Raw genomic sequence first — 57671 nt, 5'->3', positions numbered from 1 at the left:
TGGTCAATCTTTTCACGGGCCAGAAGTTCAAGACTTTAAAGCACACGCTCTCCAGGGTTCATGGCATGACGCCGCGCGAATATCGCGCCTATTGGGGCCTTCCGGGCAACTATCCGATGGTCGCGCCCAACTATTCTGTGCAGCGGCGTGATATGGCGAAGGCGAATGGCCTGGGGACTCGGATCGTGCCCAATGTTGCCTGCGCTATGACACCGCGTGAAGAAATGGCCGCGCCTTCCGTCGCGGGGCATGCTGCGGAGTCGGCGTCATCGTCCGCGCCGCCAGCGCGCAAGCGGACTCTGTCGCTCAAGACTTGACGCCTGGCGGCAAGGCGAGAGGCCGCCTTTGCGCAGAAGCGCGCCGGCGGATCTCATGGTTAATGTCGTCGAAACGAATCTGCACTATCCGGTCCGTGTTAATCCGTGGGGGGTAAGGTAATGACGACGAGAAGATCGGGCGGCGGTACAGCCGCGCTTCTACTAAGCTTGGCAATGTCGACCGGCGCGGTTGCGGGCGAGACAGCAGGCTGCAACGCGGTCCCTGACAGGCCCAGGCTTATCTGTCAGGCGGAATCCTGTATCCGTGTCTCTCAGCGGGATCTGTGCGAGGCCAGCCGGACAGCTCCAGTTGCAGCAATCGCTCGTCCGGCGATACCGCGCGCGACAGTCCTTCCGCGCACCACGGATCAGCTCGAGCTCCTGCTCGCCAGCCTTCGGTAAGGGGAGGCCGCTGGTTGCGAGCGGATCGGGGGCACCACCGTTCGAAATCTGCGCACGTTGTCATGGCAGGTTTCGGCCGATGTCGTGTGGCACGCCGAGTATCGGGCTGGATGCCTGCCTGACACGCTGGCATGATCGTGGCAGAGGCGTCAGCCCAGGAAGAGACCCAGGCCCAGTGCCCAGAGGGCTGTGGCGAATGGGAGGGCGACAATAAGGCCCAGGATCGGCCCACCGCGCGCGGGGGCGGTCGGGCGGTTGGCAACGTCGAAGCGCGCGTCGTGGAAATGGTTCATGTGCCTCCTGCTGCCTGCGATGGCCTCGGGCGGCGTAACGTGCAATATCGTGGAATTACGTGGAACGGTGGGCACGTCAGCCGATGGCGCCCGATCAGGCGCGTCAGATGATGCCGCTCATGCTGCGGCCTCGTGGGCGCACACGGGTCGACTGCGAGGCGGCCTTGATTGCCGAAAAGCTGGAGCGCGATCTGTCACCTGTGCGAGCGACGCCGATGCTCAAACAGGGTGCCTTGCCACATGCTCAGGGCGAGTCTGCCACCGATCGGGGAAATGGACAGTTGCGCCTGGTTTGGGCGGCGCGCAAATGTGCGGGCATGTCGTCGGCGTGTCTAGGGCATTGGCTCAGGTCGGCTCCTGGAAAATCGGCCAGGGCGACGAAGCACGGCCGCCTAGTGCTGGAACGCGGTTCTAGTCGATGAACCACTCGCCATTCACCTGCACGATGTGCAGGCCACAGCCGCCGCACCGGGCGTGAAGGTAGCGCAGCTTGAGGCGCGCGCCGGGTGTCTCGGGGACGTGTTCCCCGCGCGCGCATCGCTTCGGCTGTGCCAGCACCAACGTTCGCATCGTACTCACAACCCCGCTCCCCCAGGATGATGCTAGGATGAATCCCCGGGATCTGTCCATATGAGACGAGGCACTGCGAGCATCGTCCTGCAGCGCGCTGAACAAGGGCGGTTTTGATCTCTCTTTTCCCGTGCCGCCGTATCGGGCACCGGGTCGCGACTGCTGTCTCTGGCCATTGACAGACCCGAGTCGGGCGTTCGGCCTTCTGACGCGGTGCAGCGGGCTGGACCACGGGCGCCGAGGAAAGCGCGCACCAACCGGCCACTGGCCTGCGATCCCGGGCGTCTCCGTCAATGATGCATTCCAGGATGTCACGATCACGTGCAAGTGCGGGCTCGACTGCAGGACCTCGACAATGGCGTGGGGAAACGCCAGGTGTTCGCCGATCAGGACAAGACGCACCCTTGGACGCGCCAACGCCTGAGGGTCGCGAACGCGATCATGTGCTCTCTCTTCAGCGGAAGGCGGCCGCGTTGCCGCCGGACGAAGCGGTGCTGTCGTCAGGACCCATGATTGGCTCGAGCAACCATCCGTCGCAAGCGGCCCGTCCGCGGCAACACGCGCTGGCCACCATCTGGCTGCACTAATCCTCACACCGCGGCCGGAGATCGAGAAATTGTCGATCTGCATCGCCCGCAGATGTGCCTTCAGGGGATCGGATGCCGGGCTGTCCGCAAGACGGAGGGTCGCTGACTTCTTGCGCGATGCAAATGACAGCGTGGTCGTGGTGGCATCGTCGCTCGATCATGAAAGGGGCAATGGCTGCCGCGCTTTTCTTTGCGTGAGAAGCGCGAATCATCGTCAGGCCGCGCGTTCTTGGATCCCCATTCATCGGCGGTAGGACGGGCCGGGACTTGGCGACTGTCCCGGTCCGTTTTCTCGACAGCTTCTAGGCGGGCGGCGGTGAGTGCCGTGCGCGAGACGGCGGTCACTTCTCGACACAGTCAAAATGGGTATAATTGGCGCGCAGTCGTTGCCTGAACCGCATTTCGCGGCTGTGGGATTGGGCCGGGAGTTGGCGAATACCTCCCGGCCTGATTTCGCCGGCCGGATTTGATCAGGTCTCGTGCAGGGCCCGGTAGGCCATGCGCTCCCATATATTGGCGGCATCGTGCGGGAGGTCGCGGCGATTGCCGTCGGCCAGCATCTGGTCAGTCGGTGTCCTGAGAATCGTGAGCATGCGCACCCCGGCGGTGACATAGGGTGACCGGTCCTTCACCGACATCGTCTCCCACTCCCGGTCGGCATCGATCGACTCCGCGCCTGAAAGGCTGGCATGAATTCCGCGGGCGATGCGCATCAGCATGGTCATGGCAATATCCTCGTATCCGCGTGCTCCTCTCACCGGATTCCAAGTCCGTGGGTGACGAGTGAACACGAAACGGGCCCCTCGCGCAATCGTGCAGACGCATTCTGGGTCGTACGGGCGGCCCGCTGCCTAAGTGTTCAGAATGCCGCCGATAATGATGATGGCGACGGCTCCGGAATACAGATGAGTGATGTGCCTGGTGTTGCCACCGCTCGACCTTGACTTGTGCCATTCGTCCCGGCGCAGGCAGGCGTGGCGCTCATCGTCGATCATGACAAACTGTCATAGTAAAGTTGTACTAATTCTGCTGATTCCCTGCTATTTGGAATCAGGGGATGTTTCGAAAGGTCTAACCTTTTCGAGGGGCCGGGCATGAATTTTTGGCAACTGGCACGGTGTGCGCTGGGCAGGCACAACCGGGACCGACGTCGTGCCCAGTTCGACGGCGACGTGTTCCGCAGCGTCTGCACAGGCTGTGGCAGGCCCATGGCGAAACAAGCCCATGGCTGGATCATTGATCGTGCGGTCGGCGATGGGGCCGGAGCGGATTCACGCGACTCGTAGGGGACGACCATCATCCTAGCTTGGCGGAGCCTCGTTGGGGTGGTGCCGGGGGCAGGCTGTTCGGGACTGCGCCGGAATTCAGTCCCTGAACTAGCGAGTGGTATTCGACTCGTGCGCTTTGTAGCACGATTGATCGCCGTCAGCCGATACTGTCGCTCATGGGCGGGAGCGATTCTATTAGGGCGGTGTTCTTTGACCAGTTGTCGCGTACGGAGTCGGCGTAGTGCAATATTCAGTCGATTGGGCGAGAGCGATTGATGCCATCGATTTCGTAGCGTCGCGCCGGCCCGGCGTCAGCCCGTTCCGTCTCGGCATGATTCTCTTCTTCGCGGATCGGAGGCATGTGCTCGATCACGGCTGCTCCATTACCGGCGATCGCTATGTTGCGATGGAACACGGGCCTGTTCCGGTTGCGATCCGCGGGCTCCTCAAATCAGAATCAGATTGCTCGGATGATGAGTTATCGAACCTCAAGAGTCGGATCGACATCGAACTCGAAGGCCGGACCGGTAGGCTTTTCTCAAAAGGGCAGGGCGCCGCCGTGGACGATACCCGTGGCCACCGCGCCTATCTCGATGCGGCGATCGAGCGATATGGCACGATGACACCGCGCGATCTCAAGCGTCGTTCTTGCGCTGACCTTGCCTATGCCAAGGCTCGGAAAGCCGGCCATCGTCACGAAATCGATATTGGTTTGTGCGCCGATTAGAACTCAGTTCGATCCCGTAGTGTGGTGGTGCGATTGACCAGCATGCATGGCGGGAGGAGCTATGGGCCAGGTTTTACACGGGTGCGTCCGAACGACTGAGGCAGTTCGCCGAGCGATACAGCGAAGTGAAGAGAGTGTGAGGGCGCTGGCCGGGCAGGCCGGTCGATCAGCTGTTTCGGAAATGACTCGTTCATGATCAATACTCCCGCGGACCCCGGCGCGAAGCGATCAAGGGACTCCGCCGAGACGAAACACCGGAACGCGCGGACGTGCTCGCGCGTTCCGGTGCCAGGCCGCTCAACGAGGTCGAGAGCGTCGATCTGCGGGCTTTCGAAGACCTGGTCGATCTGCCGAATTGAGCGGAAAATCGAGGGGGACGTTGACAGCCGAAAAAGGGTGAATGAGCAGGGCTGGAAAGCTTTGGGTGTCAGCATATTTCGATCAATCGCACGGCGCGAGCACGTTACCTGGAAAGTTCGAGCCTGGAACAAGAGGCCCCACGAGAACGGCCGATCTTCCATAGTCAATTTATACGCAGGGAAGCATGGCCGGTTACTGGCGATTTGCACCTAAAGTGGTGCAATCCGGCACAGTGCTCGACTTGTACCGAACTGTCGGTACTCCTACACTCGGTTCAGTCGTTGCGATTCCTTCGGCCGCTTCCGGCCGCGAAGGAGCGGTGTATCGGTCCGCCCAGGGAGGGGAGCAATGTTCGTCGCCGCTTATACGAGTCCGCGAACCCCCATCTTCCTGAGCTTTTCGGCAAATCTCATCACTGCGTTTGCTGTTCTGCTGCTGGGCGGCGCGGCGATGCTGCATTTCGGCGCCGAAAATCCATCACTGCATACGGTCCTCGACACCAGCGTTGCCCTGACCGGCGCGTTGGTCGCGCTGCTGCTCTGGGATGTCAGCCGCAGGACCGATCAGAGCTGGCCGCTGTTCCTCGCCATCTCCTTTGCCATGTTGGCGATCGGCGAGTCGCTTCATGTCGTCGCCGTGCTCGGCTGGTTGGGTGGAGGAGCCGAGGCCGACGTCCAGTTTCGCGCTGGAACCTGGGGTCCGCCCGCCTATCTGCTGCCGATCGGCGTCGGCGCATCGCTGCTGCTGCGCAACCGTCCGCGATCCTTCGCCTGGCCGCTTGCCGCCGGGCTGGCGCTGTTCGCGATCGTTCTGATTGCGATTTTTCTTTCGGTCCCGCGCTATACCGATCCTGGCTTTCTGTGGCTCACGCGGCCGAGTCTCGCTCTTGTCCCTCTGCTTTGGGCGGGGGTGGGGGTTGCCTATTGGAAGCACCGCGGCGAGTCGGAGATCACGCGCGCGATCGCGCTCACCGCTGCCGTTCTCGTGATCGCGCACGCCGCCATGCTTTATTCGCGCAGCCCCAGCGATACGCTCGCGATGGTCGCGCATTTCGGCAAGTTCGTCGGCGACGCGTTGCTCATGTTCAACCTGACTCAGATCGGTGCCGCCGACACGGCGCGGCGGCGGCAGGTCGAGCAGCAGCTGATCGACCTCAGCCGCGACCTCGACGCGCGTGTCGCTGAGCGGACAGCAGCCGAGCGGCGAAGCCAGAATCTGATCGACGCGATCATCGAGAACAGTCCGGCGGTGATCTACGTCAAGGACCTCGCCGGCCACTATCTCATGATCAACCAGCGCTTTGCCGAGATCTTCCACATCGATCGCGAAACGGTGATCGGGAAGACGGACCATGATCTCTTCGACAAGGCCCCGGCCGATGCGTTCCGCGCAATGGACGCGCGCGTTGCCGAGGCGGACCGGCCGCTGACCGAGGAAGAGGCAGTCCCGCTCGACGACGGGCTGCACACATACATCTCGGTCAAGTCGCCGTTACGCGACGATTCCGGCCAGGTTTATGCGGTGTTCGGTATCTCGACCGACATCACCGAGCGAAGGCGCGCCGAAGAGGCGCTTCTCGCGAGCGAGCAACGCAACCGCCTGGTCGTGGAATCGGCGCTTGATGCGGTCATATCGATCGATCGTGCCGGCCTGGTCACGGGTTGGAATCCGCAAGCCGAAAGCACGTTCGGCTGGAATAGAGCCGAGGTGCTCGGGCGGCCGGTCGATGAAGTGGTCATGCCGGCGCGCTATCGCGCGCCGCATCGGGAGGGGTTGGCGCGTTATCTTGCCACGGGCGAGGCGCGCGTGCTGAACCAGCGCCTTGAGCTGGAGGCGCTTCATCGGAGCGGGCAGGAGTTCCCGGTCGAACTGTCGATAACACCGGTTCACGTCGGCAGCACGGTGACATTCACCGCTTTCGTTCGTGATATCACAGACCGCAGATTGGCAGGCGCCAAGCTGCAGACTCAGCATGATCGCCTGCACCTGCTCGAGCAGATCACGCGCGCGGTCGGCCAGCGCCAGGATGTGGGCAGCATCTTCCAGGTCGTGGTGCGGACGCTCGAAGACCGGCTTCCCGCCGATTTCGTCTGCATTTGCCGCTACGACCGCGTCAGCCACAATCTGACCGTCGCGCATGTCGGTGCCGGCAGCATGCCGCTCGGGCAGGAGCTCGGTATCACCGAGCGCGCCGTGATTGCCATCGACCAGAATGGTCTGTCGCGCTGCGTCGCAGGCGAACTGGTCTATGAGCCCGACATCGCCGAGGTCGATTTTCCATTTCCGAGCCGGCTGGCGCGCCAGGGTCTGCGCTCGCTGGTCGTTTCGCCGCTGCAGTTCGAGAACGAGGTGTTCGGCGTGCTGGTCGTGGCGCGCCGCACGGAGCAGGCCTTTCTCAGCGCCGATTGCGAATTCCTGAGGCAACTGAGCGAGCATGTCGGGCTGGCCGCGCATCAGTCGCAGCTCCATGACAGCCTGCAGCGGGCCTATGATGATTTGCGTCACACGCAACAGGCGGTGCTCGAGCAGGAGCGGCTGCGCGCGATCGGACAGATGGCGAGCGGCATCGCCCATGACATCAACAACGCGATCTCGCCGGTCGCGGTCTACACCCAGTCACTGCTCGAACGCGACATCGACCTCACGCCCGAGATGCACGATTATCTCGAGATCGTCGGGCGGGTGGTCAAGGACGTGTCGGCAACCGTCGCGCGGATGCGGGATTTCTATCGTGCCGACGAGGGCGAGGCTGAACTCGAGCCGCTCGACCTGAACGCGCTGGTGCCGCAGGTCGTCGAACTGACCCGGGCCCGCTGGAGCGACATGCCCCAGCAGCGCGGCGTGGTCATCAAGGTCTCGACCGAGCTCGAAGCCGATCTCCCCCTGGTGATGGGCAACGCGTCGGAACTGCGCGAAGCGGCGACTAATCTGATCTTCAACGCCGTCGACGCGCTGCCCGAGGGCGGTACGATCACGATCAGGAGTGAAACGCTTCGCGCCAGCGGAAAGGGGCGGGTGCGGCTCGAGGTCGGCGATACCGGCCCCGGGATGGACGAGGAGACTCGTCGGCGCTGCCTCGAGCCCTTCTTCACGACAAAAGGGGAGCGTGGCACGGGTCTCGGGCTGGCGATGGTTTACGGGGCGGCACAGCGCCACAAGGCCCGGCTCGACATCGACACCGCACCGGGGGAGGGGACACGGATGCGGCTGGAATTTGCCATCACCAGCAGCACGAAGCCTGGCAAGGGGCGTATCCGGGATGCCCGGGAGAGTCGGCCGCTGCGTCTCCTGGTGGTCGATGACGATCCTGCCGTGCTTAAATCGACGACTGTCGTCCTTCAGATCAGCGACCATATCGTCACCGCGGCGGACGGTGGCCAGGCCGGAATCGACGCGTTGCGCGCGGCCCACTCGGCAGGTGAGAGCTTCGATGCCGTCATTACCGATTTGGGCATGCCCTATGTCGACGGAAACCAGGTCGCGCTCGCCGTCAAGGAACTGTTCCCGGCGACGCCTGTGCTGCTGCTCACAGGGTGGGGACGGCGGATGGCGAGCGGCGACGACGCGAAAGCACTGGCACATGTCGATTTCGTGCTGCCTAAACCGCTCGATCTCGACGAATTGCGCGAGATCTTTGCGCAGCTTGGCTGACGGCGTCCATTTGTGCATCGCTGACAGGAGGAGAGGCATCAGGCAGGATCCTTGCCTCATGCGGGAACGCCCCCCGCTCGTACCAGGCTTCGATCCGGGGCGCCAAGCGCCCTTGGCTCAGCGACCGCTCCCATGGATGTCGGAGACGACGGCGAACCACGGCGCGTCATAAACATTGACTATGGTAATCCGTTCGCCGATTCGTGGAATCGAAGGGGGAATTCGGTCGATGTTCAAGAGGTACCGTGGGCGCGACACCAGCCCGGGCCTTCCGCCTGCGCGGCCCCTTGCGGCGACGCCCAATAAACGCGGCATGTTCTCCGTGATCGGGCCGGACATGGTCGTCACCGGCAACATCGCGGCGAGCGCCGATCTTCATGTTGAGGGCCGGATCGAAGGCGATCTCGACTGCGGCAGCCTGGTCCAGGGCACCGAGAGCCGCATCAACGGCGCGGTGAGGGCAGAAATCGCTCGGATTGCCGGTACGGTCACGGGTTCGGTCTCGGTCCGCCAATTGAGCATCGAGCGTACAACGCGGATCACCGGCGATGTCGAATATGAGACGATCGCGATCGAGAATGGCGCGTCGATCGACGGCCGGTTGAAACACGTCGCCATCGATTCCGGCAGCCAGACCTTTGATCGGACCCCGGCTAGCGTAGCGCCGGTGCAGGAAATCCGACACGAAGAGCGGACCAGTCTGGTCAGCACTGGTGAGGCGGCCTGATCGGCGCGACCAAACCCAATTTGCACCGCGGCAAAATCCGTATCATGCGAAATGTAGCGAGGGCTCCAGTGAAGATCTCGAGGCGCCAGTTGCTGTTGGCTCATCGGCCAGTGAGGCGGGATTCCCCGAGCAGGGCCGTTGTGCGACTGGTCAGGCTGTGCGCATCACCCGAGAGTGCCTTGACCTCGGCGGCAACGACGGAAAATCCGCGGCCGGCCTCACCCCGCGCGCCGCTTCGATGCCGCGTTGAGGGCAAGAAGGTTTATCTGCTTCGCGACGTCGTAGATCGCGTCGACAATTGAAACTTCATATATGATCAATTAGTCATATATGATCAATTAGGATGTAACCCAAAGGGCCGCTCGGCTTGCACAAGCACGGAAGGGGAATCGACTGCCATCTACCGAGCCGGCGCCCGACGCCACCCAAGCGCAGCTTGCGTTCCGCTCGACCGTCAGGACAGCCATTCCGGTCGACTCATGGCAATAGCCATGGTCGCAGCACCGGCCACAAAAGCTCGATCTATCATCTGGCGGTTCGCGTGGTCACCGGCGTCGGCGGCCAGATGATGTGCGGACAGGAGGCTTGGGCTCCAATGGCGGCATCTGCCGAATCCAGCGTGGCGGTGGGAGCATGCAGCCATGCCGTTACAGCTTCTTACGGACGCCTACCCCACCCTTCATCGAAACGAACGACCATGAACACCGCGCAACTCTTTAACGACGACACTGAGTTTCTGGAGTGGACGAAAGTTCACCCGGAAGCGTATGTGATCAACTTTCGTGCCAACCGCAGCGCCGATTATATCGTTCTCCATCGGGCAAGCTGCCGGACGATTGCCGTGAGCAACGCAGCGTCAGGCCCCCTCACGACCGGCGCCTACCGAAAAGTGGGCGGACGCGATCCCACGATTTTCGACACCTGGATCCGACGCAACATCGCTGGCGGACAATGCGTTTCCGACGAATGCATCATCTGTAAGCCGCGGCGCTGAACTGACGCGGTCCATCCCGGGGCAGGCGGGAAGGCGAACGCCATCGCGGATCGCGTTGTTGATCGTTTCTGCCCGCTCCTTCTATCACCACGCCGGACGACGATCTTTCGTCAGTGCGTCCACCGGCAAGAATTATCGGTTCTGCTTCGTGCGACGCTGGAACTGCCGGACGATACGCTTGCCGATTGCCGGCAAAAAACGCGCATCGCGATCCTTGAACACGGTTTCGGATCGTTCCAGCTCTGCTGTGGACAGCGATATCCGGGATCCCTTGCGGGCAAAGACGGTTTTGTTCGACGTCCCTTCCGAAGGAACGATGATCAGGTTGCCGAAAAAGCTCTGCTCGATCCGCGCGGCGTGATGCCGATAGTCGCGATCCTTTCCCCACAGATTGACGACCATCAGCCCCTCCGGCCCCAGGCGCGAGTAACAATGATCATAGAATTCCGAACTGCACAATTGTGGCGGCTGACCGACGTCGTCAAAGCCATCGACCATCAGGATATCCGGGCGAGCCGGGGAGGCTTTCACATAGTCGGCCCCATCCCCGCACAGGATGCGAAACCTGTCGCTGTCGGACGGAATTAGAAAATGCTCACGCAGATCAATGACGTCGGAGCGTATCTCGACGACAGTGATGTCGGCGTCGGGCAAGGCATGGTGGCAATATTTTGCCAACGAACCACCTCCTAAGCCGATCATCTCGATGTGACGCGGATCCGGGTTGAAAAACAGAAAACCCATCATCGTTTTAGTATATTCGAGGCTAAGCTTCAGCGGATTGGCGATGCTCATGCCGCTTTGCACACAGGCCCAATCAAAGTGCAGGGACCGGGAATCGCCGAATTCCAGGACAAAGGGTTTTCCGAGCGGGTGATCCCCCATGCAAGAACCGCTGGGCAAATAGCCGACGCGACATACCTGATCGTGCGGGGCCAAATTCGTTTCCGTGAGAAGATCGGACGGGTCGTCTTCGCCGAGACGAGGTGCGCTCCAACCGCTGAACAGGGCGTCATCGACGCCGGCGGCACTAGTACCGGACAAGATGACACCGGAGGTTGGCGGCCGTGCCGCTACCCGGCGTTGAAGCGATCGAAAACGGCATCCAAGTCTTCATATCGTTCTTTCTGTTCCGTTCTGAAGTCCGTAGCGTTGCGCGCGGATTTCGTCGCCCAGAGGACTATCTACGTCGTCGTCCAGGGGCTGACCTGGCGATGCCCCTGGAAGGGGTGTCGCTGGATCGTCTGGGTTCCCAAGCGAGGGAGTGCTCCATTTCTCCACAGGCGGAATGGCCATCAAGGTATCGGGATCGCACCCGTCGGACGGGCGTTGGGTCGATGTCAGCGCCTCGTACTCCGCAACAGTTTTCGCCATGCTTTCACGTTGGGCCAGCCATTGCGCGGCATGACCGCGCGCTTTCGCAATGGCTTCATGGATTTCCTGCAAATTCGTTGACGCCGACCCGCCGTCGATATCGGGCGACGCTGGTTCTGCGGGCTCCCGCCCTCGCTTTTGCCTGATCATCTTGAGGTTCGCCCGGATGAATGTCGACCTGTCGAGTCGGCAACATCGACGTTCCAGATCCCTGCTGCGGTCATCGTCCCGGGACCAGTGCTTGCCGGGCGGCGAGAGCGTTTGCGCCGAAATAAGTAACGCCGACACTCATCAAGGCAGGCCAGGCAATCGCGAATGCCGCGCCAAACCCAAGATAGCCGCTCGCGTCCATCACCACTGTCGGGGCGGGCATCAGCGTGAGGGCGGCCTGGCTGACCGTCGCCAGGTAGAGAACCGCGCGCAAATTCCTCATCACATGGTGCGGAGCAATCAGTGAGATGCTGCGCGAGGCCTGACGGATGCGCGCTGCAGTGACGTCAACCAGGGCCTGCCTCGTCAAGGCACAATGGGCCGCGGTGAGAAGATAGAACCAGGTAAGGACCGGGGTGGCCGCGACGCGGCCCGAACTACCACGGATGAGGAGCGGGTTCGCCAGTCCACTTCGGGAAAGGAGGACGAAGGTCAGCGTGACGATGATTATTGCCAGCAGTTGGCGTATCGCTGCCGCCGCGCCGGCGTGGAATAACCAAAGCATCGGTTGCAGCGGTTTCACGGCACCCGGGCGCCCTGCGATACATGCTCGATCAGCGCGACCAGCGCTTTTAGCAGCGTCTCCGGCGAGGGTGGGCAGCCGGCTATATGCAGATCGACCGGCACCACCGCGGACACCCCGCCGACGACCGCATAGCTACCGGCAAAACAGCCGCCGTCAGTCGCACAGTCTCCCACCGAAACGACCCATTTGGGCGCGGGGGTCGCATTATAGGTGCGCTCCAGCGCTTCGCGCATGTTCCGCGTGACCGGTCCCGTGACGAGCAGGACATCGGCATGGCGGGGGGAAGCGACGAAGCGAAGGCCGAAGCGTTCGAGATCGTAAAAGGCATTGCCGAGAGCGTGGATCTCAAGTTCGCAGCCATTGCAGGAACCGGCATCGATTTCGCGGATCGAAAGGCTCCGTCCAAGCCGCCGCCGTGCGACGTCACCGAGCGTAGCGGCAAGCGCCGCGAGGTCGGCCAGCTCGGGGTCTGGCGGGGCTTCCGTCAGCGGCGCTCGGATCAGGCTTTCGAACAGGAGCTTGCGCATGATCAACCCTAAAGGTCGTGCCCGGAATAGGAGCAGTTGAACGATTTGTTGCAGAGCGGGAAATCCGCGACGATATTGCCTTCAATCGCGGCCTCGAGCACCGGCCATTGGAACCAGGACGGGTCGCGCAGATGGCAGCGCTCGACGATCCCTGTCGGGCTGAGCCGAAGCCAGCAGAGGATGTCACCGCGAAAACCCTCGACAAGGGCAATGCCTTCACGTGTATCCAGACCATGCCCGACAGCGACCGAGATGTCGCCCGACGGCATTCCCGCCAGGATCTGGCCGATCAGCCCCAGGCTCTGTTCCACCTCACGGATGCGGACCCATAGCCGCGCGTTGACGTCGCCTTCCTGGAACAAGGGCACATCGAAGCGCAGCGAGTCATAGGGCGGATAGGCAAGGTCGCGGCGCGTATCGAACGCCCGTCCGGATGCCCGCCCGACATATCCGCCGCAGCCATATTGATGGGCAAGCATGTGCGAGAGTATTCCAGCGCCGACGGTGCGATCCTGCAGGGACGCGGTGTCGTCAAACAGCTCGATCAAGGGTGGGAAGGCTTCCCGGATCGTCGCCATAAGCGATCGGATAGCCTCCGCACCGGCGCGATCCAGATCAATGGCGACACCGCCGGGCACGACCTTGTCCATCATCAGGCGGTGCCCGAAACAGGCGTTCGACAGCCGAAGCACACGTTCGCGCAGCACGGCAGTGTGGGCATGCATCAGGGTGAATGCGGCATCGTTGCAGGCAGCCCCGATATCGCCCACATGGTTCGCGATCCGCTCCAGTTCGGCCATCAGCGCGCGCAGCCAATGCGCCCGCGTCGGGATTTCAATCCCCAGCGCCGCCTCGACCGCGCGCGAAAAAGCGATCGAATAGGCCACCGTGCTATCGCCGGAAATCCTTCCCGCAAGCCGCGCAGCGTGTTCCAGCGAGGCTCCGCCCATCAGGGACTCGACGCCTTTATGCGCGTAGCCCAGGCGTTCCTCGAGACGGACGATGGCCTCACCATTGGCGGTGAACCGGAAATGTCCCGGCTCGATAATACCGGCATGGACCGGACCGACGGGTATCTGGTGCAGGCCGTCGCCTTCCGCGGTCAGGAAGGCATAACGTTCGCCCTCGCCGGAGGTTTCGATAGGGGTTCCGAGGGGATGGCCGACGCGCCAGCGCCCATGATCGAGCCAGGGCCGATCGTCGGGCACGCCGACAGGCTCGAGGCCGAACAGATCGTTGATGGTTCGTTCGAGCCGGTGCGCCGGCGGATGATGCCGGGCGATCGACGGGAATTGACCGGTGGGACAGTAAAGGGTGGCAACGGCCAGTTCGCGACGACCCCTTTCGCTATGGCCCGTGTCGAGCAAGGCCATATGGACGGCGCCCGCGTCTCCCCACAAGCCGGCCAGCGTCCAGCGGCCCTCCGCGAGCTGGGCGCCGAGTGCGGACCATGTCTCGGCGTCGACGACCCGGCGCGGCCACGGATGGTGAGCATGTAGCGGCGTTGCGCCAGCCATTGCGTTGATCATGGTTGGCATTTCCTCCCGGCTCAATGGAGGAGGCCAGCGACATGCTGGAACCAGGCGACCAGTGGAGGAGGCAGATATACCCCCGCGACGAAGACGAGTCCAAGATGGGCGATCATGGGCAGGTGCGAGGCCTTGACCGGATGGCTGACGCCAGTCGGCTCGCCGAAGGCCAATCCATGGACCTTGAGCATCAGCGCGCCGAAGGCGACCAGCAGGCCGATCACCAGGGGGATGGCAAGCAGCGGCGCGCGCGCGAAGGTCGAGCTCACGACGAGGAATTCGCTCATGAAGACACCCATCGGCGGCATGCCCGCGATCGCGACGACCCCGGCGACAAGGCCCCAGCCCAACAGGGGATGGCTCACCGTCAGCCCGCGGATATCGGAGATCTTCTGCGTGTCCTTGGCTTGCGCGATATGGCCGACGGTGAAGAAGATGGCTGATTTGGTGAGGCTGTGCATCGTCATGTGCAGCAACCCGGCGAAATTCGCGAGTGGGCCACCCAGGCCGAAGGCGAAGGCGATGATGCCCATATGTTCGATCGATGAATAGGCGAACAGCCGTTTGATGTCCCTTCGCCGGTACAGCATGAAAGCCGCAAAGATCAGGGAGACCAACCCCATCGTCATCAACAGCGGGCCCGGTGCGATCGCCCCGGGGTTCGCGGCGAGCAGCAGCTTGAACCGCAGGACCGCGTGCAGCGCGACATTGAGCAGCAGGCCAGACAGCACCGCCGAGATCGGCGTCGGCCCCTCTGCGTGAGCGTCCGGGAGCCAGGCGTGCAGCGGTGCGAGCCCGACCTTGGTGCCGTAACCCAGCAGCAGAAAGACGAAGGCGAGGTTGAGTAATGGGGGGTCGAGTGCGGCCGCGTGGGCGATCAGCACGGTCCAGACCATGCCGTCTGGACCTTCGCCGACCACCGGGCGGGCGGCCATATAGATCAGGATTGTGCCGAACAGCGCCAGCGCGATACCGACGCTGCCGAGAATGAAGTATTTCCACGCCGCTTCCAGCGCCTCGTGGGTGCGATAGATACCGACCATCAGGACGGTCGTGAGCGTCGAAAGCTCGATCGCGACCCACATCAACCCGATATTGTTCGCGAGCAGCGCCAGGTTCAGGCCGAACAGGAGGATCTGGTACATCGCATGATAGAAACGCAGCTGGGTGGTCGTCAGACGGCCTGTCTCCAGTTCATGACCGATATAGCTGGCGCTGAACACGCTCGTGGTAAAGCCGACAAAGGTGTTGAGGACGATGAAGACAATATTTAGATCGTCGACCAGCAGATAGGGCCCGGGCACCGGCTTGTGCACGAACAGCGACAGCGCGGCGAGCAGCGTCAGAAACGCGGAAGCCGCGTTGAGGCGTGCCGACACTTTGTAATACGGAATGAACAGCAGCAAGGCCGCCGTCACCAGCGGTATCGCCAGGATCAGGCCGGCGCCGGAGGTGGGCATCCCGATCACCGGCGTTCCCCCCGGAAATCGTCCAGGGCCTGAAGGTCGACCGAGTCGAAGCGCTCGCGGATCCTGAACAGAAAGACGCCGATGACGATGAAGGCGACCAGGACGGAAAACGCCACGCTGATCTCGACGACAAACGGCATGCCCTTCGCGCCGGTGGCCGCGAGGATCAACCCGTTCTCGAGCGACATGAAGCCGACCACCTGGCTGACGGCGTTGCGCCGGGTTACCATCATCAACAGCCCGAGCAGCACGACCGAGAGCGCAAAGGCGAGGTCCTCGCGGGCATACATGTCGGCTTCCGCGGTGACGCGAAGGATGACGACCATCGACAGCGCGACCAGCGCCAGTCCGCCGAGCATGGTGGGACCGATATTGACGGCTGTTTCGACTTCGCGGTGGATGCCCAGGCGCCTGATCATCCGGTGAAGGGCAACCGGAATGATGATGGCCTTGACCGAGAGCGCGATCGCTGCGGTCAGATAGAGATGGGGGGCATGCTGCACATGGGCCTGCCATGCGACCGAAAGGGCCAGCACGATCGCTTGGAACGCGAAGACGTTCAGCAGGGCCGACAGGCGATCCTGATAGAGCAGCATCAGGCTGACAAGGACCAGGCTCCCCGCCAGGAAATGCGCGACGTCAAAGGCGAACCTGTCCACGCTACAGGCTCCGCGACACGAACAGCAAAAGCGTACCGAGGAACCCGAGCATCAGCGCGGCGCCGAGAAAATCCGGCACGCGGAACACCCGCATTTTCGCGATCATGGTTTCGAAGACGGCGAGCAGGCAGCCGGCGACCCCGAGCTTCGCCACGTAGAACACCCCGCCAATCAGATGCACATGGAGCGGCGCGCGCGCCGGCGCGAGACCCCATGGCACGAACACGCAGGCGATCAGGGAACAATAGAGCAGAAGTTTGAGCGATCCCGCGAGCTCGATGAGCGCGAGGTGGCGCCCTGAATATTCGAGTATCATCGCCTCGTGCACCATGGTGAGTTCCAGATGGGTCGCCGGATTGTCGACCGGCATCCGCGCATTTTCGGCAAGCGCGACGATGACGAGCGCGACCAGCGCCATCCCCAGCGAGACGCGCAGGCCAACCCCGGCAAGCATCACGTCAGCGACGGTCGAAAGCTGGGTGGAGCCGGCGACGAGCGCGATCGTGAAGACGATCATGATCAGTGCCGGTTCGGCGAGCGTCGCGATCATCGCCTCGCGGCTCGATCCGATCCCGCCGAAGCTGGTGCCGACGTCCATGCCGGCGAGCGCGAGAAAGAAGCGCGCGCTGCCCAACAACGCGATGATGACGATGAGATCCGCCGACCAGCTGAACAGCAGCCCCGTGGCGAAGGTGGGTACCAGGGCCGCCGCCACCCAGGTCGTGGCGAAGACGATATAGGGCACGATCCGGAACAGCCAGGACGCGCTCTCGGCGATGACGGCTTCCTTGCGCGCAAGCCGGATCAGATCGCGATAGGGCTGCAGCAGCGGCGGACCTTGCCGCCTCAGCAGCCGCGCCTTCACCTTGCGCACCAGCCCGGTCAGCAGCGGCGACAGGAGCAGCACGAGCAGCATCTGGGAGACCTGGATCGAAAGACCCTCGATCAGGGATGTATCGATCACGGCCATGCGGCGAGAATCAGCAAGAGCAGGATCAGGGCGCCGAAGACCAGGCTCAGATACCGGCGGATGGTGAGGAATTGCAGATGGTTCAATCGCTCCGCGAGGTAGCCGACCAGCCGGACGATCGGATCGTAGATCATCTCCCAGGCCAGATCGTGGAGCGTGACCGTTATCCGTGCCGGGCGGCCGTCGCCCGGCGACGGCATGTCGACCGCTTCGGTTGCGCGAAACGCGAATCCGCCAAACACGCGGCGCACCGGCTGCGCGAAGCTGTCCGCGGTATATTGCGTCGCCGGACTGGGGTCAGGAAAACCGCAATCCCATGCGGGCGCTCGGCGCAGTTTGTCAGAAGCGAGGCGATGGATGACGAAGGCCGCGAGCGATGCCGAGGCGGCAATGAAGAGGAACACCAGCAGGCCGTTATAGGAGCTTCGGCTTTCGGCGATCGGCACGATCGAAAGCCAGGCGACGTGAGTCTGGACCGGCATGCGCGCGCCGGTAAGCGCATTGGAGACGGGCGCGAGCGCGTCGATGATGAGCGCGGGAAAGATTCCCGCGAGCAGACAGAGAGCCGCGAGGATCGCCATTGCGGCGATCGACAGCCGATCGACCTCATGAGCGTTGGATGCCGCTGGGCTCCTCGGCCTGCCAAGGAAGGAAATGCCGAAAGCGCGCACGAAACAGGCCGCCGCCAGCGCCGCAGCAAGCGCGAGCATGGCACCGACCGCGGGGATGAGGAGCTTCAGCGCCCATTGGGGAAGCTCGGGGCTGAGCAGGATGGCCTGCAGCATGAGCCATTCCGACGCGAAGCCGTTGAGCGGCGGCAAGGCCGAGATCGCGACCGCGCCGACCAGGAACAACAGGCCCGTGGCGGGCATCCGGTTAAGCAGTCCGCCCAGCGTCTCCATTCTTCTCTCACCCGTGGCGTAGAGAACGGCGCCCGCGCCGAAGAACAACAGGCTCTTGAAGAGTGCATGATTGAGGACGTGAAAGAGCGCGGCCGTCATCGCAAGCGCTGCGGCTGCCTTCATGCCATTGCCCTGAAACGCCAGTGCCAGGCCGATCGCGACAAAGATCAGTCCGATATTCTCGATCGTGCTGTAAGCGAGAACACGCTTGATATCATTCTGCATCAGCGCTGTCAGAACGCCGAGCACCGCGGTGATGGCGCCGGCGAACAGTACCGGTACGGCCCACCACCAGGAAACGGGCCCGAGCAGGTCGAAGGTGATCCGAATGAATCCGTAGACCGCGACCTTGGTCATCACGCCGCTCATCAGCGCCGAGACATGGCTTGGTGCGGCCGGATGCGCGAGGGGCAACCAGACATGAAGCGGGACGAGACCCGCTTTGGAGCCGGTCCCCAGCAAGGCGAGAACAAGCACCAGACCCGCGAGGCCGGACGGCGCACCGTGCGCGCGCATGGTCGCAAAGGCATATCCGCCCTCGGGGCCGGCCATCAGGCCAAAGGCAAGCAGCAGCGCCAGCGTCCCGAAACTCGCCATCACGATATAGACATAGCCCGCCTTGCGATTCTCTTCCTCCCGGTGGTGCGTCATGACCAGCGCCCACGACGCGAGCGACATGGATTCCCAGGAGAGCAGGAAGGTGAACGCGTCGGACGCCAGCAGCACAAGGTTCATGCCCGCCAGGAACAGCGGGAAGAAGGGCAGAACGCGCTCGGGCGCCGTCTCGTGGCTGCCATAGCCCAGCCCGTAAAGGCTTGCGGCTGCCCCGCCCAGATTGATCACGACGAGGAAGAACGCGGCGAGCGCATCGATCCGGAAAGTGGCGCCGATCCAGGGCAGGCCGAGCGGAAGAACGATCTCCGAAACGCTTGCCCGGCCGGCGATCAAATCCGTGATCGCGATCGCGCACGCAATCGTGCAGACTGTCAGGCAGCTGCTGTAGATCAACCACCTGGCCCATTTGAGGCGGCCGATCGCCACGCCGATCGCGCCCGTCACCAGCAAGGCCGCCACGCACCACAGGGTTGCGATCACAGGCACCGTCGCCGGCATCTATGCTGCTCGTGACCCGGATAGCATCCAATCGCCTGTTCGACCGGTCCGGTCGCCCTGCTGCTGCCCGGAAAACCGGACGCCGCGGCCGCCTTGCGGGCTTGCGGCACCCTGGGCGATGAACTCGATGCCGGCGCTGTCGAGCGCGGCGATCAGTTTCATCAGCGAATCGACATTGCCCCGGATGATGTCCTTGCTCGACTCCATCCGCTGGATGGTCGGCAGGGACAGACCAGACATCAGGGCGAGTTCACGCTGATCGATCCCGAGCAGGGCTCGGGCGCCGCGTAGCTGGGCCGCTCCTATCATCGCCTGACTCCCCCGTGACCATTGAACGCCCATGGAATATCACGTTTGCATTGCGAGTGCTAACATGCAAAGATGGCTTATTGATATATAAAGCGTGAATTGTCTGCGGCGGTGGGTTTCAGCTCGCGCCGCCAAGCCAAACAATCGTCGCTGGGAGCGTCAGGCTCATGGACGGCATTGAAAATGAAGTCGGCCGGGCTATCGGCAGGGCGACCCGCCTTCATTCGCCCTTCGGTCGAGCGCGTTTCTCATCGCTCATCGCCCCCGTTGATCGTCCGGAGGCAGGGATGAGGAGGGTCAAAGAAGTCGCGGATCGCCCTTCGGCGGTGTCGCGCGGCAGCTCCGCTTCCAGTACGGCAAACGCGGCGGCCTGCAACCGGGCATTTGGGAATGGGCCGCGAGGAAGGGTCTCGGTGCACAGACACTCATAGGCCGCGGCTAGATCATTCAGGCTCTGCCTCGCCTCCACGTCGGTCGCTCGTATCGCCGCCGTGCGGCATTCCCGACCTCTTTGCGCAAAATACTTAAATTGAATCGATGAAAGCATTGTTGTTTTCCAGTGCCGCGAAGAGACACATAATTCATCTCGGTGTGGTCATCAGTTGGACGGTTTTCAGTCGCGAGATTCTGGCAGAATTCCCATTCTGTCGAAGGAATCGCCGTCGGGCTCCTCCGTGTTGCTCACCGATTGGCTAATGCCCGGGAGTCCGCGGTCCGGACCGCTCCCTCGCCGCACCGTCGATCTTGATCCTGACGATATTGCCTTCAAAGTGAGTCGGCACCGGCGGCATCTGGTAGCTGTTGTGACGCAGCACGAGGAACGTGATCTGGCCCGGCTGGCCCGGAATATGGTCGACCACTGTCGTCGCCACCGACGGGGCGATACCGAGCATTCTGGTGAGTCGCCGGGCAGATTTGAGGAGCGCCTCTTCCGTCATGCTATTTCTCCGGGCAAACGCACTTTCGGCTAACCACGACAAGCTCCCACCAGACGGGATCACCGGGCCGATCGTGCCGGCTCGATAATGAAGATGATGTATAATACATCAATGCACAGCTTTAAATGGCTCTGTAGATATGTCATATATGATCGTTCAAGGGAATGGCGGCAACCTCTTTTGAGGTGGGTCGTGGTTTTCCGGTATTTCGGAGGTGGTTTTTGGGACATGCTCCTTCAGCCAGTAAAGGGCAGGATCGAGGCGGCGACCGCTGCACGCTTAAGCTTCGCGCGGCCGGTCGCGGCGAGCACGACATGCCTGGCGCAGTAGAAATGTCCCGCCTTGTGCATGCGACGCGCGTTGCGCTGGAGCGGAACGATCGGCTCGCCGGAGTAGGGATTGTCGAGGCCGATGCTGCGCTGGGCCCTGGCTTTGAAGCGTCTACCAAGGACTCGCCGACGACGGGAATCCTGGCCGCGCTCGGCGATCCATCGGCCCGCCGGGATGGCTGAGCGGACGGGGATAACCATCGGGCGGATCGATCTGTTCGAGGTGAACGAAGCGGTCGCACCGGTCGCCCGGCTGAAGACGCCCGGAGCGGATCCTAACAAGCTCAATGTCCATGGCGATGCGATCGCGCTGGGACACCCGTTCGGGGGCCCGGGCGCGATGCGCATGTCGACACTCATCCACGCCCTTCATCGGCGCAACAAGCGATGTGGCCTGCCGACGATCTGCGAAGGCGGCGGGATCGCCCATGTGACGATCCGGGAAGCCCTGCACTAGCCAGCGCGCGACCTCCGCGCGGCATTGACCAGCATGCCCTTCGTGTCGGGACATATCGATGTGTGACCAAATCCGCGGCGGATCGAGATTCTCGCGAGAATCAGGAGAAGGACCATGATCACATCGCACCAGATGCGTGCCGGGCGTGCGCTTCTTCAGCTGGACCAGCGGGAATTCGCGCAATTGTCGCATCTGTCCCTGCCGACCATCCAGCGCATGGAGGCGTCCGACGGCCAGGTGAGGGGTGTCGTCGATACGCTGGTGAAGGTCGTCGATGCCTTCGAGGCGGCAGGAGTCGAGCTGATCGGATCGCGGGCGCCGAGTGCAGGGCGTGGGCGCGGCGTCAGGCTTCGGGGGCCGCAAACACTCGTCGCCGCCCAGGGTGCCGATCCAGTCGCGACGCCGAGCGACCTGGCTTCCGACCCGCCCGCGCCACGGTCGCGACCGATCATCCATCTTTTTAAGAGGGGTCCCGGAGACGGCACGCAGGATCGCAAGACCGATCAGCCCGCCGTTCTTCCATAACAGCCGCTTCAGGAGAAACTTTCATGATAAACGATCCCGTCGTCATCGTTAGCTATGCCCGGACCCCGATGGGCGCCTTTCAGGGCGCGCTCGCCGGTGCAAGGGCGACCGAGCTCGGTGCGGCTGCCGTGAAGGCCACAGTGGAGCGCGCAGGCGTAGCGCCCGAATATATCGAGCGGATCTATATGGGATGCGTGTTGCCCGCGGGCCTTGGCCAGGCCCCCGCCCGGCAGGCAGCGCTCGGCGCAGGTCTCCCGGACTCTGTCCAGGCCACGACCGTGAACAAGATGTGCGGTTCGGGCATGCAGGCAGCCATCATGGCGCAGGAGGCACTCATGTCGGGCGCCGTCGACGTCGTCATCGCCGGCGGCATGGAAAGCATGACCAACGCGCCCTACGCGCTGCCCAAGCATCGGGGCGGCGCCAGGATCGGTCACGACCGCATCATCGATATCATGATGATGGATGGGCTCGAGGACGCCTATGAGCCCGGCAAGCCCATGGGCGCCTTCGCGCAGGACACCGCGGACGCATACCAGTTCACGCGCGCGATGCAGGACGCCTATTCGATCAGATCGCTCGAGCGCGCGAACAGGGCGATCAGAACCGGCGCCTTCGCCAGCGAGATCACGCCGGTGATGATCTCGTCGCGGGGAGGCTTCGTCGTCATCGATACCGATGAGCAGCCTGGCAAGGCGAAGCCTGAGAAGATCCCAACCCTCAAGCCCGCCTTCGCGGCCGACGGGACGATCACGGCGGCGAGTTCGGCGTCGATCTCCGATGGGGCTGCGGCGCTGGTCATGACGCGGCAGAGCGTTGCTGAGCGGATGGGGCTGCCGATTGTCGCAAGAGTCGTGGCGACGGCGGCGCATGCCCATGCGCCCGCGCTGTTCACGACCGCGCCCGTATTCGCCATCACCAAGCTGCTCGACAAGGCAGGCTGGTCGGTGGCCGATGTCGACCTGTTCGAGGTCAACGAAGCCTTCGCTATCGTGGCGATGATCGCAGCGAAGGATCTCGGCATTTCCGAGGACCGCCTCAACGTAAACGGTGGCGCAACGGCGCTCGGCCATCCCATCGGGGCGTCCGGTGCGCGCATCATCGCGACGCTGCTCGCCGCGCTCCAGCAGCAGGGCGGCCGCAAGGGTGTGGCGAGCCTGTGCATCGGCGGCGGAGAAGCCACCGCCATTGCGGTCGAACTCGCATGACGACTGCTAAGGGCTCCGGTCCTTTGCCGACAGCGGGGCGTAGCGATGGCGCGGCACGCATGGTGCCAGGCCTCCCTGCCTGGGCCACCGGCCTCACGACCGTGCGCGGGGTGGGAGGAAGCTACCGTGCCTGAGTCTGCTGAGTGCAAGGTCCAGGATGGCCAACGGGACAGTCGAGACTCGTCCTCCGGGGTCGATCCTGAGACATCAGCTTATGATATCGACGACCTGATCGCCGGCAATCTGATGCTGGAAAGTCTCGATATGTGGCGTGAACGCGCACGCCGGGGCCAGGTGGAAGCGCGGCCGCCCTATATCTCCGACATCGGCGACGTCCGCTCGCTGCATTTCGACTGGCACTCGATGCAGAGCGAAATGAACCTGCTCGATCCGATCGAACTGACGATCGATTACACCAGGATGATGATGGGGTTTTTGCTGTTCGATCCGAGCCCGCGCCGGATCGAGATGATCGGCCTGGGCGGCGGCTCGCTGGCGAAGCTGTGCCACCATCTCCTTCCCGGGACTGACATCACCGTCGTGGAGATCAATCCGCGGATCATCGCGCTTCGGGACGAGTTCCAGATCCCGCGCGACGATGACCGGTTTCGGATACTGGCCGGGGACGGCGCGGAGTTCGTGACACAGGGCGGTTCGAGACCGGACGTGCTTCTCATCGACGGCTTCGACGAGTTCGGACAGCCCCCGCAGCTGTGCAGCGCCGAATTCTACGACCAATGCTATCGGCGACTTGCGCCCGGCGGGATCATGATCGTCAATCTGTGGGGCGGGGGGCATCTCAATCGCGGCTACGCGACAATGATTGCGCAAAGCTTCAACGGCTCGGCGCGTTCGGTGCCGACCGAGGCTGGCTTTAACCAGGCCGTGTTTGGTCGAAAGGACGCAAGGCTTACCCTGTCCCAGGCAGATATCGCCGCGACCGCTGCGCTGTTCCCGCAGCATCAGGCAGCGTTCTTGCCCCAGATCGGAAGGCGCATCAGCCGGCAACTGGACCATCGCGTCTGGGGAAGGGCCATACGTCTTATCGAGGATCGGCTTGAAAGAGACGAAATCGAGTAGGAGCTGGGGATTGTCCGGACCCGGCGGGCAGCCGGTCCAGCGGAGACCGCTTGTTACCGAGGCTCAGGGCAGGACGAGATCTTCGAATCCGATTGCCGCGGCAAGCCGTCAGTCTGCCCAGGCGAATCCGAGCAGGGCAGCAGGGCACCAATCACGGGGCGAACAGCGCCTAGCCTGTTGCCGCCGCGCTAACGGTGGGCGGGGCTGAAGTCCAACGGCCGCAACCCAAAAGCAGGTGAAATCAGGTCGTCCCGGCGTCGTCGGGCGCCGAAGGCAAGGCGGCCTTGACCCGAGCACGGGACGCGGCCTCAGCGTTTGCGCGGTCATGGGCTTTGCCCCCCGCGATCGTGACGGCGAAAAACAAGGCCATGAGGGCGACGCAGACAATGATGATGACAAAGATCACCATGATCCTGCCTTCCGGCCACGGGCGACAAAGGCGGTGGAGGCAGCGGTTATCAAGGGATATTGCCTCATCGCGTGCCCGTTCGCTTCACACGCTGGCGCGATCGTACAGTGCGACGCCGATGATATTCTACGCCCGGCAAGGACATGCTGGCCTTGGATACCGGCTTTTGAATCTTTAGCGGCTGACGCTCGCCGAAGCCACCCATCCCATGCCACCATTGATAGGCGATGACCCCGCCCTTGGCGGGCTGGATCAGGCCGATAGCCAGGATGATGATGAGCGGAATCCACAGCGCGATATGGACCCATGACGGAGGATGGAAGGCTGCTTCGAGCGACGCCATGCCTGTCACGACCACATGCCCTGTTACCAGGATGACGATATAGGGCGGAAAGTCGTCGGCATTCTGGTGCGTCCAGTCCTGCCCGCAGGCCGGACAGTAATCGAGCGGCTTGAGGAACTTGTAGAACAAGGGGGCACCGTCACAGGCGGGGCACCGGTCGCGGCACCCGCGCCATAGCGCGATCCAGATCGTCCGCGGCGCCAGGAGCGATCCGAAGCGGCGCGCCGGCAGCAGGCTCCGCAAGCGCCGCGAGATCGTGGGGCTCTGGCGCCGCAGCACAGGACCTACAGGGGCCACGATGTCAGCCATGTAGCCGCATCCCCGGCGATGCATCGCGCACGGACGCCTCGACGCTGTCCTCGAACTGGCCGAAATTCTCGACAAACAGGTTCACCAGCCGGTGCGCCGTGGCATCATAGGCAGCGGGATTGGCCCAGGTCGATCTGGGATCCAGGATCGCGGGATCGATACCCGGAACCGCCAGCGGCACCTGGAACCCGAAATTCGGATCGGTGCGGAACGCGGCGGCGTTGAGCGTGCCGTCCAGCGCTGCGTTCAACAGGGCACGCGTGACCTTGATCGGCATGCGGTGCCCGGTGGCGTAAGCTCCCCCCGTCCAGCCGGTATTGACGAGCCAGCAAACGACTCCGCCCCGGGCGATTCGGTCTTTCAGGAGGTTGCCATAGACGGAAGGGTGCCGCGGCATGAACGGCGCTCCGAAGCAGGTCGAGAATGTCGCTTCGGGCTCGGTCACACCGACTTCGGTGCCGGCGACCTTCGCCGTGTAGCCCGAGAGGAAGTGGTACATTGCCTGTGCCGGCGTCAGCCTCGCGATCGGCGGCAGCACGCCGAACGCATCCGCGGTCAGCATGACGACATTGTGCGGCACGGGCCCCATATTCTCGGCCGAGGCATTCGGGATGAAATCGATCGGATAGGCCGCGCGGCTGTTTTCGGCCAGGGATGGGTCATCGAGATCGAGCGCGCGCGTGACCGGGTTCATCACGACATTTTCAAGGACCGTCCCGAACCGGCGCGTGGTCGCGAAGATCTCGGGTTCCGCCTCGGCGGAGAGACCGATCATCTTCGCATAACAGCCGCCCTCGAAGTTGAACACGGCGGTGTCGGACCAGCCATGCTCGTCGTCACCGATCAGCGTGCGGCTGGCATCGGCGGACAGGGTCGTCTTGCCGGTGCCGGACAGGCCGAAGAAGATCGCGGTATCGCCATGGGAGCCGATATTGGCGGAGCAGTGCATCGGCATCACCCCGCGTGGCGGCAGGACGTAATTGAGGATCGAGAAGACGGCCTTCTTCATTTCGCCGGCATAGGCAGTGCCCCCGATCAGGACCATCTTGCGCGTGAAGTCGATCGCGACGACGGTTTCGGAGCGGCATCCGTGCCGGGCCGGGTCGGCGCGGAATGACGGCAGGTCGATGATCGTGTATTCCGGGTCGAAGAAAGCGAGCTCGTCGGCCGTCGGGCGCACGAGCAGCGTGTGGACGAACAGCGAGTGCCAGGCCAGTTCGGTCACCACACGGACCTGGATGCGGTGGTCGGGCTGCGAACCGCCGAACAGATCCTGAACATAAACCCGGTCGAGGCTCGCCACATGCGCGCGGAAGTCATGTTCCAGCACCGCGAAGGCATTCGGCGACATTGGTTGATTGACCTTGCCCCACCATATCGCCTCTTCGGTCTGCTCGTCGCGAACGGTGAACTTGTCTCGGGGCGAACGGCCGGTATGCGTGCCGGTTTCGACGACCAGCGGACCACCGGCTGCCATCCGACCCTCGTTCCGGGCCAGCGCCTGCTCGATCAGGAACGGAGCGGTCTGATTGGAATGGACGTGGGCTTCCGGGCCGAACGTAAGGCCATCCGGGGTCGCTGCAACCGAACTCACTGTCATGCCGGGCTCTCCATGGATTTATTGCGGCGTGCCTCCGGGCTGGCCATCGAGGTGTCGGCCCGCGCGGCCTGCTCGAGAGCGTAGCCGAGCTCGAGCATCAGCTCAGCGGCCTCGGAGGCCGTCAGCAACATGTCGATCGCGCCGCCGGCGCAGCGCGCCTCCAGCAGGATCGCACGCCCGCCGTCGGACCTCGGCTTCGACCGAGGATGCAAGGCCCAGCCCTGGCGGGCGCTCGCAAAATTGGGCAGGCGCTGGTCGATGGATGCGATGACGCCGTCATTGCGCTGCGCGAAATCCGTTGCACCGACCATCGTCACCCTTTCCACCGCCGGAACGACACACTTGACACTCACGCTGTTATATCTGACGTACTATACCGGTGAATGACCGTGTATAAAGCGGTTATTTGATACATGATCCATCATACGGATGGAGATGCGTCGTTCCGTGCAACGACCTGCCAACAGAGCAGTATTTTATGGATCAGCCTTCTTTCTTCATGTATCAGACATGTATATAGGCATGCGAGAAATAGAAGCGTGGCTTCGGGAGCAACGAGATGATCACTTCTGCACAGATGCGTGCGGCCCGCGCCCTGCTCGGCATCGACCAGCGTGAGCTGGCCGAGATGGCGGGGCTGTCACTGCCCACCATCCAGCGCATGGAGTCGTCCGGCGGACAAGTACGGGGCATCATCGATACGCTGATGAAGGTGGTCGAAGCGCTCGAACATGCCGGCGTCGAACTTATCGGCGAGAACACGCCAAGTGTTGGGATAGGTCGTGGCGTCCGACTCATCGAGGCCCAGGTCCGACCCGGCGTACGCCAGTTCACGACAGACCGGCGCACCGGAGCGATCCGTGAGGGAGCGGGAGATGTTGCTTAGATGCCGTAATGAGCCGGCGCCCAAGACTAGGTGTTTAGTCCCGAAGAGTGGCGGTACTAGTCGATCCTGAATCGGCCTGGGTCTTCTGTCCGGACGCGTGCGACGTATTCATAGGGTGTAAGGCCGCGGAGCGTCTTCAGCCTGCGGGTATGATTGTAGGCGTCGATGAACAGCCCGAGGTGCTGTCGGAGCTGGTCATGGCTGTCGTAGTGATAGCGTTTGACGGTCGCGTCCTTGATGGTGCGGTTCATCTGCTCGACCTGTCCGTTGGTCCAAGGATGGGTCGGTTTGGTGAGCCGGTGTTCGATCTTGTGCCGCCGGCAGGCCCGGTCGATGGGATGGCCGCGCCAGCGTGCGGTGGGTCCGTCGCAGTTCTTTGGCAGGTCGGCGAACTGGATACCGTTGTTGGTCAGCACGGTATGGATATCGTAGGGTACCACCTCGACCAGTTCGTCGAGGAAAGCGACGACACCTGCGACGTTGGCCTTGTCTCTGAGCTTGGCGAAAGCCAGCTTCGATGTCCGGTCGCCCCAGGCGCAGCGCTGGAATTCCCTGGCGTGAAATTCCCCGCGCATGAACTGCTGCCGGAAGGCGCGGTACGGCGCCTCTTCCATATGGTCGGGCGGGCACAGCAATCGGTGCGGCTTGCCGACAATGTCGGCCAGCGCGTAACCGGTCGCCATCAGAAAATTGGCGTTTGCGTCGAGGATCCTGCCGTCGAGCGCTAACTCCGCATAGAGTTGCGACCGATCGATCGCGACAAGCTTGCTGCGATATTCGGCGCTCCTGGCGCGGTCCTTTTCGAATCTGGCGGCGCTCGCGCCCGCGAGCATCGCCTGGGTTTCGCAGGCGGCCAGCGTATAGAGCGCGCGTGTTAGTCGTTCCAATCGATCCGGATCATCGCGAAGCTTCCAGCTCAAGGCGTGATGCTACCAGTGGTAGCTCTGGGTGAGCGCGGCGATGAACGTGCCTTCTGCAGCGCCATTTTCGATGCTCGCAGGGCCGCGACGCACCATGCGATCGATCCACTGTTGGCCGATTGGTTGGTTGAACTTTGCCTCGGTGTAGCGAACGCTGTCGGCAATCAGTTCTTCGATCTGCTCAGGCGATAGTGCGCCGGCATCGGCAACGGGCTCGAAATCGTTCCAGAATGCCCGTACGTTGCCAGGCACGCCGTCCCGAATAAAGAGCCACAGCTCGCTGAGCACGTCGGTAAGGGCGCCTGCGGAATCGAACGCGGCCCATTGCTTTTCGATGTCTTTAAACGCCAGCGGCGTTGTCGGTTATGACGCCCACTGCACCGATGGGCGTTCTCTCCAGCCTGCGCTTCTACATGCTCCTGCTTGCCAGAGCGTTTAGCCCGGAACCTCCTATGAAAGGCTTCCGCAGGACCGCGTAAAAACAACATACGCTCCGCCGCGGTTGCAGCCAGACAGCCCGAGCCCGCCTGGAAACCGGGCATGCCAGCTCAGATGTCGATGTTTGCGGTCGGCCGCGCGGCCAGGACCGAGCTGTCCACCGCATCTTCGAATTGCCGGAAATTCCCGGTGAACAGCAGGACAAGCCGCTCTGCGGTCGCGTCGTACCAATCCTTGTCCGTCCAGGTCCTGCGGGGATCGAGCATCCTGCTGTCGACGTCACGCACCTCGATTGGCACACCGAACCCGAAATACGGGTCGGTGCGAAAGACGGCATCGTCGAGGCTCCCGTCGAGCGCGGCGCCCAGCAAGGTACGGGTGACCTTGATCGGCATGCGCCGGCCAATGCCGTGAGGGCCGCCGGTCCAGCCGGTGTTGACCAGCCAGCATTTGACCGCGCCCCTGGCGATGCGTTCTTTCAGGAGGTTACCGTACACAGAAGGATGGCGCGGCATGAACGGCGCACCGAAGCAGGTCGAGAAGGTCGCCTCGGGCTCGCGAACGCCAATCTCGGTACCCGCCACTTTGGCGGTATAGCCCGACAGGAAATGATACATTGCCTGGTCGGGCGTCAATCGGGCGATCGGGGGCAGCACGCCGAAGGCATCGGCTGTCAGCATGACGATATTGCGGGGAACGGGACCCCTATTCTCGGCCGAGGCATTGGGGATGAAGTCGATCGGATAGGCGGCGCGGCTGTTCTCCGCTAGGCTCGCATCATCAAGGTTCAACCGGCGGGTCTTCGGGTTCATCACGACATTTTCGAGGATCGTACCGAACCGCTCGGTGGTCGCGAAGATCTCGGGCTCCGCTTCGGCCGAGAGCCGGATCATCTTTGCGTAACATCCGCCCTCGAAGTTGAACACTGAGGTGTCGGACCATCCATGTTCGTCGTCGCCGATCAGCGTGCGGCTGGCATCGGCCGAGAGCGTGGTCTTGCCGGTCCCCGACAACCCGAAGAACACCGCGGTGTCGCCGTCGGGCCCGATATTGGCCGAGCAATGCATTGGCATCACGCCGCGTGGCGGCAGCACATAGTTGAGGATCGAGAAGGCCGCCTTCTTCATCTCCCCGGCATAGGCGGTGCCGCCGATGAGGACGATCCGCCGCGTGAAATCGACCGCGACGATCGTCTCCGAGCGACAGCCATGACGGGACGGATCGGCCCTGAAGCTCGGCAGGTCGATGATCAGATAGTCCGCCGCGAACGCGGCCTGTTGCGCATTGGTCGGTCGGACCAGCATCGTCCGCACGAACAGCGAGTGCCAGGCCAGTTCGGTGATGACCCTGACCTTGATCTGGTGCTCCGGCTGCGATCCGCCCAGCAGATCCTGGACATAGACCTCGTCCATCGTGCCGAGCTGGGCGAGGAAATCCTGCTCGAGCGCGGCGAAGGCCGTGGCCGACAGTGGCCGGTTGACCTTGCCCCACCAGACGGCGTGCTCGGTCTCGTCGTCCCTGACGATGAACTTGTCCTGCGCCGACCGCCCGGTATGGGCGCCGGTTGCGACCACGAGCGGGCCGCCGTCCGCAAGGCGCCCCTCGGCGCGGCGCAGCGCGTGCTCCACCAGTTCCGGCGTGCCCAGATTATGATGGACGCGCGTGTCGGCTTTGAACGCAAAGTCGCTGGCGGTGTGCACCCAGCGTTCGGCGATGGTCATGGCAAGCCTCCACTAGGCAAGACGCGTGCGTGGTCGGCGGTCCGGACCGGGCGATTGCCTGATTCTGCCAGCCGATCGGCCTGTTCGAGCGCATGGCCGATCTCGAACATCAGCGTTGCCGCTTCGCCGGCGGACAGGACGATCTCGATCGATCCTGCCGACGTCGTCGCCGCGACGATCACGCTTCGTGATGGGGAGGGGGTCGAGGCAGGGGCCGGCCGGACCTCGATACGATCGACCATCAGCCGTTCCCGGTCCCCGTTTCTTCCCGGTACATCTACGAACACGTGTTTCGCCCTTTTGTCCCTAGCAGGTATTGCGCCCGCGCCCTCGGTCCGATGCCTGTCATAGCTTAGTTATTGTAATGCCAATTTAACACATGGTAGTCGAAAGTTAATACTGATATTTGATGCACTATACATCAGAATGTCCTTCATGATGCCCCTTCGGCTGTGCGCGGAATTGTGCGGCCCGTGAAAACGCCATCACGGCGGAAATGACAAGCAGGCGAGACGGGCTCCCCGCTGCGCCCACCCGGCTCAGGCGGCGTGCTTCCTTCTTCGCGTAGCGCAGACCGACAAATTGGGCGATCGGACTGGACCGGCTCAGGAATACCCCTTCGACTCGCCCACACCCTTGTCGCTGGAGAATGGCTAGCTGCGCCTCGGTCTCGACTCATTCGGCGGCCACCTGTAGCCCCAGCCCATGGCCGAGCGAGATGGCCGCCTCGACGATCGACCGGGCATGGCTGCCGTCAAGCATGCCCTGGACGAACGATCGGTCGATCTCGATCTTGTCGAACGGAAGTCGGCGGAAATAGCTGAGGCACGAATAGCCGGTGCCGAAATCGTCCATCGCGATCTTGATCCCGTGCGCGAATGGCCTCGAGTTGCGTCAGCGCGCCGTATCGCGGATCAGCACGCCTGCGGATATCTCCGATTCGCAGGAATTGATTGCGCGGGCTCGCGCGCTGAGCGTGGAACTGGCGACTGACACAACCCCCGGTTTCGAGGCGCTGGCGTTCAAGGCGATGTGTCGAAGCCTAGCGGCCTGGGCCAGCCCTGTGAGCAGGTTCACCGCGAAGCCGGACACATAGACATATCCGTCGCCCATGCCGGTGGGGCAGCTTCGTCCCGCTTTCGGAAAAATAGCGAGGAGCATTACGACAAGACGTTCGCGGATGACTGCGAGGGACATCAGGTCGCGGCCGGCCCGTCACGGAGCCGATGCGGAACCCGCGCTGCCTGCGGCCGCAAGGATGATGAGGCTGATCGCTCCCCATTGCAGCCCCGTCAGCGTCTCCCCGAGGATCGCATAGCCGGCAAGTGCGCCGACAGCCGGCGCGGTACCGACCAGCACGCCGAAGGAGCGGTTCGACAGGCGCTTGAGCGCGATCATCTCCAGCGAGAAGGGGATGGCGCTGGAAAGCAGTGCGACGACTAGGCCCAGCGCGAGCGTGGCCGGGGCGAGCAGGGCGGAACCGGCATGAGCGAGGCCAAGCGGCAGGGTCACCAGCGCCGCGACGACCATCCCGAGCGCGACCGCCTGGTCGCCTTCGATCGTCGCCGAGCGTTTGCCGAAGATGATGTAGAGCGCCCAGCAGGCCGCGGCCCCGATGGCATAGACGACACCGACGGGGTCGAGTCGCGCCACGCCCGATGCGATCGGCAGCAGGAGCAGCAGCCCCGTCGCACCGCACGCCAGCCACAGGAAATCCGCCGGCCGGCGCGACGAGAACAGCACGACGCAGAGCGGGCCCATGATCTCGATCCCGACCGCGATGCCGATCGGGATTGTCTGGAAGGCGCGGTAGATGAGCAGGCTCATCAACCCCATCATCATACCGTAGACGATGAGGTTACCTGCCTGGCGTCCGTCCAGGCGCGTGCGGCAGGGTCGCCAGACGGCGACCAGGATGAGCGCGGAAATGCTCGTGCGCAGCGCCGCGACTCCATCGGCGCCGACCGCCGGGAACAGGCTCTTGCCCAGGGCCGCGCCGATGTTGAGCGACGCCAACCCGGTCAGGATGGCCAGGGCCGAGGCGGCATAGGATCCGGAAGGGCGGCGCACGCATATCCCTCAAATGAGCTTGTTTGTAGATAGTATACTATATAAGGATCATCGAAGCATAGACGCGAGGGGTGGCGCATGAAAGGTTCCGATTTGCAGCGCAGGCGGTTCCTGATCGGCGCGCCGCTGGCGGTCGGGCTATTGTCCGAAGTCGTATCGACGGCGTCGGCAGCGACGGACATCGCACCGACCATCGCCAGCGCGACCCTCCCCACGGCGCGGGACTTCCCGCTCCAGGCGACGCCTTTCTGGGACGTCACTGTCAAGGATGGTTTCTGGGCGCCGAAAATCGCCAGGAACGCGACGGTCACCATCCCGTTCGAGGTGGCCAAGCTCACCGATACTGAACGCGGCCTCAATGGCGGTGTGTTGGAAGCGGCGATCTTCACGCTGCGCACACGCAAGGATGCGAGGCTGCAGGCGCATGTCGACTCGCGGGTGCAGGCGATGCTGGCCAAGGCAGGCCCCGCCAACGGCAATCGCGATTTCGAAATTGCCGCGAGCTATTACACCACCACCGGCAAGCGGGCGCTGATCGACAAGGCGATCGGATCGGCCGACGCGCTCGACCGGAATTTCCGCGAGAAGGACCCGCCTTTCTCGGGCGGGGAACGCGATGCGCTGAACTGCGTGCAGCTCTACCGTGTGACCGGTGATCCCAGGCATCTAGGGTTGGCCAAGCATTATCTCGATATCCGTGGCCGGCCGGATTCGGCCGGGCGCAGCCGGCATAACCAGTCCAATCGTCCAGTGACCGAGCAGCGAGAGGCGGTGGGGCATGCGGTCAACGGTGTCACCCTGACGCTGTCGATGGTCGATGTCGGCGTGCTCACCGGCGACCGCCGCTATTTCGACGCAGCGCACCATATGTGGTCCGATATCGTTGCGCGGAAACTCTATGTCACGGGCGGGATCGGCTCGTCGGGCAATGAAGGTTTCGGCCTGCCTTATTGGCTGCCCAATATCTCGGCCTATTCGGAAACCTGCGCCGTCCTGATGTTCCAGACGCTGAGCCACCGCCTGTTCCTGGCGACGGGCGACAGCCGCTACGTGGATGTGATGGAATGGGGCATGTACAATAATGCTGTCGATGGGGTGGGGCAGTCGGGCGAGCATTTCTTCTACGTCAACCGCCTCGCCAGCGCCGGCGACGGCCGCGATGCGCGGTGGCAGCATGCCTCGCTCGAATGCTGCCCGCCCAATCTGGTGCGTTTCTTTGCTTCCATGCCGGGGCTGATCTACGCGCAGGACAAGGCTGGCGCAGTCCATGTGAACCTCTATGTATCGAGCAGCGCCAGCTTCGATGTGGGCGGCAAGCCGTTGTCGCTGTCGGTCGAGAGCGGCATGCCATGGGAGGGGGCGTCGCGGATCGCCGTATCCGCCGAGGTGCCGCTCAAGGCGGCGATCCGGTTGCGTATCCCGGGCTGGGCTCGGGGTGAGGTCACACCGGGCGGTCTCTACAGCTTTGCCGACAAGGCCCCGGCACCTGTTCGCATCACGCTCAACGGCGCGCCGGTGGCGGTGACGCCTGACCGGCTCGGCTATGTGACGATCGACCGGACGTGGAAGCGCGGCGATGCGATCGACGTGGAATTCCCGATGACGCCGCGCCGGATCATTGCCGACAAGCGCGTAAAGGACGATGTGCGCCGCGCCGCGATCGCGCGCGGGCCGATCGTCTATTGCGCCGAATGGCCCGAGGCGCCCGGCGGCAAGGCGCTCGACCTGGTGGTCGCGGCCGATGCCCCGCTGGCGCCACGATTCGACACGGCATTCTTCGGCGGTGCGACGGTGATCGACACCGTCGCTCATCGCGCGACCGATGCGTCGGGCAAGGCGGCGCCGCTGCAGCTGATCCCCTATCACCTCTGGGCCAATCGCGGCGTGGGGGAGATGAGCGTCTGGCTGCTGACCCAGGATTATGAGGTCGGCGATGTCGGCCCGGCCGGCGGGCTGATCTTCCACAAGAATCCGGACGCGGCGACGCAGGGATGGCGCTATCTCGAGGCGGCGCCGTTCGACCAGAGCATCGGTGCGCCCTGGGGCTGTTTCCGCCGCGAAATCGCCGGCGCACGCGGCGTGGCGATCGGCACCGGCAAGCAGAATACAGCTGACATGATCGCTGCCTGTAACGACCCCGCCGGCGCAGCGCGGATCTGTGCGGCGTTCAGCCTGAGCGGCGTGAAAGGCTGGTTCCTGCCGTCTCGCGACGAGCTGGCCGAGATGTACAAGACGTTGAAGGCGACCGGCGTCGGCGAGTTCCACGATGCCGGGATGGTCGACAATTGCGAATATTGGGCCTCGTCGCAGCATGACGCCGACATGGCCGTGCATATCGATTTCGCCGACGCCGGCCGGCTTCACGGCGACGACAAGGATTTCCCCCGCCGGGTGCGCGCCATCCGGATGATCTGAGTTCCCGGGGCCGGCCGGCATTCCCACAAGGAGCGCCGGCCGGTTTATCCTATTTGAAGTGCTTCTCGTACCAGTCGATCGAGCGTTCCTCGAAATCGGCAAGATGCTGGGTCTCGCGCATGCCATGCCCCTCGCGGGGATAGCGCAGCATGATCGCCTCCACTCCGACGTCGCGGAGCGCGGTGAAATATTGCTCGTCCTCCGCCGGGTTGACGAGCAGGTCGTTGTCGCCGTGGCTGAGCATCACCGGCGTCTTCACCTTGTCGACGAAGCGTATCGCGGAGCGGCTCCACAGCATGTCGGCGATGCCGCGTTCGTGCGGTTTGCCGAAATATTCCTGCTGCAGATAATCGTGATAGACTGACATGTAATTGTGGCTGACCAGGTTGGAGATGCCCGCCCAGGGGATCGCCGCCTTGAAGCGCGGCGTCTGGGTGATCAGCCAGTCGGTCAGCTGCCCGCCATAGCTCGCGCCCTCGACCCCCATGCGATCGCCGTCGATCCACGGATATTTCGCCAGCGCCGCGTCGACTCCGGCGAGCACGTCCATGCCCTCGCCGCCATCCTGGTCGCGCGCGATGGCATTGGCGAACTCCTGGCCATAGCCGGTCGATCCGCGGTAATTGACCATCAGCACCGCCCATCCGCGCGCGGCAAAGGCCTGGGCCTTGTGCACGAAAGCCGGCCCCTGCTGGCCGTGCGGGCCGCCATGGATTTCCAGGATCATCGGATATTTGCCGCGCGCCTTCGGGTCTAGATTGGCGGGCATGGTCAGGAACGCCTCGATCTCGCGCCCGTCATAGCTTTTGAAGGTGAAGGCCTGCGTGTCGGCGATCTTCTTGCGGCCGAGGATGGCGGTGTTGAGCGAGGTCAGCGCCGTCGGCGCAGCACCACGGCCGGGCTGGAAGCTGTAGAGCTGGGCGACATCCTTTGGGGTCGCCATCGCCGCGACGACCGTGCCGCCTGGCGCGACCGAGAAGGTGCTGACCGAGCCGCGCAATTCCGGTGCGGGGCCGATGCGCTCCGCCGCGCCACCCTTTGCAGAGAGCCGGTACAGGCCGACGCTGCCGCGCGACTGGACCGTGAAATAGAGCCAGCGGCCGTCGGGCGACCATTGCGGGCGGCCCTGCACATTGTCGATGCCGAGCCCGATCTCGTTTCGCGCGCCGGTCGCGACATCATAGGTCCAGAGATGCGGATCCTCCATATTGCTCTCGGAGGAAGTGACTGACCGCTTCAGCCCGGAATAGGCGATGGTCTTGCCGTCGGGCGACCAGGTCGCGACATATTCGATGCCGCGGGTTTCGGTCAGCCGCGTGATCGCCCTGGTCGAGACGTCGAGCGTGAACAGGTCGAGGTTGAACACGAAATCCTGGTCCGGCTCGCGGTTGGACACGAACAGCAGCTTCTTCCCGTCGGGCGACCAGTCGATCGAATGCTCGTCCTTGGAGCCGTCGGTGAGCTGAGTGACCTTGCCGGTAGCGACGCCGCCGACGAAGATGTGCAGGCGCTTGTTGTCGTTGAACCGCGCCGGCCAGCCGCGCGCCGGGCGGTACCAATATCGGGTGATGACGATCGGATCGGCTTCCATCTCCGGCTCCGGCCCGGGCGTAGCGGAAACGAAGGCGATCTTCGATCCATCAGGCGACCAGGCGAAACGCTCACCGGTGCGTGGCAGCGGATTGTTGCTGTCCTCGATCTTGGCGAAGGGCTGCGGGGTCGATCCGTCGGCGCTTGCAATCATCAGCCCCTCGCCGCCGCGATAGGCGACCTTGCTGCCGTCGGGCGACCAGCGCGCCGCGCCGCCCTCGATTCCTTCGGGCGAGCCCCAGCCTCTCGCGGTGCCGGCCGCGAGATCGGCGATCCACAGCCGGGTATAGGGTGCGCCGATCCGGTCGGCATATTGGACGGTGAACAGCGCACGCCTGCCGTCCGGCGAGATTTGCGGGTCGGCGACCGAGCGGAGATGGAACAGGTCGACGCTCCGGATCTCGGAGGAGGGATGGGCAGGGGGCACCTGCTTTGCCATCACGGGGGCATCGTCGGGTCGAGCAAGGGCCGCTCCCGCGGCTGTCAAAGACAGGACGGCTGCAGCCGCCAGAAACCGTGCCTTATGCGTCGATTCCATCGATCATCCCCTCTTTATGATTAGCTTTCCGACTCGAACGTATACTATATATAAAAAACGAAATCTGTCATGGGGATTCGAAAGCGTGACGCGAAGAGAAGCCATCTTGCTGGTGTGCTGCGGCCTCACGGCGTTGCTCGGCGCTGCGCTCCCGACGCTGGCGCGGGGCGCCGCGTCTCAGGCAACGCACGCTGCGTCTTCAACGGATGCGCGGTTCGAGGCGCTGTACCGGCGCGAATGGGCGTGGCGGAAACGCGAGATCGGAATCGAGGACGAGGACGATTCCAACCTGCCGATCCGCTCGCATCTGCCCGACGTCTCGGCGGCGGCGCAGGCGAAGCGGCTTGCCTATCTCGAGGATGTGCGTGCGCAGCTGGGCGCGGTCGCCCCGGCCAGCCTGTCGCCCAAGGCGCAGGTGGATTATGCGGTCTATCGCACGCAGATCGACGCGCTGATCGCGCGGCTACGCTTCCGCGATTACGAAAAGCCACTGAGCTCGGCCGGCGGTTTCTGGAGCGGCGCGGTGCGCGATGCGCGGCGGCCGTTCCGTACCGAGCAGGATTATCTGAATCTCATCGCGCTGATGCGGGACGTGCCGCGCTATTTTGCGCAGCAGACGGAGAATATGCAGGCCGGGCTGGCACGCGGCTTCACCGCGCCGCGTGTCACGCTGCAGGGCCGCGATGTCGCGGTCGCCGCCATCGCCGAGGCGGCCACGCCCGATGCGACGCCCTGGTATCTCCCGTTCCGGTCGATGCCCGCGGGCATCCCCGAGGCGCGCCAGGCGGCGCTCCGGGCTGAGGCAGCTGCGGCGATCCGTGAGGCAGTGATCCCCGCCTATCAGCGGCTGCTGACCTATCTGCGGGGCACCTATATGCCGGGCGCCCGCGCCACGCTGGCAGCGGAGGCGCTGCCCGACGGCAAGGCCTATTACCAGTCGAAGATCCGGGAATTCGTGACACTCGACCTGACGCCCGAGCAAATCCACGCGATCGGCCTACGCGAGGTGGCGACGATCCAGGCCGAGATGGCCGCGACCATCCGGGAGACGGGCTTCAAGGGCGATCTGCCGGCCTTTTTCGACTTCCTGCGCACGGATCCCCGTTTCTACCCGAAGACCGAGGAGCAGCTGCTGCGCGAGGCAGCCTGGATATCCAAGCGCTTCGACGCCAAGGCCAATCTGTGGTTCGGCCGGATGCCGCGCCGCCGTTTCGGCATCACCCCGATGCCGGCTGCGACCGCGCCTTTCTCCACCTATGCGCTGGGCGGGCCGGGCTATTATCTGCTCAATACATATGACCTGCCGAGCCGCCCGCTCTATGTGCTGACCGCGCTCACCCTGCACGAATCCGCGCCCGGGCATGGGTTCCAGATGCCGCTTGCCGAGGAGAATGGCGACCAGCCCGACTTCCGGCGCAAGGTGTACATGTCCGCCTATGGCGAGGGCTGGGGGCTTTATTGCGAAAAACTGGGTGTCGAGATGGGTATGTACGAAACCCCCTATGACCGGTTCGGCATGCTGAACTACCAGGTCTGGCGTGCCGTCCGGCTGGTGGTCGATACCGGGCTTCACGCCAAGGGATGGAGCCGCGACCAGGCGGTGGCCTATATGCGGAACAACACGTCGCTCACGCAGCGCGAGATCGATTCCGAGGTGGATCGCTATATCGCCGGCCCGGGCCAGGCACTGTCCTATTATCTCGGCGAGATGGCGATCCTCGATGCGCGGGCGAAGGCGGAAAAGGCGCTGGGGCCGAAGTTCGACATCCGCGCCTTCCATGACGCCGTGCTCGAACTGGGCTCGGTGCCGCTGCCGGTGCTGTCGGCGCGGATCGACCGGTTCATCGCGGAAGGAGGCCGCAGTCCCTGGCCGGCGCCATGAAGGGGATTTCGATCGGTTCCGGTCCCAATTTGTCTTGCGGCCGATTGATTGCGGCCCATGTGTAGATCGTATACCAACTTTGTCCGGTAGAGGATGAACAACAGAATGAAGCATCAATGAGCCTGGTCATTCAAACGCTGTCGGATCAGCTCGTCCATCTCGTCAGGGATCGTATCCTTTCGGGCGACGTGAAGCCCAATGCGGCGATCCGTCAGGACGCGCTGGCCAATGAGCTGGGCATCAGCAAGATCCCGCTGCGCGAGGCACTGGCGCGGCTCGAGCAGGAAGGGCTGGTTGAGTCCCACGTCAACCGCGGCTTCTTCGTACGCGAACTCAACACCGCCGAGGCCGAGGAAGTCTATGCACTGCGCCTGAAGCTGGAGCCGGATGCGACCGCGACCGCCGCGGCGCAGGCGACCGACGCCGAGCACAAGATCGCGTCGGACGTGCTCGCGACGGTCTATCAGGTCACTGACGAAGTCGGTGAGGGCGTGGGCGCGTTCAACCGCTCCTTCCATCTCGCCCTGCTGCGTCCGAGCCGCCAGCTGATCACGGTCAACATCCTCGAACGCCTGCACATCCTGTCGGAGCGCTATGTGCGCAAGCATCTCGAACCGCTGGGTCGGGACGAACGGGCGAACGAGGAGCACCGTGCGATCCTCGACGCGTGGCTGGCGCGCGATGTCGAGACCGTGCGCACGCTGACCGCGGCGCATATCGAGAAGACGCTCGACGATTTGCGGCAGCAGCTCGCCATCACTGGTTGAAAACACCGCATATGAACTGTTGACACCCTGCATCCGAAGAATAAAGTATACGATATTCGGATGTGGGGGATGAGATGCGCGTCGGTCAGGTTATCGCGGCGATATCGGCGCTCGCGCTCGGCGTATGGGTGTCGCTTCCGGTGGCCGCGCAACAGGCTTCGCACCCGCTCACGCTGAACGACATCTATGGCCCGGGAGCGGTGAAGCTCGACGAGCCGATCCCCAGCAAATGGCTCGGTGCGGGCGATGCCTATACGACGGTCGAGGCATCGGCTTCCACGCCCGGCGCAGTCGACATCGTCCGCTACGATACCGCGACGGGCAAGAGATCGGTGCTGGTCGATGCGCGGCTGTTGCTGCCGGTCGGCGGGGCGACACCGCTGGCGATCTCCGACTATGCCTGGGCGCCGGGCGGACGCTATCTGATGCTGTTCGTCCGCGCCCCCTCCGCGCGGCGCAACAATCCGATCGGCGATTACTGGCTGCTCGACCTCACCTCGCATACGCTCCGCCAGCTTGGTGCGAAGGCGCCGGCGCAGAGCCTGCTGTATGCCGAATTCTCGCCCGACGGCGCGCGCGTCGCCTATCTCAGCGGCAACAACCTCTATGTCGAGGCGAGCGATCGTGCCGACGTGCGGCAGCTCACCAGCGACGCGTCCGACCATATCCTCAACGGCCGCAGCGACGTGGTCTATGAAGAGGAGTTCCGGCTCGGCAAGGCGTATCAGTGGAGTCCGGATTCGCGGCGCATCGCCTATTGGCAGTTCGACACCGAAGGCGTCGGCACCTTCTACATGATGCGCAACACCGACACGCTCTATTCGAAGCCGATCCCGCAGCAATATCCGCTGCCCGGCACGACCAATTCGGCGGTGCGGATCGGCGTGGTGGGCGTCGAGGCGCCGGGTACGACCTGGTTCGCGCTCGATGGCGATCCGCGGCAGAATTACGTGCCCCGGATCGGCTGGGCGGGCAATTCGGCCGAGGTGCTGATCCAGCACGAGAACCGGCTGCAGAACACCAACCATGTCATGATCGGCGATGCGGCGACTGGCGCGACGCGGCAGATCTTCCTCGACCAGGACAAGGCCTGGCTGATGCCGACCGACGAGGTTCAGTGGATGCAGGGCGGACGGTCCTTCACCTGGCTGAGCGAGCGTGATGGCTGGCGGCACCTCTATCTCGTCTCGCGCGACGGCGCGAAGGTCGACCTGCGCACGCCGGGCGATTTCGACGTGGTCAGCATCGAGCGGATCGACGAGAAGGCGGGGCAGGTCTATTTCATCGCGTCGCCGGACAATGTCACCCAGCGCTATCTCTACCGCGCAGCACTGACCGGGCCGGCGAAGATCGAGCGGCTCACGCCCGCGAACTCGCCGGGATCGAACGACTACCGCATCGCGCCGGGCGGGCGCTGGGCCTTCCATACGGTCTCGCGCTTCGACGCGCCGCCGGTGATCGATGTGGTGAGCCTGCCGGCACATCGATCGACCCGGGTGATGGTGCGCAACGAAGCGATGCGTGCCGCGGTTGCCGCGACACCGCACGCGGCGCCTGAATTCTTCAAGGTCGATGTCGGCGGGGGTACCCAGCTCGATGCCTGGATGATCAAGCCGCCGTCGTTCGATCCGGCGAAGAAATACCCGCTGCTCGTCTATGTCTATTCCGAGCCCGCCGGGCAGACCGTATCCGATCGCTGGGGCGGCGACCGCTATCTTTGGCATCTGATGCTGGCGCAGCAGGGGTATCTCGTCGCGAGCGTCGACAGCCGGGGTGCGGCCAGCCCGCGCGGGCGCGACTGGCGCAAGAGCATCTATCGCCAGATCGGGCTGCTCGCTTCCGCCGACCAGGCGGCGGCGGTGAAGGCGATGATCGCGGCGCGGCCCTATATCGATCCGGCGCGGATCGGCGTGTGGGGCTGGAGCGGGGGCGGGGCGATGACGCTCAACGCGATGTTCCGTTACCCGGATCTCTACAAGACCGGGATCGCGGTGGCGTCGCCGGCCAATCAGCGGCTGTACAATTCGATCTACCAGGAACGCTATATGGGCCTGCCGGACGACAATGCCCAAGGCTATGCCGATGGGTCGCCGATCAACTTCGCGCAGAATCTGAAGGGCAATCTGCTGATCGTGCAGGGCACGGGCGACGACAATGTCCATTACCAGAATCTGGAGCAGCTCGCCGACCGGCTGATCTCCTACAACAAGCAATTCTCGATGATGGCCTATCCCGACCGGACCCATGGCATCAGCGAGAAGCCCAATACCCGGCTCCATCTCTTCACGATGATGACCGATTACCTGCACCAGCATCTGCCCGCGGGCGACGCGAAATGACCCCTAGGAGAAACATGATGGCCGTTCGCTTCCTGTCGCGGGCCCTGCCGGCCGCTGCCCTGATCGCCGCGATGGGCGTGCCCGCCGCCGTGCCCGCCGCGCCGGTCCAGGCCACTGCGCCCAGCGGCTACGACGGGCTGGTCAGCCTGTTCCAGGAATGGCGCGCGTTCGAGGGGCCGGCGATGAATGGCGACGTGCCCGATTACGGACCGGCGGTGATCGCGAAGAAGGCGGCCGCGCTGCCGGCATGGCGCAAGCGGCTCGACGCGATCGACCCGAAGGGCTGGCCGATCGCGCAGCAGAATGACTACAAGCTGGTCAAGGCCGAGATGAACGGCCTCGACTTCGACCTGCGCGTGCTGCGCCCCTGGGCGCGCGACCCGGCCTTTTATGTCAGCATCTGGCCCAACCAGACCGATGTGCCCTCGCGCGAGGCGCCGGTCGCGTATCCCGAGATCAAGCTCTACGCCTATAAATTCCCGCTCTCGGCGGCCGACCAGCGCCAGCTGACCGCGCGGATCGGGGCGATCCCGGCGTTTCTGGCCCAGGCAAAGGGCAACCTGAAGGACAGCAACGCCCGCGACCTGTGGGTGTTCGGCCAGCAGGAGTTGCGCAACCAGGCGCGGGCGCTCGCGGCGCTCGAGGCCGGCACGCTGAATGTCGGATCGCTCGAGGGGCGGCAAAAGGCCGACATGACCGGGGCGAGCCCCGCGCTGCGCACCGCCATCGCCAATGCGCGCAAGGCGACCGAGGATCTGGTGGCCTGGCTGGAGCAACTCGCGCCGACCAAGACTGGCCCCTCGGGCGTCGGCAAGGAGAATTACACCTGGTACCAACAGAACGTCCATTTCATCCCCTACACCTGGGATGAAGAGGTCGCCCTGCTGCGCCGCGAGCTGGAGCGTGCGCATGCCGCGCTGCGGCTGGAGGAGCATAACAACCGCGACTTGCCGCAGCTCGAGCCAGTCGCCGATGCCGCCGCGTTCGACGCCCTGTCCCGCGCACGGCTCGACACGTTCGTCGACTTCCTCGTCAAGGACGAGATCATCCCGGACAAGCCCTATCTGAAGGCAGCTCTGGTGCCGCAGCTCGGTCGCTTCGTGCCGGCGGACAGGCGCTCCTTCTTCACGCATGTCACGCACCGCGAGCCGATGCTGCTGCTCAGCCACGACTATCACTGGATCGACCTCGCCCGGATGCGCGACGAGCCCAATGCCAGTCCGATCCGGCGTCTCGCCTCGATGTCGAACATCTGGGACAACCGGTCCGAAGGCTTCGCGACAGCGTTCGAAGAGATATTGATGCATGCGGGCCTTTACGACGACAATCCGCGGGCGAAGGAGCTGGTGTGGATCATGCTGGCCAATCGCGCAGCGCGTGGCCTCGCGTCGCTCTACGTCCAGTCGAACGATTTCACGCTGGAACAGGCCGGGCATTTCCATGCGACCTGGACGCCGCGCGGCTGGGCCAATGCCAAGGACGACCTGACGGCGTTCGAGCAGCTGCTCTATCTCCGCCAGCCGGGTTACGGCGCCAGCTATATCAACGGCAAGCTGCTCGCCGACCGGCTGATCGCTGAATATAGCCGCCAGCAGGAAATTGCCGGCAAGCCCTTCGTGCTGCGCGACTTCATGGACCGGTTCAACGGCGAGGGCATGATCCCGGTGACCTTGATGGAAGCCGAGATGATCGCGCCCGACGCCCGCCTTCCCTGAGCCGGAGACGTAGCTGATGACCGCGATGACGCGGATGACGCTCGACGAGGTGCGCGCCTTGTCGGAGATGGTATTGGCGCGGCAGGGCCTCGCGCCCGAGCATGTCGCGGCAGTGACCGAGACGATCGTCGCGGGCGAGCGGGACGGCTGCACCTCGCACGGCATCTATCGCCTGCTGGTCTGCGCTCACTCGATCCGCAACGGGAAGGTGGTGCGGGATGCCATCCCGATCGCGTGCGACACCGCGCCGGCGCTGGTGCGGATCGATGCGAGGGGCGGCTATGCGCAGCACGCGTTCAACCTGAGTCGCCCGGTGCTCGCCGCCAAGGCGCGGCGGCATGGCATCGCCGCGCTGGCGATCACCAATTGCGTGCATTTCTCCGCGCTCTGGCCCGAGGTCGAGGCGCTGGCGAGCGACGGTCTGGTCGCGCTGGCGTGCACGCCGAGCCATGCCTGGGTCGCTCCGGCGGGCGGCACAGCGCCTTTGTTCGGCACCAATCCGATCGCCTTTGGCTGGCCGCGGCCGGAGGGCCTGCCCTTCGTGTTCGACCTGGCGACCAGCGCGGTCGCGCGGGGTGAGATCGAACTTCACCGGCGCGAGGGCAGGCCGATCCCGCTGGGCTGGGGGCTCGACCCCGGGGGCCAGCCGACGACGGATGCGGCGGAAGCGCTGGCCGGGGCGATGCTCACCTTTGGCGGGCACAAGGGTTCGGCGCTGGCGGCAATGGTCGAGCTGATCGCCGGGCCGCTGATCGGCGACCTGACCAGCCGGGAGTCGCTCGCCCGCGATGGCGGGGCCAAGGCATCGCCGATCGGCGGCGAACTGATCATCGCGATCGACCCCGCCGGTTTCCTCGGGCCGAACGTCGCCGAGCATCTCGCGCGGGCCGAGGCGCTGTTCGAGGGGATTGCCGCGCAAGGGGCACGGCTGCCATCGCAGCGGCGTTATGAGGCGCGAGCCCGCAGCCTGATCGAGGGCGTGCTGGTGTCCCAGGCGCTGCTCGACGACATCAAGGCGCTGCTTGGCTGAGGGCCGAGTCGCCCTGTTCCGGGTGCGTAACGGGGAGGAAAAATTTTTTCCCCTGTTATGTTGGATTTTGGCCGCGGATTCCTGGTTTTTTATCAACGGCTTTGCCGGAGCTTTCCCTGTTACGAATAACAGGGGAAAAGTGAGGGCATAACAGGGGAAAGTTCGGCCCGGAACAGCGGGCTGGTGCCGTCCGAACAGGGGTAGGTGCGTACCCGATTTCTACCAACGATGGGAAAGAGCGCGGCGACTGCCTGACGGAGTCGCACCGCGCCATGATGTGGATTTTCGGGCGAGGTTGAATCGCGGCCGACCATGGTTAGCTGGATCACCTTCTCCCGTTCGGGCTGAACTTGTCAGGGCGAACGGGTTAGGTGGGTCAACCCAACTCAAGCAATGCCTAGCGGAAGCGATCAAGGTCGAAGGGCGCCAGGTCCAGTGGTCCCGGCTCGCCATCGATCAGCGCGCCGAGCGCTTCCCCCGTAACCGGACCAAGCGTCAGGCCGAGATGCTGGTGGCCGAAGGCGTAGTAGAGGTTGGACGCCAATGCGCTCTGGCCGATCGCCGGGAGATAGTCGGGCAGGGTGGGGCGGGCGCCGATCCAGCGCTCGACCGGTTGCTCCAGTGGAAGCCCGAGGGCGGTGGCGTGCCGTTCCAGCCGATCCCATTTGCGCGGGTCGGGTGGCGTATCCGGGGTAGCGAATTCGACGAAGCTCGCCGCGCGCAGGGCGCCGCGGAAGCGAGTCACGATCATCGACCTGTCCTCGAACACCACCGGCGGGAAGGCTTCGGGCCAGTCGGTCTGGCGTGCCTGGATATGATAACCGCGCTCGGCGATCAGCGGCACCTTGTGGCCGATCGGCCCGAGCAAGGCGCCTGACCGGGCGCCGGCAGCGACGACGACCATATCGGCGGATACCGTTTCGCCGCTGTCGAGGATGGCGGAGGCGGTCCCGTCGATCAGCGCCAGTTCGCGAACCCGCGCATCGAGGCGCACGCCGCCGAGCCGCTCGAAGGCGCTTTCCAGCGCGCCCGCAAGGGCATCGGGATCGGCGATCTGGCCGCTGCCGGAGAAGCGGACGGCACCCGCCACGGGCGCGTCGACCAGATCGCGAATCGCCGCGACTTCCTCCGGCGTCGCATCGCGCACTCGTGCCGTGCCGGTATCCGCCCGGTGCGCGGCGGCGCGCCCGTGGCGGGCACTCGCCGCGCTCTCCCAGACGACGAAATGCCCGTCTTCGACCAGCAGGTCGGGCGCCCCGACCGTGTCGAGCAGGCGGCGCCAGGCGGGCAGGGCGTGCGACAGCGCATTGGCGAGCGTCGCCTTGCCGTGTTCGAACGACGAGGGGCGGGCGGCTGCAAGCAGTTTCAGCGAGAAAGGCAGCCAGTGCCGGATCGCGCCCGGCGGCAGCGACACCGGACCGCCGCGCGCGAACAGCCGGCGCGGCAGGCTGCGAATCATGCCCGTCGACGCCAGCGGCTCGACCTGCTCGACGGCGATGTGACCGGCATTCCCCCAGGAGGCAGTGCCCGTCATTCCCCCCGGCGCGACAAGGGTGACGGGAAGCCCGCGCTGGCGCAGATTGAGGGCACAACTGAGCCCGACGATACCCCCGCCGATGATCAAAATGTGCGGTGCAGCGAAATTATCGATTGGCATAGGCGATCTTATATCGTATACGAAAACACAATCAACGGAGGGATTACGTGAAATTTGAAGCTCCCATGTGGACCGGTGTTTATCCGGCCGCCACCACCCAGTTTGCGCCTGACGGATCGATCGATATCGACGCCACGCAGAAGGTGCTGACCGCCTTGGTCGACGATGGCGTGACCGGCCTGATCCTGCTCGGCACCTGCGGCGAGAATAATTCGCTCGACGTCGCGGAGAAGCATGCAGTGCTCCGTGCCGGCGTCGAAGCCGTCGGCGGCCGCGTTCCGCTGGTGTGCGGCGTCTCGGAATTCACCACCGCCCGCGCCGCGGCCTTTGCTCGCGAGGCGGAGGAGATCGGCATGGACGGGCTGATGCTGCTGCCGGCCATGGTCTATGTGCCGACCTCCGAGGAGCTGGCCACGCATTTCACCACCGTCGCGCAGGCGACGAGCCTGCCGATCATGCTCTACAATAATCCACCGGCCTACCGCGTGTCGGTCGACTTCCCGACGCTGGACAGGCTCGCTCCGATCGCGAATATCGTCGCGGTGAAGGAAAGCGCGCCCGATCCCCGCCGGTTCACCGACATCATCAACCGTTATGGCGACCGCTATATCGTGATGGCCGGGCTGGATGATGTCGCGCTGGAAGGCATGCTGCTTGGCGCGTCGGGCTGGGTCTCCGGCCTGACCAGCGCCTTCCCGCAGGAATCGGTCGCGCTGATCAAGGCGGTCGAGCGCGGCGACTGGATCGAGGCACGCCGCATCTATCGCTGGTTCATGCCGCTGCTGCATCTCGACGCCGAGCATGATCTCGTCCAGTCGATCAAGCTGGCCGAGGAGATCATGGGTCGCGGGTCGGAGCGGGTCCGCCTGCCGCGCCTGCCGCTGGCCGGCGCGCGCCGCGCCGAAGTGATTGCCATGGTCGAGAAATGCGCGGCCACCCGGCCGCTGGGGGACCTGGTAGCGGCCTGATGCGTCACACGTTTTTCTGTATCGACGGGCATACTGCCGGCAATCCGGTCCGGCTGGTGGCAGGCGGTGCCCCGTCGCTCGAGGGAAGCACGATGAGCGAGCGGCGCCAGGATTTCCTGGCGCGGTTCGACTGGATCCGCACCGGGCTGTGCCTGGAGCCGCGTGGCCATGACATGATGTCGGGCGGGTTCCTTTATCCGCCGGCCGACGCGGAGAGCGACGCTGCGATCCTGTTTATCGAGACCAGCGGCTGCCTGCCGATGTGCGGCCATGGCAGCATCGGCATCATCACCTTCGGGCTCGAACAGGGGCTGATCCAGCCTCGCATTCCCGGCCAGTTGCGCGTCGAGGTGCCGGCCGGGGTGATCGATGTCACCTATGAGCAGCAGGGCGACCGGGTGACCTCGGTCAAGCTGCGCAACGTTCCGGCCTATCTCGCCACCCGGGGCCTCGAGATCGACGTGCCGGGTTTCGGCCCGCTGTCGATCGACGTGGCGTACGGCGGCAATTATTACGCGATCATCGAGCCGCAGGGTGCCTATCAGGGCCTCGACCAGCTTGGCGCCTCGCGGATCGTCGAGCTGAGCCGCACGATCCGGGCGATGGTCCGCGATATCTATGAGCCCGTCCATCCGGTCGATCCGACGATCCGCGGCGTCAGCCACATATTGTGGGCGGACAGGCCGAAGGGCGAGGGCGCCGATGGGCGCAACGCAGTCTTCTATGGCGAGCGGGCGATCGACCGCAGCCCGTGCGGCACCGGCACGTCGGCGCGGCTGGCGCATCTTCACGCCACCGGGCGCCTGAAGGTCGGCGACCGGTTCGTGCATGAAAGCTATATCTGCAGCCGCTTCACCGGCCGGATCGAAGCGGAGACGATGCTGGGCGATACGCCCGCGATCATCCCGTCGATCGAGGGCTCGGCGATCGCGACAGGGCTCAACACCATCTGGATCGATCAGGCCGACGCTTTCTGGGCGGGGTTTTCGGTCACCTGACAAACAGGCGCGGCACGCAAAGCGGCCGGGCCATCGAAGTGCCGGACGACAACGGCAAACATAAAGGGGCGAGACAATGGCGCGAAGTCTACTGGGTCCACTGAAGCCGCTCTACAATGCGGACACCCATGAACCCGACCGGGCGTTGCGCAAGACGCTGAGCTGGCCGCATCTCCTGGCGCTCGGCGTCGGGGCGATCGTCGGCACCGGCATCTATACGCTGACCGGCGTGGGCGCGTTTCGCGCCGGCCCGGCCGTCATCCTCGCCTTCGCCATCGCCGGCGCGGTCTGCGCCTGCGCCGCGCTTGCCTATGCCGAACTGGCGACGATGATCCCGACCGCGGGCAGCGCCTATACCTATACCTATTCAGTCGTCGGCGAGACCTTCGCCTGGATCGTCGGCTGGAGCCTGATCCTCGAATATTCGCTGGCGTGCAGTACGGTCGCGGTCGGCTGGTCGGCCTATCTGGTCGGCTGGATCGAGGCGGCAGGCATCCATTTGCCGGCGCTATTGCTGGCGGGTCCGCATGGCGGGGGCATCATCAACCTGCCGGCGGTGCTCGTCGCGCTGGCGGTCGCCGGCATGCTGATCGGCGGCACGCGCGAGAGCGCGACCTTCAACATCTTCCTGGTGATCATCAAGCTCACCGCACTGGCGCTGTTCGTGGCGCTGGCCCTGCCGTTTTTCGACATCGGGCATATGAAGCCATTCATGCCGTACGGCTTCACCAGCCATGTCGGGCCCGAGGGGACGACGCGCGGCGTGATGGCCGCGGCGGCGATCGTGTTCTTCGCCTTTTATGGTTTCGACGCCGTCGCGACCTCGGCCGAGGAAGCGAAGAATCCCGGCCGCGACCTGACCATCGGCATCGTCGGATCGATGGCGCTCTGCACGCTGATCTACATGCTCGTCGCGATCTCCGCGGTCGGCGCGGTCAGCTATCTCGATGTCGGCCATTCGGCCGAGCCGCTCGCTTATGTGCTGCGCACGCTGAACCATCCGCTCGCCGCCTGGCTGATCGGCCTCGCCGCGCTGATCGCGCTACCGTCGGTGATCCTGGTGATGATGTACGGCCAGAGCCGCATCTTCTTCGTCATGGCGCGTGACGGGCTGCTGCCCCGCGCGCTGAGCGTGGTCTCGCCGCGCACCGGATCGCCGGTGCGGATCACCGCGATCACCGGGGTGTTCGTCGCGCTGGCCGCCGGCTTCTTCCGACTCGACGAGATCGCCGAGTTGGCCAATGCGGGGACGCTGCTTGCGTTCATCGCAGTTGCCGCCTCGATGATGATCCTGCGCAAGCGCAAGCCCGAGCTGACGCGCGTGTTCCGTTGCCCGCAGCCTTATCTGATCGGCACGCTGGCGATCCTCGGCTGTCTCTATCTGATGTTCAGCCTGCCGATGCACACGCTGACCCGCTTCGCCGGGTGGAACGTGATCGGGCTGCTGGCGTATGTCGCTTATGGGCGCCGGCACAGCCTGGCGTCGCAGGATCGCGTTCCGGCCGCCTGACGACCCCTCGCTTCGGCGAGATTTCCCGACGCTGCGCCCCGTTTTCGAAACGGGGGCAGAGGACATGCGCCCGGCGTCCACACCCCGTCACAGCGCAGACATTTTTTTGCAACCAATATGGACTGTGCTTAAAGTAGATAGTATACGGTATAAGAACTTCGAGAATCGATGGGATCGCGATCGGGGAACACCGACGCGGACAGCAACAAAGGGGGTTTTCATGACATATTCCAGGATTGCACGCCTGTTACTCGCCGCCGCCCCAATGGCGTTCGCGACCGCCGCTTATGCCCAGGACGTTCCGGCATCGGCCGAGGATGATAGCGGCCCCGAGATCGTCGTTACCGGATCGCGCCTGCCCACCACCGATCTCACCGGATCGGCGCCGGTCACCATCTTCAGCAGCGCCGATATCGAAGCGACCGGCTCGACCAGCATCGGCGAGCTGATCCGCGACATTCCCGTCGCATCGGCCTCGGCCAGCGATACCGCGGGCCGCGGCAACGACGGATCGGCCAACGTCGCGCTTCGCGGCCTCAGCGCCGTCAACACGCTCGTGCTGGTCAACGGCCGACGCATGCTCTCCAACACGGCGGGCGGCACGGTCGATCTCAACAGCGTGCCGTTCGACGCGGTCGACCGGGTCGAAGTGCTGCAGGACGGCGCCTCGGCGGTGTACGGGTCGGACGCGATCGCGGGCGTGGTCAACATCATCCTGCGCCGCAGCTTCGACGGCGTGCTGCTCAAGGGCGGCTACGGCATTTCGAGCCGCGGCGACCTGCCCAATCGCGAGCTGAGCGGCACCTTCGGCAAGAAGTTCGACGAAGGCGGCTTCATGTTCAACGCGAGCTATCGCGAAGCCGGCGGGAACCTGATCGGCGACCGCCCGATCAGCCTCGATCCCGACTGGCGTTCGCTCGGCGGCCGCAACTTCCGCGATTCGGCACCGATCACGGCGACGGCGTTCCGGAACATCGACCCGTCGCGCCCGAACACGATCATGATCCTGCGCGAAGGTGTCGCCATGGGGCAGACGCTCGGCGATTACCGTGACGCCTATTTCCCCGGCGTGTTCACCCCGGCGACCGGCACGCAGAATGACGGCATCAATTACTGGCAATATGAAACCAGCGCGTCCGAGATCAAGCAGCTCAACACGACCTTCACTGGCGAATATGAGATCGGATCGGGCATCAACGCCTATGTCGAGGGCGGGTACAGCCACCGCACGTCGTTCGGCTATCTCGCGCCCGATTATTTCGACGGCGGCATCACTGTCAGCGCGAGCAACATGTACAACCCGTTCGGCCGCGACCTGGTCGCCTATCGTACGCTGGTCGAGGAAGGGAAGGGCACCGGCCGCATCAACGCGGTGGAATCGAACCTCTACCGGATCGTCGCTGGCCTGGAAGGCAAGATCGCCGGAAGCTGGAAATGGGACGTCTCGGCCAACTTCCAGCATTTGAACCAGTTCACCAATGCCGGCCGCGGTGTCGTCACCAGCCGGCTGCAGCGCGCCGCCGGCCCGACCGCGGCGTGCCTTGCCTATTCCGGCTGCGTGCCGATCAACCTGTTCGGTCCGGCCGGTACCGTCACCCAGACAATGCTCGATTCGGTCTCGGCCGACCATTATCGCGACATTACGGCGGACCTCCGCTCGTTCGTGGCGAACGTGTCCGGCACCTTGTTCACGCTGCCGGCGGGCGACCTGAACGTCGCGCTGGGCGGCGAATATCGCGAAGAGAGCTTCGCGCAGCGCCAGGACAATGCGCCCGATTATTCGACCCAGACGCCGCCGTTCCTGCCGCCGAAGCGCAAGGTCTCCGAGCTTTACGCCGAAGTCGGCATCCCGGTGCTGAAGGACATCCCGTTCATTTATCGCCTCGACATCGAGGCGGCCGGCCGCTTCTCGCATTACAATGCGTTCGGCGACACCTGGAACCCCAAGGTCGGGGTGAAATGGCGGCCCTATAAGGACCTGCTGGTCCGCGGCTCCTGGGGCACGGGCTTCCGCGCGCCGACCTTCACCGAGGCGAACAGCACGCAGAGCCGCGGCTATCGCCCGGTCACCGACCCTTGCGCCACGGCGAGCTATGCCACCTATCCCGGCTGCGGCGGCCGCCAGGCGCCCGTCACCACCGGCACCTTCGTCGTCACTGGCGGCAATCCGGGCCTGAAGCCGGAAACCGCGAAGAACCTGACGATCGGCGCGGTGTTCACGCCGAGCTTCGTGCCGCGCCTGTCGCTGACGATCGACTTCTACAAGCTGACCAAGAAGGACATCATCGGCACGGCGGACGTCGATTACATCATCATGCAGAATGCGCTGGGTGCCGCCTATCAGGGCCGCGTCACGCGCAATCCCGACAATTCGATCTTCGAGCTGCAGGCAACCCGTGACAACCTGCTCGAACAATCGATCAAGGGCATCGATATCGGCGCCGAATACACCACTGGCGAGGCGTCTTGGGGCAAGCTGAACCTGCGTGGCGACGCCACCTACCTCGCCAGCTTCAAGCTGTCGCCGGCACCGGGCCAGCCTTCGATCGAGCGGATCGGCACCTATACCACGGCAATCGGCACGCTCGCACGCTGGCGTGCAACCACCCGCGCGACCTGGTCGCTCGGGGCGATGTCGGCGACCTATGGCACGCGCTTCGTCGGCGGTGTCCGCAACGATGCCTCGCTGCTGGTCAATGGCAAGCATCTCTATGCCGACGGCTATCTGCAGCACGACATCGCGCTGATGTACGACTTCAAGGACGAGAAGGCGAAGTTCACGCTCGGCGTCGAGAATGTGGGCGACAACATGCCTCCGTTCCTCGAGGGCAATTATGCCAACGGCTTCGACAATCTGACCTTCAACTCGCGCGGGCGCTTCTTCTACGTCCGCATCCAGAAGGGCTTCTGAGGTCGCGGCGGGGACAGACGTCGCGATGGGCGGCACGGGCCTTGGCATGGCGCCAGGGTCCGTGCCGCTCGGTTCTGAGGAATGAAGAATTCGGTTTGGGGAGAGGGATGATGCGGTCAGTTCTGGCGGTGACGGCGGCGGCCTGTGCCATGGCGGTGCTGGGATGCGGTTCGGCGGCGAGCGCGCGTGACGAGACGATCGTCAAGGCCGACGATCCCGATGCCGCCGCCAAGTTCATGACGCCGCATACCCGCGCCCAGGGCGGCCCGCGCCCCGCCGAGCAGATGGCGCTGACGTTCGAGCATCTCGACCTGAGCACCAAGGTGTTCCCCGAGGACAAGAGGCTGGAGAGCGACGCCGTCCTGACGCTCAAGGCGACCGCGCCGGTGCGTACGCTGATTCTCGATCTCTTCCCCAAATTCGTCGTGTCGGCGATCTATCTCGACGGCCGCAAGATCAGCCCCTCCACTTATTCCAACCCGGAAGGGCAGCTGCGCATCGCGCTGCCGAAGCCGCTGGCGGCGGGCAGGAAGATTGTCGCGCGCGTCGTCTATTCGGGCACGCCGCCGCTGGCCAAGCGGCCGCCCTGGGAGGGCGGCACGACCTGGCTGAAGACGGACGCCGGCCAGCCCTGGATCGACACCTCGCTCTGGGGCGGCGGCTGCGACCTGCTCTATCCGTGCATCGACCATCCGACGCGCAAGCCCGACACCACGGACCTTCACTACACCGTGCCCAAGGGGCTGATGGCGCCCGGCAACGGCAAGTTCATGGGCTCGACCGAGAAGGACGGCTGGACCACCTGGAACTGGCACGGGCGCAGCATCCATCATTATGGCGCGGTGCTCGATGTCGGCCCGTACAAGGTGATGGAGGCGGAGTATCAGAGCCGCTTCGGCAATCATTTCCCGATGGATTATTATTATCTGCCGGGTGAGGAGAAGCAGGCCGCCGAGCTGTTCAAGGAATTCCCGGTCGCGCTCGATTTCTTCGAATCGCAGATCGGCCCCTATCCCTGGTCCGACCAGAAGATGGGCGTGATCCACGTCAAATATTCGGGTCTCGAGAACCAGACGCTCAACGGGTACACCGGCAATTACGTGAAGACGCCGACGGGCTTCGACCCGTTGATGAACCACGAATTCAGCCATGAATGGTTCGCCAACCAGCTGTCCAACGCCAATTACGACGATCTCTGGCTGCATGAGGGCATCGGATCCTACATGCAGCCGCTGCTTGCCGATTATCTGCACGGCAAGATGGACATGATGTCGCTGCTGATGTCGCAGCGTGCTGGCATCCGCAACGAGAAGCCGCTGGTCAGCGGCAAGGAGCTGACCGAGAAGCAGGTCTATCTCGATCCCGAGGGGCCGCGCGGGGACATCTATCCCAAAGGCAGCTGGGTGATGCACTCGCTGCGCAACCTGATCGGCGACGAGGCATTCTTCAAATCGGTCCGCATCCTGGTCTATGGTCGCCCCGATCCGAAGCCGGGCAATTTTCAGCCGCAGTTCGGCTCGACCCAGGGCTATCTGAAGATCGTCAACCAGGTGACCGGCAAGGATCTAGGCTGGTTCTTCCACGTCTATCTCTACCGCGCCGCGCTGCCCAAGCTGGTGAGCGAGCGTGAGGGCGGGAAGGTGAAGCTGCACTGGCAGACGCCCGACAATCTGCCTTTCCCGATGCCGGTCGACGTGCGGATCGACGGCAAGACCACGGCCTTGCCCATGACCGACGGGACGGGGGAATTGCCGATCGACGCCTTTTCAAGCGTCACGTTCGATCCGGAGTCGAAGATCCTGATGCAATCGGATGCGATCGACCGCCTGCAGGAATATCGGGCGGCGCATCCCGACGGGCCCCGGCGCTGAGATGCGCGTCGCCGTCTGCTCCTTGAAGGTCGGCGCGGCGACGCTGCTTCTTCTCGCCGCGTTGCCCGAAAGCATAGCGGCGCGACCGCGGCCGGAGCCGCCGCTTATTGTCGGCATCGAGACGTCGGCGGGTCTGATCAAGGCGCAGGTTGCCTATCGCAAGGCGCCGATCACCGCGTGCAATTTCCTGCGCTATGTCCGGGCGGGTGCGTTCGATGGCGGCGCTTTCTTCCGGACGGTGCGGAGCGACCATGTGGTCGGCAATCCTGTGCCGATCGACGTGATCCAGGTGCGGACGCGCGCCGGCGAGGAGGAGGATCTGTTCGGGCCTATCCCGCTCGAACGCTCCTCCGTGACCGGACTAGGCCATGTCAGCGGCGCGCTCTCCATGGCGCGCTGGGGGCCGGACACCGCCACGTCGAGCTTCTCGATCGTGGTCAAGGCATCGCCCGAGATGGATTTCGGCGGCAGGCGCAACAAGGACGGGCAGGGCTTTGCCGTGTTCGGCCAGGTGATTGCGGGCGCTCCGGTACTGCGCGCGATTCACTACGGCAAGGCGCAGGGCGAGACGCTGGTGCCGCCGGTGACGATTCGGCGGATCGCCGTGCTGGGTTCGGCCCCGGCAATGCGGGACGTCCGCAGGACCTGCCCGAAACTGGGCTGATTTCCGGCTGTTGCGGATCCGCACGGATCGCCTGTCTTTTCTGCCGGAATGCCTGCCGAATCGCTTGACAGGTTGCGAAGTTAGAATATCGTATACGATAGATAATATATAAATCGGGACAGACTAAGGGGACTCACATGGCACGTGCGGGCGCGCGTTTTTCCAGGTCGACGGTGCTTGCCGGTTCGACTCTTCTCTCTCTTCTGGTGAGCCCGGGTTGGGCGATGGCGCAGGAAGCGCCGGCGGCCGGGGCGACCCCACCGGTGGAGGAGACCGCGTCAGCAGTGCTGGACAATCAGGGCGGCAAGGAAGTGGTCGTCACCGGATCGCGCATCCGCACCAGTGACACCACGACGCCCGCGCCGGTGACCATCGTCAGCCCCGCGGTGCTCGAGGAGCGCGGCTTCACCCAGATCGGCCAGGCATTGAACGAAATCCCCGCGATCACGCCGTCCTATTCGCGCAACACCGGCATCGGCAGCCAGGTGTCGGTGCAGAATTACCCGAACCTGTTCAACCTAGGCGCGGGGCGCACGCTCAGTCTGGTGAACGGCCGGCGCATGGTCACCACCGGCTCCGGCTTGGAGGATGCGGCGGTCGACACCAACATCATCCCGGTCGGCCTGATCGAGCGGGTCGACGTGGTCCAGGCCGGCGGCGCGGCGGTCTATGGATCGGGCGCGATGGCGGGCGTGATCAATTATGTGCTCAAGCGCAATTTCCAGGGTGTGACGCTCGACGCGCAGTCGAGCATCTCGTCACGCGGCGACTATCCGGTCTACAGCCTGCGCGGCACCTTCGGCACTAATTTCGGCGGCGGGCGCGGCAATATCGCGCTGAACCTCGATTATTCGAAGTCCGATCCGTTGCTCTTCCCGGACCGCGAGGCGTCCCGCCTTGTCCCGTTCCCCGGCACCAATCCGGCCAATACGAGCAACAGCGACGGCATCCCGGCGACGGTCTATTTCACCAACACCAAGACGTGGTCGTCCAGCTATAACGGCATGTTCTGGGCCAATACCGGCACCACGCTCGCCTCGCTGCTCAAGGTCAACGGCAACTACGTCCAGTTCAACGGGGCGGGCACCGCGCTTGTCCCGTACGACACCGGGAAGGTGGTGTTCTCGAACCTCGCCCAGGGCGGCGACGGCGTCGATTACAACTCCAAATCGACGCTGTTCGCCGGCATCGAGCGTTATTCGGCGACGGCGGTCGGCCATTACGACCTGACCGACGACATCACCGTCTCGACCGAATTGCTCTACGCCCGCACGCTGTCCAACGATCCGCTCGCGCGCATGCGCCCGATGCAGTTCGACAATACCGGCTCGGCCGCAGGCGGCACCTTCTCTTTCGCGGTCTATCGCGACAATGCCTATCTGACCCCCACCGTGCTGTCGCAGCTCAGCGCGGCGTCGCCAGCCTTTGCCGGGGGCGGGGCGCTGTATCTCGGCAAGTTCCTCGACAATATCATGCCGGACACCAACCTCAGGACCGACACCAAAACCTATCGCGGGTTGCTCGCGCTCGACGGCAAGTTCGAGTGGCTCGACCGCGAGTTCAACTGGTCGGCGTCGATCAGCAAGGCCCGGGTCGACACGACCTATGAAGGCTGGAACCTCAACCAGATCCGTCTACGTAACGCCGCCGACGCCGTACGCAATGGTGCGGGGCAGATCGTCTGTCGGATCAACCTGGTCAGCGTCGTCGATCCCAATTGCGCGCCGCTCAACCTGTTCGGCCATGTCAATATGAGCGAGGCCGCGCGCAATTACGTGACGGTGCAGAGCGGCACCAACCAGAGCAGCGTGCTGCCCAATTACGTCAACGATCAGACCGATGCGTTGCTCAGCGTCGGCGGTGACATCGTCAAGCTGCCGGGCGGCACCGCCAAGTTCAACCTGACCTATGAGCATCGCGAGGAGAATGTCGAGACGACACCGCTCGAGGCGGATCGCCTTGGCCTGATCGGCGCCGGATCGATGCTGGCGCCGTTCAAGGGCGGTTATCACACCAATGAAGGCGCGGGCGAGCTGCTGATCCCGATCGTCGGCGGTGACTTCACTTTGCCGTTGATCCAGTCGCTCGAAGTCAACGGC

Annotated in this window: 50 protein-coding genes and 3 pseudogenes (2 of these 53 only partly in view); 24 read left to right on the top strand and 29 right to left on the bottom strand. The window is 64.1% G+C overall.

The features are described 5' to 3' along the window. A protein-coding gene (locus WC729_RS26170) for a MucR family transcriptional regulator (protein ID WP_372857436.1) crosses the window boundary here: on the top strand, positions 1-317 show its 3' portion. The gene continues 208 nt to the left of window position 1, outside the view; the window shows 317 of its 525 coding nt (coding positions 209-525); its start codon lies beyond the left edge, outside the window; its stop codon occupies positions 315-317. Positions 318-868: 551 nt separating this feature from the next. Here WC729_RS26170 and WC729_RS26165 read toward each other — a convergent pair. The 4 genes from WC729_RS26165 to WC729_RS26150 all read right to left on the bottom strand — a co-directional run bounded on the left by WC729_RS26165 (position 869) and on the right by WC729_RS26150 (position 3164). After that, positions 869-1012 carry a hypothetical protein gene (locus WC729_RS26165; RefSeq protein ID WP_372857434.1) on the bottom strand — a complete coding sequence of 48 codons (144 nt, stop codon included), beginning with the start codon at positions 1010-1012 and terminating at the stop codon, positions 869-871. Between the two features lie 411 nt (positions 1013-1423). After that, a complete protein-coding gene (locus WC729_RS26160) occupies positions 1424-1591 on the bottom strand; it encodes a hypothetical protein (protein ID WP_372857433.1) in 168 nt (55 codons plus the stop codon). A 1048-nt stretch (positions 1592-2639) separates the two neighbouring features. Next, positions 2640-2894: a hypothetical protein gene (locus WC729_RS26155; RefSeq protein ID WP_372857431.1), complete on the bottom strand. Its 255-nt coding sequence runs from the start codon at positions 2892-2894 to the stop codon at positions 2640-2642. Positions 2895-3020: 126 nt separating this feature from the next. After that, positions 3021-3164: a hypothetical protein gene (locus tag WC729_RS26150; protein ID WP_372857430.1), complete on the bottom strand. Its 144-nt coding sequence runs from the start codon at positions 3162-3164 to the stop codon at positions 3021-3023. A gap of 514 nt (positions 3165-3678) precedes the next feature. Here WC729_RS26150 and WC729_RS26145 point away from each other — a divergent pair. The 5 genes and pseudogenes from WC729_RS26145 (at position 3679) to WC729_RS26125 (ending at position 9896) form a co-directional block, all read left to right on the top strand. Beyond that, the gene (locus WC729_RS26145) at positions 3679-4164 is read left to right on the top strand and encodes a Panacea domain-containing protein (RefSeq protein WP_372857429.1); all 486 of its coding nucleotides are present in this window, start codon (positions 3679-3681) and stop codon (positions 4162-4164) included. A gap of 61 nt (positions 4165-4225) precedes the next feature. After that, a pseudogene (locus WC729_RS26140) lies at positions 4226-4327 on the top strand (IS481 family transposase); the annotation flags it as partial. A 545-nt stretch (positions 4328-4872) separates the two neighbouring features. Continuing rightward, complete coding sequence (locus WC729_RS26135; RefSeq protein ID WP_372857427.1) at positions 4873-8175, top strand: PAS domain S-box protein; 3303 nt, start codon at positions 4873-4875, stop codon at positions 8173-8175. A 229-nt stretch (positions 8176-8404) separates the two neighbouring features. After that, on the top strand, positions 8405-8902 hold the full coding sequence (locus tag WC729_RS26130; RefSeq protein WP_372857425.1) for a polymer-forming cytoskeletal protein: 498 nt from the start codon (positions 8405-8407) through the stop codon (positions 8900-8902). A gap of 697 nt (positions 8903-9599) precedes the next feature. After that, a complete protein-coding gene (locus WC729_RS26125) occupies positions 9600-9896 on the top strand; it encodes a hypothetical protein (RefSeq protein WP_372857423.1) in 297 nt (98 codons plus the stop codon). Positions 9897-10028: 132 nt separating this feature from the next. On the opposite strand, the gene WC729_RS26120 is transcribed toward WC729_RS26125, so the two are convergent. The 12 genes from WC729_RS26120 to WC729_RS26065 form a co-directional block, all read right to left on the bottom strand. Further along, the gene (locus tag WC729_RS26120) at positions 10029-10940 is read right to left on the bottom strand and encodes a fused MFS/spermidine synthase (RefSeq protein ID WP_372857421.1); all 912 of its coding nucleotides are present in this window, start codon (positions 10938-10940) and stop codon (positions 10029-10031) included. A gap of 69 nt (positions 10941-11009) precedes the next feature. Further along, the gene (locus WC729_RS26115) at positions 11010-11420 is read right to left on the bottom strand and encodes a hypothetical protein (protein ID WP_372857419.1); all 411 of its coding nucleotides are present in this window, start codon (positions 11418-11420) and stop codon (positions 11010-11012) included. Between the two features lie 70 nt (positions 11421-11490). Beyond that, complete coding sequence (locus tag WC729_RS26110) at positions 11491-12003, bottom strand: hypothetical protein (RefSeq protein WP_372857417.1); 513 nt, start codon at positions 12001-12003, stop codon at positions 11491-11493. Next, the gene (locus tag WC729_RS26105) at positions 12000-12533 is read right to left on the bottom strand and encodes an NADH-quinone oxidoreductase subunit B family protein (RefSeq protein WP_372857416.1); all 534 of its coding nucleotides are present in this window, start codon (positions 12531-12533) and stop codon (positions 12000-12002) included. The genes WC729_RS26110 and WC729_RS26105 overlap by 4 nt, the downstream gene beginning before the upstream one ends. Positions 12534-12541: 8 nt before the next feature. Continuing rightward, complete coding sequence (locus WC729_RS26100; protein WP_372857414.1) at positions 12542-14062, bottom strand: NADH-quinone oxidoreductase subunit C; 1521 nt, start codon at positions 14060-14062, stop codon at positions 12542-12544. Positions 14063-14082: 20 nt separating this feature from the next. Then, entirely contained in the window at positions 14083-15522 is a 1440-nt protein-coding gene (locus WC729_RS26095) for a hydrogenase 4 subunit F (RefSeq protein WP_372857830.1), read from the bottom strand. A gap of 5 nt (positions 15523-15527) precedes the next feature. Continuing rightward, complete coding sequence (locus WC729_RS26090) at positions 15528-16190, bottom strand: hydrogenase-4 component E (RefSeq protein WP_372857412.1); 663 nt, start codon at positions 16188-16190, stop codon at positions 15528-15530. 1 nt (position 16191) lies between these two features. Continuing rightward, complete coding sequence (locus WC729_RS26085) at positions 16192-17160, bottom strand: respiratory chain complex I subunit 1 family protein (RefSeq protein WP_372857410.1); 969 nt, start codon at positions 17158-17160, stop codon at positions 16192-16194. Further along, entirely contained in the window at positions 17151-19163 is a 2013-nt protein-coding gene (gene hyfB / locus WC729_RS26080; protein ID WP_372857408.1) for a hydrogenase 4 subunit B, read from the bottom strand. Before hyfB ends, WC729_RS26085 begins: the two co-directional genes overlap by 10 nt. Before the next feature lie 12 nt (positions 19164-19175). Then, positions 19176-19484 carry a helix-turn-helix domain-containing protein gene (locus WC729_RS26075; RefSeq protein ID WP_372857406.1) on the bottom strand — a complete coding sequence of 103 codons (309 nt, stop codon included), beginning with the start codon at positions 19482-19484 and terminating at the stop codon, positions 19176-19178. 692 nt (positions 19485-20176) lie between these two features. Further along, entirely contained in the window at positions 20177-20422 is a 246-nt protein-coding gene (locus WC729_RS26070; RefSeq protein WP_372857404.1) for a hypothetical protein, read from the bottom strand. Positions 20423-20658: 236 nt separating this feature from the next. Beyond that, positions 20659-20952 (bottom strand): hypothetical protein, encoded by a 294-nt coding sequence (locus tag WC729_RS26065; protein ID WP_372857403.1) that lies wholly within the window; start codon positions 20950-20952, stop codon positions 20659-20661. Between WC729_RS26065 and WC729_RS26060 the strand changes: the two are divergent. The 4 genes and pseudogenes from WC729_RS26060 to WC729_RS26045 all read left to right on the top strand — a co-directional run. Next, positions 20933-21208 (top strand): annotated as a pseudogene (locus tag WC729_RS26060) (acetyl-CoA C-acetyltransferase); the annotation flags it as partial. The gene WC729_RS26065 and the pseudogene WC729_RS26060 sit on opposite strands and share 20 nt — an antisense overlap. 114 nt (positions 21209-21322) lie before the next feature. Then, positions 21323-21562: pseudogene (locus WC729_RS26055) on the top strand (transcriptional regulator); the annotation flags it as partial. A 194-nt stretch (positions 21563-21756) separates the two neighbouring features. Then, positions 21757-22941, top strand: coding sequence for an acetyl-CoA C-acyltransferase (locus WC729_RS26050; protein ID WP_372857401.1), 1185 nt, complete (start codon positions 21757-21759; stop codon positions 22939-22941). Between the two features lie 45 nt (positions 22942-22986). After that, a complete protein-coding gene (locus WC729_RS26045) occupies positions 22987-24021 on the top strand; it encodes a fused MFS/spermidine synthase (RefSeq protein ID WP_372857399.1) in 1035 nt (344 codons plus the stop codon). A 241-nt stretch (positions 24022-24262) separates the two neighbouring features. Here WC729_RS26045 and WC729_RS26040 read toward each other — a convergent pair whose 3' ends face one another. The 4 genes from WC729_RS26040 to WC729_RS26025 all read right to left on the bottom strand — a co-directional run bounded on the left by WC729_RS26040 (position 24263) and on the right by WC729_RS26025 (position 26993). Beyond that, positions 24263-24430 carry a hypothetical protein gene (locus WC729_RS26040; protein WP_372857397.1) on the bottom strand — a complete coding sequence of 56 codons (168 nt, stop codon included), beginning with the start codon at positions 24428-24430 and terminating at the stop codon, positions 24263-24265. Between the two features lie 64 nt (positions 24431-24494). After that, positions 24495-25082 carry a DUF983 domain-containing protein gene (locus WC729_RS26035; protein WP_372857396.1) on the bottom strand — a complete coding sequence of 196 codons (588 nt, stop codon included), beginning with the start codon at positions 25080-25082 and terminating at the stop codon, positions 24495-24497. Continuing rightward, positions 25075-26682, bottom strand: coding sequence for a phosphoenolpyruvate carboxykinase (locus WC729_RS26030; protein ID WP_372857394.1), 1608 nt, complete (start codon positions 26680-26682; stop codon positions 25075-25077). Before WC729_RS26030 ends, WC729_RS26035 begins: the two co-directional genes overlap by 8 nt. Then, complete coding sequence (locus WC729_RS26025; RefSeq protein ID WP_372857393.1) at positions 26679-26993, bottom strand: hypothetical protein; 315 nt, start codon at positions 26991-26993, stop codon at positions 26679-26681. Before WC729_RS26025 ends, WC729_RS26030 begins: the two co-directional genes overlap by 4 nt. Positions 26994-27241: 248 nt before the next feature. Here WC729_RS26025 and WC729_RS26020 point away from each other — a divergent pair, with 248 nt between their 5' ends. Next, positions 27242-27568 (top strand): helix-turn-helix domain-containing protein, encoded by a 327-nt coding sequence (locus WC729_RS26020; RefSeq protein WP_372857391.1) that lies wholly within the window; start codon positions 27242-27244, stop codon positions 27566-27568. A gap of 56 nt (positions 27569-27624) precedes the next feature. On the opposite strand, the gene WC729_RS26015 is transcribed toward WC729_RS26020, so the two are convergent. The 7 genes from WC729_RS26015 to WC729_RS25985 form a co-directional block, all read right to left on the bottom strand. After that, a complete protein-coding gene (locus tag WC729_RS26015; protein WP_372857829.1) occupies positions 27625-28401 on the bottom strand; it encodes an integrase core domain-containing protein in 777 nt (258 codons plus the stop codon). Positions 28402-28497: 96 nt separating this feature from the next. Continuing rightward, positions 28498-28776, bottom strand: coding sequence for a hypothetical protein (locus tag WC729_RS26010; protein ID WP_372857389.1), 279 nt, complete (start codon positions 28774-28776; stop codon positions 28498-28500). 260 nt (positions 28777-29036) lie between these two features. After that, positions 29037-30647, bottom strand: coding sequence for a phosphoenolpyruvate carboxykinase (locus WC729_RS26005; RefSeq protein ID WP_372857388.1), 1611 nt, complete (start codon positions 30645-30647; stop codon positions 29037-29039). Further along, positions 30644-30889, bottom strand: a complete 246-nt coding sequence (locus WC729_RS26000) for a hypothetical protein (RefSeq protein WP_372857386.1) — start codon at positions 30887-30889, stop codon at positions 30644-30646. The genes WC729_RS26005 and WC729_RS26000 overlap by 4 nt, the downstream gene beginning before the upstream one ends. Positions 30890-31322: 433 nt before the next feature. Further along, entirely contained in the window at positions 31323-31514 is a 192-nt protein-coding gene (locus WC729_RS25995) for an EAL domain-containing protein (RefSeq protein ID WP_372857828.1), read from the bottom strand. A 27-nt stretch (positions 31515-31541) separates the two neighbouring features. After that, on the bottom strand, positions 31542-31760 hold the full coding sequence (locus WC729_RS25990; protein ID WP_372857384.1) for a hypothetical protein: 219 nt from the start codon (positions 31758-31760) through the stop codon (positions 31542-31544). 102 nt (positions 31761-31862) lie between these two features. Beyond that, complete coding sequence (locus WC729_RS25985; RefSeq protein WP_372857383.1) at positions 31863-32717, bottom strand: EamA family transporter; 855 nt, start codon at positions 32715-32717, stop codon at positions 31863-31865. A gap of 78 nt (positions 32718-32795) precedes the next feature. On the opposite strand from WC729_RS25985, the gene WC729_RS25980 reads away from it, so the two are divergent. Then, positions 32796-35132 (top strand): beta-L-arabinofuranosidase domain-containing protein, encoded by a 2337-nt coding sequence (locus tag WC729_RS25980; protein ID WP_372857381.1) that lies wholly within the window; start codon positions 32796-32798, stop codon positions 35130-35132. A 49-nt stretch (positions 35133-35181) separates the two neighbouring features. On the opposite strand, the gene WC729_RS25975 is transcribed toward WC729_RS25980, so the two are convergent. Continuing rightward, positions 35182-37161 (bottom strand): prolyl oligopeptidase family serine peptidase, encoded by a 1980-nt coding sequence (locus WC729_RS25975; RefSeq protein ID WP_372857380.1) that lies wholly within the window; start codon positions 37159-37161, stop codon positions 35182-35184. Positions 37162-37345: 184 nt separating this feature from the next. Here WC729_RS25975 and WC729_RS25970 point away from each other — a divergent pair, with 184 nt between their 5' ends. From WC729_RS25970 to WC729_RS25950, 5 genes are all read left to right on the top strand, one after another. Further along, entirely contained in the window at positions 37346-39142 is a 1797-nt protein-coding gene (locus WC729_RS25970; protein ID WP_372857378.1) for a DUF885 family protein, read from the top strand. Positions 39143-39258: 116 nt separating this feature from the next. Further along, positions 39259-39909 (top strand): GntR family transcriptional regulator, encoded by a 651-nt coding sequence (locus WC729_RS25965; RefSeq protein WP_372857376.1) that lies wholly within the window; start codon positions 39259-39261, stop codon positions 39907-39909. A 74-nt stretch (positions 39910-39983) separates the two neighbouring features. Further along, entirely contained in the window at positions 39984-42248 is a 2265-nt protein-coding gene (locus WC729_RS25960) for a DPP IV N-terminal domain-containing protein (RefSeq protein WP_372857374.1), read from the top strand. A gap of 17 nt (positions 42249-42265) precedes the next feature. Further along, positions 42266-43963, top strand: coding sequence for a hypothetical protein (locus WC729_RS25955; RefSeq protein ID WP_372857372.1), 1698 nt, complete (start codon positions 42266-42268; stop codon positions 43961-43963). A gap of 16 nt (positions 43964-43979) precedes the next feature. Next, the gene (locus WC729_RS25950) at positions 43980-44993 is read left to right on the top strand and encodes an Ldh family oxidoreductase (protein ID WP_372857370.1); all 1014 of its coding nucleotides are present in this window, start codon (positions 43980-43982) and stop codon (positions 44991-44993) included. A gap of 397 nt (positions 44994-45390) precedes the next feature. On the opposite strand, the gene WC729_RS25945 is transcribed toward WC729_RS25950, so the two are convergent. Further along, the gene (locus tag WC729_RS25945) at positions 45391-46650 is read right to left on the bottom strand and encodes an NAD(P)/FAD-dependent oxidoreductase (protein WP_372857368.1); all 1260 of its coding nucleotides are present in this window, start codon (positions 46648-46650) and stop codon (positions 45391-45393) included. Positions 46651-46715: 65 nt separating this feature from the next. On the opposite strand from WC729_RS25945, the gene WC729_RS25940 reads away from it, so the two are divergent. The 7 genes from WC729_RS25940 to WC729_RS25910 form a co-directional block, all read left to right on the top strand. After that, positions 46716-47618: a dihydrodipicolinate synthase family protein gene (locus WC729_RS25940; RefSeq protein ID WP_372857366.1), complete on the top strand. Its 903-nt coding sequence runs from the start codon at positions 46716-46718 to the stop codon at positions 47616-47618. Then, on the top strand, positions 47618-48616 hold the full coding sequence (locus tag WC729_RS25935; protein WP_372857364.1) for a 4-hydroxyproline epimerase: 999 nt from the start codon (positions 47618-47620) through the stop codon (positions 48614-48616). Before WC729_RS25940 ends, WC729_RS25935 begins: the two co-directional genes overlap by 1 nt. A 76-nt stretch (positions 48617-48692) precedes the next feature. Next, the gene (locus WC729_RS25930; RefSeq protein WP_372857362.1) at positions 48693-50126 is read left to right on the top strand and encodes an amino acid permease; all 1434 of its coding nucleotides are present in this window, start codon (positions 48693-48695) and stop codon (positions 50124-50126) included. Positions 50127-50346: 220 nt separating this feature from the next. After that, positions 50347-53037 carry a TonB-dependent receptor plug domain-containing protein gene (locus tag WC729_RS25925; protein ID WP_372857360.1) on the top strand — a complete coding sequence of 897 codons (2691 nt, stop codon included), beginning with the start codon at positions 50347-50349 and terminating at the stop codon, positions 53035-53037. A gap of 110 nt (positions 53038-53147) precedes the next feature. Next, positions 53148-54908, top strand: a complete 1761-nt coding sequence (locus WC729_RS25920; RefSeq protein ID WP_372857358.1) for a M1 family metallopeptidase — start codon at positions 53148-53150, stop codon at positions 54906-54908. 1 nt (position 54909) lies between these two features. Continuing rightward, complete coding sequence (locus WC729_RS25915; RefSeq protein WP_372857356.1) at positions 54910-55572, top strand: peptidylprolyl isomerase; 663 nt, start codon at positions 54910-54912, stop codon at positions 55570-55572. Between the two features lie 137 nt (positions 55573-55709). Beyond that, positions 55710-57671, top strand: partial view of a TonB-dependent receptor domain-containing protein gene (locus WC729_RS25910; RefSeq protein WP_372857354.1) — the 5' portion only. It continues 1110 nt past the right edge of the window; only the first 1962 of its 3072 coding nucleotides appear in the window; its start codon is at positions 55710-55712; its stop codon lies off the right edge, out of view.

It is taken from the genome of Sphingomonas sp., assembly GCF_041661825.1.
Taxonomy (GTDB): Bacteria; Pseudomonadota; Alphaproteobacteria; order Sphingomonadales; family Sphingomonadaceae; genus Sphingomonas.
This window is presented reverse-complemented; position numbering and strand designations above follow the sequence as displayed.

What these genes read in the sequence shown, in the direction of transcription:
- WC729_RS26130 (WP_372857425.1), top strand. Translation starts at nt 8,405, where the DNA reads ATGTTCAAGAGGTACCGTGGGCGCGACACCAGCCCGGGCCTTCCGCCT.
- WC729_RS26085 (WP_372857410.1), bottom strand. Translation starts at nt 17,160, where the DNA reads ATGGCCGTGATCGATACATCCCTGATCGAGGGTCTTTCGATCCAGGTC.
- WC729_RS25965 (WP_372857376.1), top strand. Translation starts at nt 39,259, where the DNA reads ATGAGCCTGGTCATTCAAACGCTGTCGGATCAGCTCGTCCATCTCGTC.
- WC729_RS26065 (WP_372857403.1), bottom strand. Translation starts at nt 20,952, where the DNA reads ATGGTTATCCCCGTCCGCTCAGCCATCCCGGCGGGCCGATGGATCGCC.
- WC729_RS26135 (WP_372857427.1), top strand. Translation starts at nt 4,873, where the DNA reads ATGTTCGTCGCCGCTTATACGAGTCCGCGAACCCCCATCTTCCTGAGC.
- WC729_RS26025 (WP_372857393.1), bottom strand. Translation starts at nt 26,993, where the DNA reads ATGGTCGGTGCAACGGATTTCGCGCAGCGCAATGACGGCGTCATCGCA.
- WC729_RS26015 (WP_372857829.1), bottom strand. Translation starts at nt 28,401, where the DNA reads ATGCTCGCGGGCGCGAGCGCCGCCAGATTCGAAAAGGACCGCGCCAGG.
- WC729_RS26040 (WP_372857397.1), bottom strand. Translation starts at nt 24,430, where the DNA reads ATGGTGATCTTTGTCATCATCATTGTCTGCGTCGCCCTCATGGCCTTG.
- WC729_RS26050 (WP_372857401.1), top strand. Translation starts at nt 21,757, where the DNA reads ATGATAAACGATCCCGTCGTCATCGTTAGCTATGCCCGGACCCCGATG.
- WC729_RS26070 (WP_372857404.1), bottom strand. Translation starts at nt 20,422, where the DNA reads ATGACGGAAGAGGCGCTCCTCAAATCTGCCCGGCGACTCACCAGAATG.
- WC729_RS25990 (WP_372857384.1), bottom strand. Translation starts at nt 31,760, where the DNA reads ATGGGCGACGGATATGTCTATGTGTCCGGCTTCGCGGTGAACCTGCTC.
- WC729_RS25980 (WP_372857381.1), top strand. Translation starts at nt 32,796, where the DNA reads ATGAAAGGTTCCGATTTGCAGCGCAGGCGGTTCCTGATCGGCGCGCCG.
- WC729_RS26125 (WP_372857423.1), top strand. Translation starts at nt 9,600, where the DNA reads ATGAACACCGCGCAACTCTTTAACGACGACACTGAGTTTCTGGAGTGG.
- WC729_RS25950 (WP_372857370.1), top strand. Translation starts at nt 43,980, where the DNA reads ATGACCGCGATGACGCGGATGACGCTCGACGAGGTGCGCGCCTTGTCG.
- WC729_RS26000 (WP_372857386.1), bottom strand. Translation starts at nt 30,889, where the DNA reads ATGGTCGATCGTATCGAGGTCCGGCCGGCCCCTGCCTCGACCCCCTCC.
- WC729_RS26045 (WP_372857399.1), top strand. Translation starts at nt 22,987, where the DNA reads ATGGCGCGGCACGCATGGTGCCAGGCCTCCCTGCCTGGGCCACCGGCC.
- WC729_RS26115 (WP_372857419.1), bottom strand. Translation starts at nt 11,420, where the DNA reads ATGATCAGGCAAAAGCGAGGGCGGGAGCCCGCAGAACCAGCGTCGCCC.
- WC729_RS26105 (WP_372857416.1), bottom strand. Translation starts at nt 12,533, where the DNA reads ATGCGCAAGCTCCTGTTCGAAAGCCTGATCCGAGCGCCGCTGACGGAA.
- WC729_RS26150 (WP_372857430.1), bottom strand. Translation starts at nt 3,164, where the DNA reads ATGATCGACGATGAGCGCCACGCCTGCCTGCGCCGGGACGAATGGCAC.
- WC729_RS26005 (WP_372857388.1), bottom strand. Translation starts at nt 30,647, where the DNA reads ATGACCATCGCCGAACGCTGGGTGCACACCGCCAGCGACTTTGCGTTC.
- WC729_RS26100 (WP_372857414.1), bottom strand. Translation starts at nt 14,062, where the DNA reads ATGATCAACGCAATGGCTGGCGCAACGCCGCTACATGCTCACCATCCG.
- WC729_RS25975 (WP_372857380.1), bottom strand. Translation starts at nt 37,161, where the DNA reads ATGGCAAAGCAGGTGCCCCCTGCCCATCCCTCCTCCGAGATCCGGAGC.
- WC729_RS25925 (WP_372857360.1), top strand. Translation starts at nt 50,347, where the DNA reads ATGACATATTCCAGGATTGCACGCCTGTTACTCGCCGCCGCCCCAATG.
- WC729_RS25960 (WP_372857374.1), top strand. Translation starts at nt 39,984, where the DNA reads ATGCGCGTCGGTCAGGTTATCGCGGCGATATCGGCGCTCGCGCTCGGC.
- WC729_RS25915 (WP_372857356.1), top strand. Translation starts at nt 54,910, where the DNA reads ATGCGCGTCGCCGTCTGCTCCTTGAAGGTCGGCGCGGCGACGCTGCTT.
- WC729_RS26165 (WP_372857434.1), bottom strand. Translation starts at nt 1,012, where the DNA reads ATGAACCATTTCCACGACGCGCGCTTCGACGTTGCCAACCGCCCGACC.
- WC729_RS26030 (WP_372857394.1), bottom strand. Translation starts at nt 26,682, where the DNA reads ATGACAGTGAGTTCGGTTGCAGCGACCCCGGATGGCCTTACGTTCGGC.
- WC729_RS25940 (WP_372857366.1), top strand. Translation starts at nt 46,716, where the DNA reads ATGTGGACCGGTGTTTATCCGGCCGCCACCACCCAGTTTGCGCCTGAC.
- WC729_RS25920 (WP_372857358.1), top strand. Translation starts at nt 53,148, where the DNA reads ATGCGGTCAGTTCTGGCGGTGACGGCGGCGGCCTGTGCCATGGCGGTG.
- WC729_RS26095 (WP_372857830.1), bottom strand. Translation starts at nt 15,522, where the DNA reads ATGCCCACCTCCGGCGCCGGCCTGATCCTGGCGATACCGCTGGTGACG.
- WC729_RS25945 (WP_372857368.1), bottom strand. Translation starts at nt 46,650, where the DNA reads ATGCCAATCGATAATTTCGCTGCACCGCACATTTTGATCATCGGCGGG.
- WC729_RS25935 (WP_372857364.1), top strand. Translation starts at nt 47,618, where the DNA reads ATGCGTCACACGTTTTTCTGTATCGACGGGCATACTGCCGGCAATCCG.
- WC729_RS26155 (WP_372857431.1), bottom strand. Translation starts at nt 2,894, where the DNA reads ATGACCATGCTGATGCGCATCGCCCGCGGAATTCATGCCAGCCTTTCA.
- WC729_RS25955 (WP_372857372.1), top strand. Translation starts at nt 42,266, where the DNA reads ATGGCCGTTCGCTTCCTGTCGCGGGCCCTGCCGGCCGCTGCCCTGATC.
- WC729_RS26035 (WP_372857396.1), bottom strand. Translation starts at nt 25,082, where the DNA reads ATGGCTGACATCGTGGCCCCTGTAGGTCCTGTGCTGCGGCGCCAGAGC.
- WC729_RS26075 (WP_372857406.1), bottom strand. Translation starts at nt 19,484, where the DNA reads ATGATAGGAGCGGCCCAGCTACGCGGCGCCCGAGCCCTGCTCGGGATC.
- WC729_RS25930 (WP_372857362.1), top strand. Translation starts at nt 48,693, where the DNA reads ATGGCGCGAAGTCTACTGGGTCCACTGAAGCCGCTCTACAATGCGGAC.
- WC729_RS26020 (WP_372857391.1), top strand. Translation starts at nt 27,242, where the DNA reads ATGATCACTTCTGCACAGATGCGTGCGGCCCGCGCCCTGCTCGGCATC.